This is a genomic window from Pseudomonas sp. GM50 (assembly GCF_000282375.1).
Lineage (GTDB): Bacteria > Pseudomonadota > Gammaproteobacteria > Pseudomonadales > Pseudomonadaceae > Aquipseudomonas.
This window is the reverse complement of record NZ_AKJK01000040.1, coordinates 1-57671: the sequence shown is the minus strand read 5'-3', so window position 1 is coordinate 57671 and position 57671 is coordinate 1. Positions and strand designations below refer to the sequence as shown.

Annotated in this window: 40 protein-coding genes, 1 other RNA gene and 1 pseudogene (1 of these 42 running past the window's edge); 18 read left to right on the top strand and 24 right to left on the bottom strand. The window is 59.9% G+C overall.

Features of this window, described 5'->3' with window-relative positions:
- From recR to dnaX, 3 genes are all read right to left on the bottom strand, one after another.
- Positions 1-375, bottom strand: the 5' portion of a protein-coding gene (gene recR / locus PMI30_RS23730; protein ID WP_008007025.1) for a recombination mediator RecR. Its footprint begins 228 nt before the window's first position; 375 of the gene's 603 nt are visible here — the first part of the coding sequence; the start codon lies at positions 373-375; its stop codon lies off the left edge, out of view.
- Positions 376-837: 462 nt separating this feature from the next.
- Positions 838-1176, bottom strand: a complete 339-nt coding sequence (locus PMI30_RS23735; protein ID WP_007905413.1) for a YbaB/EbfC family nucleoid-associated protein — start codon at positions 1174-1176, stop codon at positions 838-840.
- Positions 1177-1243: 67 nt separating this feature from the next.
- A complete protein-coding gene (dnaX, locus tag PMI30_RS23740; RefSeq protein WP_008007024.1) occupies positions 1244-3343 on the bottom strand; it encodes a DNA polymerase III subunit gamma/tau in 2100 nt (699 codons plus the stop codon).
- Between the two features lie 145 nt (positions 3344-3488).
- On the opposite strand from dnaX, the gene PMI30_RS23745 reads away from it, so the two are divergent.
- The gene (locus PMI30_RS23745) at positions 3489-4229 is read left to right on the top strand and encodes a substrate-binding periplasmic protein (RefSeq protein ID WP_008007023.1); all 741 of its coding nucleotides are present in this window, start codon (positions 3489-3491) and stop codon (positions 4227-4229) included.
- Positions 4230-4248: 19 nt separating this feature from the next.
- On the opposite strand, the gene PMI30_RS23750 is transcribed toward PMI30_RS23745, so the two are convergent.
- Positions 4249-5949 (bottom strand): putative bifunctional diguanylate cyclase/phosphodiesterase, encoded by a 1701-nt coding sequence (locus tag PMI30_RS23750; RefSeq protein ID WP_008007022.1) that lies wholly within the window; start codon positions 5947-5949, stop codon positions 4249-4251.
- A 397-nt stretch (positions 5950-6346) separates the two neighbouring features.
- On the opposite strand from PMI30_RS23750, the gene PMI30_RS23755 reads away from it, so the two are divergent.
- Complete coding sequence (locus PMI30_RS23755) at positions 6347-6673, top strand: helix-turn-helix domain-containing protein (RefSeq protein ID WP_007905395.1); 327 nt, start codon at positions 6347-6349, stop codon at positions 6671-6673.
- Positions 6674-6844: 171 nt separating this feature from the next.
- Here the strand turns inward: PMI30_RS23755 and ffs are convergent.
- The 6 genes and pseudogenes from ffs to PMI30_RS23780 all read right to left on the bottom strand — a co-directional run bounded on the left by ffs (position 6845) and on the right by PMI30_RS23780 (position 16354).
- Positions 6845-6941, bottom strand: an RNA gene (gene ffs, locus PMI30_RS30335) — signal recognition particle sRNA small type.
- Positions 6942-7143: 202 nt separating this feature from the next.
- A pseudogene (locus tag PMI30_RS23760) lies at positions 7144-8306 on the bottom strand (zinc-binding metallopeptidase family protein).
- Positions 8307-8501: 195 nt separating this feature from the next.
- Positions 8502-10859, bottom strand: coding sequence for an NAD-dependent DNA ligase LigA (ligA, locus tag PMI30_RS23765; RefSeq protein ID WP_008007018.1), 2358 nt, complete (start codon positions 10857-10859; stop codon positions 8502-8504).
- A gap of 234 nt (positions 10860-11093) precedes the next feature.
- Positions 11094-11945 carry a cell division protein ZipA gene (gene zipA, locus PMI30_RS23770; RefSeq protein ID WP_008007016.1) on the bottom strand — a complete coding sequence of 284 codons (852 nt, stop codon included), beginning with the start codon at positions 11943-11945 and terminating at the stop codon, positions 11094-11096.
- Positions 11946-12203: 258 nt separating this feature from the next.
- Positions 12204-15692, bottom strand: coding sequence for a chromosome segregation protein SMC (gene smc, locus PMI30_RS23775; protein WP_008007014.1), 3489 nt, complete (start codon positions 15690-15692; stop codon positions 12204-12206).
- A gap of 2 nt (positions 15693-15694) precedes the next feature.
- The gene (locus tag PMI30_RS23780; protein ID WP_008007012.1) at positions 15695-16354 is read right to left on the bottom strand and encodes a GntR family transcriptional regulator; all 660 of its coding nucleotides are present in this window, start codon (positions 16352-16354) and stop codon (positions 15695-15697) included.
- Between the two features lie 266 nt (positions 16355-16620).
- On the opposite strand from PMI30_RS23780, the gene xdhA reads away from it, so the two are divergent.
- The 4 genes from xdhA to guaD all read left to right on the top strand — a co-directional run bounded on the left by xdhA (position 16621) and on the right by guaD (position 22775).
- Positions 16621-18075 (top strand): xanthine dehydrogenase small subunit, encoded by a 1455-nt coding sequence (gene xdhA, locus PMI30_RS23785; protein ID WP_008007010.1) that lies wholly within the window; start codon positions 16621-16623, stop codon positions 18073-18075.
- Positions 18068-20467, top strand: coding sequence for a xanthine dehydrogenase molybdopterin binding subunit (xdhB, locus tag PMI30_RS23790; RefSeq protein ID WP_008007008.1), 2400 nt, complete (start codon positions 18068-18070; stop codon positions 20465-20467). Before xdhA ends, xdhB begins: the two co-directional genes overlap by 8 nt.
- 134 nt (positions 20468-20601) lie before the next feature.
- On the top strand, positions 20602-21447 hold the full coding sequence (xdhC, locus tag PMI30_RS23795; protein WP_008007006.1) for a xanthine dehydrogenase accessory protein XdhC: 846 nt from the start codon (positions 20602-20604) through the stop codon (positions 21445-21447).
- Positions 21448-21470: 23 nt separating this feature from the next.
- Entirely contained in the window at positions 21471-22775 is a 1305-nt protein-coding gene (gene guaD / locus PMI30_RS23800) for a guanine deaminase (protein WP_008007004.1), read from the top strand.
- 152 nt (positions 22776-22927) lie between these two features.
- On the opposite strand, the gene PMI30_RS23805 is transcribed toward guaD, so the two are convergent.
- The gene (locus PMI30_RS23805) at positions 22928-23692 is read right to left on the bottom strand and encodes a GntR family transcriptional regulator (RefSeq protein WP_008007001.1); all 765 of its coding nucleotides are present in this window, start codon (positions 23690-23692) and stop codon (positions 22928-22930) included.
- 356 nt (positions 23693-24048) lie between these two features.
- Between PMI30_RS23805 and PMI30_RS23810 the strand changes: the two genes are divergently transcribed.
- The gene (locus tag PMI30_RS23810; protein WP_008006999.1) at positions 24049-25239 is read left to right on the top strand and encodes a benzoate/H(+) symporter BenE family transporter; all 1191 of its coding nucleotides are present in this window, start codon (positions 24049-24051) and stop codon (positions 25237-25239) included.
- A gap of 185 nt (positions 25240-25424) precedes the next feature.
- Here PMI30_RS23810 and PMI30_RS23815 read toward each other — a convergent pair whose 3' ends face one another.
- Entirely contained in the window at positions 25425-25769 is a 345-nt protein-coding gene (locus tag PMI30_RS23815) for a YggL family protein (RefSeq protein WP_007896965.1), read from the bottom strand.
- Between the two features lie 233 nt (positions 25770-26002).
- Between PMI30_RS23815 and dacB the strand changes: the two genes are divergently transcribed.
- A complete protein-coding gene (gene dacB / locus PMI30_RS23820) occupies positions 26003-27463 on the top strand; it encodes a D-alanyl-D-alanine carboxypeptidase/D-alanyl-D-alanine endopeptidase (RefSeq protein WP_008006996.1) in 1461 nt (486 codons plus the stop codon).
- A gap of 175 nt (positions 27464-27638) precedes the next feature.
- Here dacB and PMI30_RS23825 read toward each other — a convergent pair whose 3' ends face one another.
- On the bottom strand, positions 27639-30029 hold the full coding sequence (locus PMI30_RS23825; RefSeq protein ID WP_008006994.1) for a sensor domain-containing diguanylate cyclase: 2391 nt from the start codon (positions 30027-30029) through the stop codon (positions 27639-27641).
- Positions 30030-30170: 141 nt separating this feature from the next.
- On the bottom strand, positions 30171-32441 hold the full coding sequence (gene rlmKL, locus PMI30_RS23830) for a bifunctional 23S rRNA (guanine(2069)-N(7))-methyltransferase RlmK/23S rRNA (guanine(2445)-N(2))-methyltransferase RlmL (RefSeq protein WP_008006992.1): 2271 nt from the start codon (positions 32439-32441) through the stop codon (positions 30171-30173).
- A gap of 530 nt (positions 32442-32971) precedes the next feature.
- On the opposite strand from rlmKL, the gene rmf reads away from it, so the two are divergent.
- A complete protein-coding gene (gene rmf / locus PMI30_RS30330) occupies positions 32972-33187 on the top strand; it encodes a ribosome modulation factor (RefSeq protein ID WP_003223300.1) in 216 nt (71 codons plus the stop codon).
- 307 nt (positions 33188-33494) lie between these two features.
- On the opposite strand, the gene PMI30_RS23835 is transcribed toward rmf, so the two are convergent.
- Complete coding sequence (locus tag PMI30_RS23835; RefSeq protein WP_008006990.1) at positions 33495-34514, bottom strand: quinone-dependent dihydroorotate dehydrogenase; 1020 nt, start codon at positions 34512-34514, stop codon at positions 33495-33497.
- A gap of 230 nt (positions 34515-34744) precedes the next feature.
- Here PMI30_RS23835 and PMI30_RS23840 point away from each other — a divergent pair, with 230 nt between their 5' ends.
- The 8 genes from PMI30_RS23840 (at position 34745) to cobA (ending at position 46458) form a co-directional block, all read left to right on the top strand.
- On the top strand, positions 34745-35956 hold the full coding sequence (locus PMI30_RS23840) for a CmpA/NrtA family ABC transporter substrate-binding protein (protein ID WP_008006989.1): 1212 nt from the start codon (positions 34745-34747) through the stop codon (positions 35954-35956).
- 15 nt (positions 35957-35971) lie between these two features.
- Complete coding sequence (locus PMI30_RS23845) at positions 35972-36547, top strand: ANTAR domain-containing response regulator (RefSeq protein WP_008006986.1); 576 nt, start codon at positions 35972-35974, stop codon at positions 36545-36547.
- 359 nt (positions 36548-36906) lie between these two features.
- On the top strand, positions 36907-38118 hold the full coding sequence (locus tag PMI30_RS23850; protein WP_008006983.1) for a nitrate/nitrite transporter: 1212 nt from the start codon (positions 36907-36909) through the stop codon (positions 38116-38118).
- A gap of 7 nt (positions 38119-38125) precedes the next feature.
- Positions 38126-39796 (top strand): bifunctional protein-serine/threonine kinase/phosphatase, encoded by a 1671-nt coding sequence (locus tag PMI30_RS23855; RefSeq protein ID WP_008006982.1) that lies wholly within the window; start codon positions 38126-38128, stop codon positions 39794-39796.
- Positions 39797-40201: 405 nt separating this feature from the next.
- Entirely contained in the window at positions 40202-42655 is a 2454-nt protein-coding gene (gene nirB, locus PMI30_RS23860) for a nitrite reductase large subunit NirB (RefSeq protein WP_008006981.1), read from the top strand.
- Entirely contained in the window at positions 42652-42969 is a 318-nt protein-coding gene (nirD, locus tag PMI30_RS23865) for a nitrite reductase small subunit NirD (RefSeq protein ID WP_007902067.1), read from the top strand. Before nirB ends, nirD begins: the two co-directional genes overlap by 4 nt.
- Positions 42969-45683, top strand: a complete 2715-nt coding sequence (locus tag PMI30_RS23870) for a nitrate reductase (RefSeq protein ID WP_008006980.1) — start codon at positions 42969-42971, stop codon at positions 45681-45683. The genes nirD and PMI30_RS23870 overlap by 1 nt, the downstream gene beginning before the upstream one ends.
- 10 nt (positions 45684-45693) lie before the next feature.
- Complete coding sequence (gene cobA / locus PMI30_RS23875; RefSeq protein WP_008006979.1) at positions 45694-46458, top strand: uroporphyrinogen-III C-methyltransferase; 765 nt, start codon at positions 45694-45696, stop codon at positions 46456-46458.
- A gap of 84 nt (positions 46459-46542) precedes the next feature.
- Here cobA and PMI30_RS23880 read toward each other — a convergent pair whose 3' ends face one another.
- From PMI30_RS23880 to ppsA, 8 genes are all read right to left on the bottom strand, one after another.
- Positions 46543-47577 (bottom strand): OmpA family protein, encoded by a 1035-nt coding sequence (locus PMI30_RS23880; RefSeq protein WP_008006978.1) that lies wholly within the window; start codon positions 47575-47577, stop codon positions 46543-46545.
- A gap of 107 nt (positions 47578-47684) precedes the next feature.
- Positions 47685-48275 (bottom strand): RNA polymerase sigma factor SigX, encoded by a 591-nt coding sequence (gene sigX / locus PMI30_RS0129470; RefSeq protein ID WP_032834987.1) that lies wholly within the window; start codon positions 48273-48275, stop codon positions 47685-47687.
- A gap of 86 nt (positions 48276-48361) precedes the next feature.
- Complete coding sequence (locus PMI30_RS23885; RefSeq protein ID WP_007902078.1) at positions 48362-49186, bottom strand: mechanosensitive ion channel family protein; 825 nt, start codon at positions 49184-49186, stop codon at positions 48362-48364.
- A 2-nt stretch (positions 49187-49188) separates the two neighbouring features.
- Positions 49189-49437, bottom strand: a complete 249-nt coding sequence (locus tag PMI30_RS23890) for a hypothetical protein (RefSeq protein ID WP_008006975.1) — start codon at positions 49435-49437, stop codon at positions 49189-49191.
- A 63-nt stretch (positions 49438-49500) separates the two neighbouring features.
- Entirely contained in the window at positions 49501-50496 is a 996-nt protein-coding gene (locus PMI30_RS23895; RefSeq protein ID WP_008006972.1) for a zinc transporter ZntB, read from the bottom strand.
- Between the two features lie 25 nt (positions 50497-50521).
- Entirely contained in the window at positions 50522-51013 is a 492-nt protein-coding gene (gene rraA, locus PMI30_RS23900; protein ID WP_007902085.1) for a ribonuclease E activity regulator RraA, read from the bottom strand.
- 174 nt (positions 51014-51187) lie between these two features.
- Complete coding sequence (locus PMI30_RS23905) at positions 51188-52177, bottom strand: alpha/beta fold hydrolase (RefSeq protein WP_032834985.1); 990 nt, start codon at positions 52175-52177, stop codon at positions 51188-51190.
- Between the two features lie 193 nt (positions 52178-52370).
- Positions 52371-54746, bottom strand: a complete 2376-nt coding sequence (gene ppsA / locus PMI30_RS23910; protein WP_008006967.1) for a phosphoenolpyruvate synthase — start codon at positions 54744-54746, stop codon at positions 52371-52373.
- Positions 54747-55078: 332 nt separating this feature from the next.
- Here ppsA and ppsR point away from each other — a divergent pair, with 332 nt between their 5' ends.
- Complete coding sequence (gene ppsR / locus PMI30_RS23915; RefSeq protein ID WP_007902088.1) at positions 55079-55897, top strand: posphoenolpyruvate synthetase regulatory kinase/phosphorylase PpsR; 819 nt, start codon at positions 55079-55081, stop codon at positions 55895-55897.
- A gap of 117 nt (positions 55898-56014) precedes the next feature.
- Here ppsR and prpD read toward each other — a convergent pair whose 3' ends face one another.
- On the bottom strand, positions 56015-57499 hold the full coding sequence (gene prpD / locus PMI30_RS23920; RefSeq protein ID WP_008006965.1) for a 2-methylcitrate dehydratase: 1485 nt from the start codon (positions 57497-57499) through the stop codon (positions 56015-56017).
- Between the last annotated feature and the right edge of the window lie 172 nt (positions 57500-57671).

The window sequence follows — 57671 nt, the reverse complement described above, 5'->3', positions numbered from 1 at the left end:
TTGTGGAATGCCGATGGCGTCCGGCCCTAGCCCGTCGAGCGGCGACAAGTGGCCTTTGAGTACGAAGTAGCGACCGCGGAAACCGGTCTGCTCCACCGCGTAAACATCCATCGGACCTTCCACCACACACAGCAAGGTGTCGTCGCGGCGTGTATCGGCGCATTGCGGGCACAAATCGTCTTCGGTCAGCGTGCGACACAAGCGGCAGTGGCCCACCCCTTCCATGGCCTGGCTCAGCGCCTGGGCCAGTCGCAAACCGCCGCTGCGATCACGCTCAAGCAGTTGCAACGCCATGCGCTGGGCAGTTTTCTGACCCACACCCGGCAAAATTCGCAGGGCATCGATCAGTTGGCGAATCAAAGGGCTGAAGCTCATGGGAAAAAGTCCGACATAACAACGAGACGCGGTTTATACCCGCGCCTCTGTTTAGCGTCAAATAACAGCGTCAATTACTCAGTCCACGCAACCCGCACCACCTGTTTACCGATGTTGCAGGACGATTTGGTTGAGGGTCGATGCTTGTGACATATGAGCGTCTCCTTGATCGATGAATTTCGGCTGTAATAGGGAGCAGACCGTTGTGGTGGTGTCGGGTTCGCAGTTTCGTCAGTTGTACCGAGGTGACTTCATCGCGGGCAAGCCACGCTCCCACAGGATTCAGGTAATCCCTGTGGGAGCGGGCTTGCTCGCGAAGGCGATGTGTCAGGCAACATCAATGTTGACTGTGCCGCCGTCTTCGCGGGCAAGCCTCGCTCCTACAAAGAGGGGCCCAGAAACAAAAATGCCAGGCGCGATGCCTGGCATTTTTTTGTAACCCATCGGATGCGCGTTGGCGAATCAGAATGGCAGTTTCATACCCGGTGGCAATTGCATGCCAGCGGTCACGCCGGACATTTTGTCCTGGCTGTTGGCTTCGATCTTGCGCACGGCGTCGTTAACGGCTGCGGCGAATACCGCCTCCAGCATTTCTTTGTCGTCTTCGCTCAGGCCTTCGACCAGGCTTGGGTCGATGGTCACGCGCTTGACGTCGTGACGACCGGTCATTACCACGGTGACCATATCACCGCCGGCTTTACCGGTGACTTCGGCGTTGGCCAGCTCTTCCTGCATCTTGGCCATTTTTTCCTGCATCTGCTGCGCCTGCTTCATCAGGCCGGCCATGCCACCTTTCATCATGGGAATCACCTCAAAAGTACTTGGATAAAAACAGCGCCCGGCGAATGTGGCCAAGCGCCTTCAGTTATTAGTCCTGACTGACCAGGGTCTCGACAGGTTCAATAGTATCGTGACGGACCACCGCCCCGAACTGCTGCATCATTTGCTGGATGAACGGATCGCCATGGATCGATTCCTCGGCCTCACGCTGACGGTTGGCGCGACGGCGCGATGAGGCCTGAGCCGGGGTTTCCTGCTCGGGCTTGATCAGCTCCATGCTCAGGGTCAGCGTGCGCCCGTGGAGCTGGTTCAGTGCATCGTTGAGGCGACGTTGTTGTGTCGCGTTGAACAAGGCGCTGTGGGCCGGGTCCAGGTGCAACAACCAATTGTCGCCATCGACGGCGATCAGCGTGCAGTTGGCGGCGATGCTGGCGGTCATGCCGGATACCGGCAGTTTCGGGAACAACTCCAGCCATTGCAGGGCCAGGCCGGTGGCCGGCATCGCGGCCGGTTCAGGTTCGGGTTCCGGAGCAGGTTCGGCGGTGTGCTCGCTGGCCAGGTCATCGAGGTAGCTGTAGGCCGAATCCATGTCCGGCTCGATGTAGTCCTCGTCCAGCGGCGGCTCGTCGTCCTGATCCATGCCTGGCGTAGCAGCATCGACTTCAGCCACGGACGGTTCCGGGATCGGCGCAGCGGCCCATTCCGGCGCGTCCGGCACCACGCTGTCCGGGGTCGGCACGGGCATCGGTGGCAATTCGGGTTGCTCGCCGGCCGTTTCCAGCACCGGCTCGACAGCGGGCTGCTGGACAACTTCCGGCTCGACCGGGTCGTTCCACGGCAGATCGACGACTTCTTCGACCGCTACGGGCTCGACAACAGGCTCGGGCTCAGGCTCGATCACAGGCGCAGGCACGGACGCGACCGGCTCAGGCGCAGCTACCGGGACAGGGGCCGGCGCTACCACCGGCGCAACCGGAGGCGGTGTAACGGCCGTAGCGACTACCGGCGCAACAATCGGCGCGGCAGCCACTGAGTTTGCGGAATCAACTGTGGCCTGGCTGATCCCCACTGGCTTTAGCGGTTGCCTCGGCGCGTCCGCAGTATCTGCCGGTCGGAACGCAAGCATTCGCAGCAGGACCATTTCGAAGCCGCCGCGCGGGTCCGGTGCCAGTGGCAAGTCCCGGCGCCCGATCAGGCCCATCTGGTAATAGAACTGCACGTCTTCAGCCGGCAATGCCTGGGCCAGTGCCAGCACCCGATCACGGTCGCCATGGCCGTTGTCGACGCCTTCAGGCAGGGCCTGGGCGATGGCGACACGGTGCAGCACATTGAGAATTTCCGAGAGCACGCCGTTCCAGTCCGGGCCTTGTTCGGCCAGATGGCGCACCGCTTCGAGCAACGCCTTGGCGTCGCCTTCGATCAGCGCATGCAAAACGTCGTAGACCTGACCATGATCAAGGGTACCGAGCATGGCCCGCACGTCGGCGGCCATGACCTTGCCTTCACCAAAGGCGATGGCCTGATCGGTCAGGCTCATGGCGTCGCGCATCGAACCGTCGGCGGCGCGGCCCAGCAGCCACAGCGCGTCGTCTTCGAACGGTACGTTCTCGACGCTCAGCACGTGAGTCAAATGCTCGACCACCCGCTCCGGCGTCATGTTCTTCAGGGAGAACTGCAGGCAACGCGAAAGAATCGTTGCGGGAAGTTTCTGCGGATCGGTGGTGGCCAGGATGAACTTGACGTAGGGCGGCGGCTCTTCAAGGGTTTTCAACAGCGCATTGAAGGAATGGCTGGAGAGCATGTGCACTTCGTCGATCAGGTAGACCTTGAAGCGCCCGCGGCTCGGCGCGTACTGCACGTTGTCGAGCAGCTCGCGGGTGTCTTCGACCTTGGTCCGGCTCGCGGCGTCGATCTCGATCAGGTCGACGAAGCGGCCTTCATCGATTTCGCGGCACACCGAGCATTCGCCGCAGGGGGTCGAAGTGATACCTGTTTCACAGTTCAGGCATTTGGCGATGATCCGCGCGATGGTGGTCTTGCCGACCCCGCGGGTACCGGTAAAAAGGTACGCATGGTGCAGCCGCTGGCTGTCCAAGGCATTGATCAGAGCCTTGAGCACATGGGTCTGGCCGACCATTTCGCCGAACGAGCGCGGACGCCATTTACGTGCAAGAACCTGATAACTCATCGAAAACCGTCGCAACGAAGGAACAGAAGCGGCTAATGCTAGCGGAGCAAGGCCAAAATTGCATCCGGTGCGCTCGTCTATTCTGGCTAAGCTGCACTTTGAGGGGCTTTTATCGAGTCGGAGCTTGAGCCATACCGGAGCGTTTATGCATTTTGCCTTGGGGGCACTGCTGTTGGTCAGCCTGAGCGTTGCGGCCGCCGAGGCGCCGTTGCGCTTTGTCGTATCCGACAGCTGGGCCATGCCCATGGTGCAGCTCGAGCGCGGCCGGCCAACCCAGGGCATTCTGCACGACATCATGCTCAGCCTGGCGACACAGGTCGGCGTGCCGGCGCAATTTCATATCTTGCCTCGGGCGCGGGTGCAGAACGCCATGGACCACGGCGAAGTCGATGTGCGCTGTTATATCTCACAATCCTGGCTACCGAACTTGTCCGGCGACTATATCTGGAGCGTTCCACTGCTGGTTCAGCGCGACTTGCTGATTGGCCGGCGAGGCTCACCCGACACGGTCAACCCGGCGGACCTGCAGCAGCAGTCGATCGGCACGGTGCTCGGCTATAGCTACCCGACCCTGCAACCGCTGTTCGACGCCGAGCGCCTGCACCGCGATGACGCACGCAATCAGGAACAGGTGCTGGATAAACTCCTGGCCGGACGCTACCGCTACGCGGTGAGCAACCAATGGACCCTTGACTGGTTCAACCAGCGCCTGCTGCCCGACCGGCAACTGCAAAGCGTAGCGCTGGTACACGAACAAACCGTCGGTTGTTACGTGCGCAATGACCCCAAAGTGCCCGTGCAACGCATTCTGGACACGTTGCAGCACATGAAAATGTCCGGGGAGATCGATGACATCATCCGGCTCTATACCGGCAGCGGGCCTTAGCCAGTCTGTAGCAACGGGCTCAGGCTGTCTGGCCGAACGTCTGCCATCGCAACGGGGCGACAAACCCCGCCACCCAGTCCGGCACCTCACCGGGCGGCATCGGGCGAGCGATGAAATAGCCTTGAGCGACTTCGCATCCCAGCCGCAACAGCAATTCACCGTGCTCAACGCTTTCCAGCCCCTCGGCAATCACCTGCCGGCCGAACGCGCGGGCCAGGCCAATCACCGCCGTGGTCAGGGCCAGGTCGTCACGGTCATTCAGAATGTCGCGCACGAACGACTTATCGATCTTGATGGTTTGAGTGCGTAAACGCTTGAGGTAACTCAGGGACGAGTAACCCGTACCAAAGTCACCCAGCGAAAACTGCACCCCCAATGCCTGACAGGCCTGCAAACAGGCACTGACATGCTGGATATTCTCGATCGCCACCGACTCGACGATTTCCAGATCGAGCATCTGCGGGGCAACCTGGGCATGTCGAGCGAGTACTTGCTTGAGCCGGTCGACAAAATCGGCGCGCTGAAAATGTCGCGCCGCGATATTGATACTGATCGGCCAGCCCTGCCCCGCTTGCTGCCAGTGGTGCAACTGCGACAGAACCTGATCCATCACCCACTCGCCGATATCGATGATCAGGTCGGTGTCCTCCACCAGCGGCAAAAACTCCCGGGGTGGCACCATGCCGTTTTGCGGGTGCTCCCACCGCAACAACGCCTCGAAACCGACGACCACGCCACGGCGCATGTTCACTTTGGGCTGAAAATGCAGGCGTAACTCACCGGCGACCAGCGCCTGACGCACCCGCTCGACGGTCTGGTGAGTGGCCTTGACCTCCTGATCCCGAGAGACATCGAATAGATGAAAGCGGTTTCGCCCGCTCTGCTTGGCCACGTACATCGCCTGATCGGCATGACGCAGCAGGGTTTCGGCATCTTCGTTGTCGTGGGGAAACAGGGTGACGCCGATACTGGCAAACACATTGATGTCCTTGCCATGCAGCGTGTAAGGCGCCGAAATCGCCCCCAACACGCGATTCAGCGCTGCGCACAACTCCGGCAGATCACGCACATAACGCAGCACCAGCACGAACTCGTCACCGGCCAGTCGCGCCACCACGTCTTCGCCGCGCACAATGTCGCGCAAACGCTTGGCCACTTCCACCAGCAACATATCGCCACTGGCGTGACCGTAACCGTCGTTGACCGCCTTGAACCCGTCGAGGTCAAGCATGCACACCGCCAACGGAATGTTTTCATGCCGGGAGAATTCCAGCGCCTGATCGAGTAAATCCGACAGGAAGGCGCGATTGGGCAGCCCGGTCAGCACGTCATGCCCGACCCGCCATTGCAAGGATTGCAGGAGTTGGCGTTTTTCGCTGATGTCGAAACGAATCGACAGGTATCGGTGAACGCGCCCGGTGGCATCGTCGAGCACCGGCACCATGGTGCTGTCGACCCAATACAGGCTGCCATCCTTGGCGCGATTACAGATTTCGCCCTTCCAGATATTGCCCAGGGCGATGGTGCGCCACATGGCGGCGAAGAAATCGGCGGAATGCAGGCCGGAGTTCAGCAGGCGATGGTTTTGCCCCAGCAGTTCCTCGCGGCTGTAGCCAGACACGGCGCAAAATTGATCGTTGACATAGGTAATCCGGCCGTTCAGATCGGTCTCGGAAAAAATGGCGGCTGCATCCACGGCCCTGCGGTATTTCTCATCCATGAGTCAGGCTCACTGTCGCTAGCGGTGGTACCGCTCGACCAGCGCAGGATGCCCGGAAGAGGTGTTTTGAGACGTACTGCGCAGAGACACGTTATCACTCCATGAACAGCATTTGATGGCCCCGGAGCGCCGAAGATCCAGGGCAAAGTAGCAACACCGACTCTGGTAATATTTCGCGAGGTTTCAGACCGTCAGCGGCCTCTGTGCATACCCGGAAGGGAACGCAATGCTGGCTTTTTCATATCGCCTAAACTTCAGAAAGCAGATCACCCCAAAACCCTTCGAAGCGGCGATTCTACGAAATGCATCACATTTTGCAAAGCAAGGTGATGGATCATGCAGTTGCCTAATGCACAAATCTATCGTTAAGTTCTTGATTCTAAATGGGAATTGAGCGATGCAAATTTCAAGTTTGGGTCCGGCCATCCGACGCTACCGCAAGGTCGCAGGGCTTACTCAGGCTGAACTCGGCGAAAAAACCGGTTTTGACCCCAAAACCATCAGCCGTTTCGAAACCGGCACCTACACCCCCAGCGTGGAAGCATTGTTTTTGCTTGCCGACGTGCTGGGCGTGAAGCTGAAAGCCTTTTTCGCAGATCTGGAAGACGAAGATGAACAGCGGGCATACCTGTTCAGCGTCATACACAAAGCCACCCCGAAGGATCTGGGAAAGCTGATCGCAGCGGTTGACCAGGCCTTGTCCAAGCCTAGTGCCAGTAAATGAAAAAAAGAGGCCGCTCTGTCGAATGCGACAGAGCGGCCTCCTTTTTTATATCCAGCGCTTTAATTCGGAGACGACGAAACACCGCCCTGGATGAGCTCCATGGCAGAGAAACAAGAAAATATTATTTAATGGAAAACACGAAAGAGGGTTCGTGCTGCGTTATGGAGGCAACCCCACCAGCCACACCCCGGCACACAATGTCACCGCTGCGGCTGCTCCCTTCCAGGCCTGACCGGGTTCACGGCTGATCGTTGCGGGGGGACCGATGGGGTCACCATAACGACGCTCACCTGACGGCGAGCCGCGCCATTGTACCTATCTGAGACGAAGTTACAACCGTTCAGGCAGATTAAAAAATATGAGTCCGGTCAAGGACATGCGCTGGCCTTTAAAAGATCGCAGCCTGCGGCAGCTCCTACATGGATCGGCGTACACCTGTAGGAGTTGCCGCAGGCTGCGATCTTTTGATCCTATTGCGCCAACACCTCATCCGCCCTGCCGCCCTCTGCTGGATCACCAGGTGAATGAAGTGCAGCTTTGCAATCACCGCCGGCGGCAGGACGAACGGATAGAAATCCGGCTGGCCCATGCTGCGTGACAACTCGTTGAGCATGCCGGCCAGTTCGATCCATGCGTTGACGAACGACAGGAACGCCGGGCCGCCAGGGTGCCGCGGGTCGAATAGCGTGCTCGGCGGAAACGGCTGGTAATCGAAATCCATTTCCTGCGCACTCATGCCAAACCCCAGGGCGGTGTCCACTGCATCCATCATGTGCAGGTAGTGAGCCCAGGTTTCCGCCCAGTCTTCCCAAGGGTGCATGGTCGCGTAGGCGCTGACGTAATGTTGCTGCCAGTCGAACGGCGCGCCTTGCTGATAATGCCGCTCAAGGGCCTCGGCATAGCTTGCTCGCTCGTCACCGAACAGACCGCGGAACGGTTCCAGCCAATGACTGTTGGCGACCAAGCGGTCCCAGTAGTAATGCCCGACCTCGTGACGAAAGTGCCCGAGCAGCGTGCGATAAGGTTCGTGCATCTGCACGCGAACCTGCTCGCGATGGGCGTCGTCGGCTTCCTTGATATCGAGGGTGATCAGACCGTTGGCATGCCCGGTGGTCGGCGGTTTGCCTTCGAGGTCGATACCGATGAAGTCGAAGGCCAGACCGATGTCTTCGTCCATGGATTTCGGAATGACTGACAAGCCCAGGCTGATCAGCTGCGCCACCAGACGACGCTTGGCGATTTCCACTTTGCGCCAGCGCTCGTGGTTCTCGGGGATCGACAGGTCGGGGATGGTGCGATTCAGGCTACAGGCAATGCACAAGGCATCGTGATCATTGGCCGGCAGCAACCAGTTGCATGCGGCCGGAGAATCGAGATTGGCGCAGCGACGGAACACACCCGCATCGGGATCGGCGTCGAGCAACCAGGTATCCGCTTGCGGGCCGGGTTGCAGCGATGACAAGCGACTCTGCTGCGGCTGATAGCCCAGCGCTGCCGAGCAGGCCAGGCACTGACTGTTGCGAAAGAACAGCGACTGCCCGCAGCGGCAATGCCAGACCTTGCTGTTGCGCACACGCTCGCCCATGAAGGGTGCGGCGATGCGTGAACTGAGCTGTTCGAAGAAGCGGTACATGGCGATCTCTCCCTGGGGCCTGCGAAGACTAGATCATTCCTCCAACATGATCTTGTGGCGAGGGGGCTTGCCCCCGTTCGGCGGCGAAGCCGTCGCAAAACCTGCTCGCGCGGTATGTCTGGCAGATCGCGGTTGCTTGTTTTAGGGCCGCTACGCAGCCCAACGGGGGCAAGCCCCCTCGCCACAGGTCTCGCACTAGATCGAGATGTTGTATTCCTTCAGGCGAGCCACAAACGCCTCTTCATCCAGCACCTTCAACCCCAGCTCATTGGCCTTGGCCAACTTCGATCCCGCGCCCGGTCCGGCGACCACGCAATGGGTCTTGGCCGACACGGAACCGGCCACCTTGGCACCGAGGCTTTCAAGTTTGTCCTTGGCGACATCGCGACTCATTAGTTCCAGCGAACCGGTCAGCACCCAAGTCTGTCCGGCCAGCGGCAACCCTTCGACAACTTTCTTTTCACTCTGCCAATGCATGCCGAAATCGCGCAACTGCTTTTCGGCCGCCTCGGCGAGCTGACGATTTTCCGTGCCCGCAAAGAACTCGCGAACCGAAGTCGCCTGTTTCTCCGGCAGCGTCTGACGCATGTCCAGCCAATCAGCGCTCATCACCGCTTCGAGTGAGCCGAACTTGTCCGCAAGCTTCTGCGCCCCGCCCGGCCCGACCGACGGAATGTGCAACTTGTCGAGGAAGCCGCCCAGTGTCGTACTGGCGGAAAATTCGGCACCCAACTCGCCCTGATCCTGAATCTGCATACCGTGCTTGAGCAGATCCGCGATCACCTGCCGGTTGTGCGCGTCTTCGAAGAAGCTGTGAATCTCGTGAGCCACTTCCAGCCCGACATCCGGCAAGTACGTGAGCACTTGCGGCAACGCCTGCTGAACCCGCTCCAGCGAGCCGAGAGAGCGTGCAAGCACCTTCGCCGTTTCTTCGCCGACATCAGGAATGCCCAAGGCGTAGATGAACCGCGCCAGACTCGGCCGCTTACTGTCTTCAATGGCGCCAAGCAGGTTCTTGCTCGACAGTTCGGCAAAGCCTTCCAGGTCGACGATCTGCTCGAACGCCAGGGCATAGAGATCGGCCGGCGAACTCACCAGGCCTTCGTCCACCAATTGCTCGACGCTCTTCTCGCCCAGACCTTCGATGTCCATGGCGCGGCGCGAGACAAAGTGAATGATCGCTTGCTTGAGTTGCGCACCGCAGGCCAGACGGCCGACACAGCGATACACCGCGCCTTCGCTGATGGTCTCGCGGCCCTTGCTGCGCTTGACCAGTTGCGTACGCTCGACATGAGAACCACACACCGGGCACTGCTCGGGAATCTGCACCGGCCGGGCATTCTCCGGACGGCGCTCGGCGACCACTTGCACCACTTGCGGAATCACATCACCGGCGCGGCGGATGATCACCGTGTCGCCGATCATCAGGCCCAGCCGCGCAACCTCATCCATGTTGTGCAAGGTCGCATTGGCCACGGTAACGCCAGCCACCTTGACCGGTTTCAAGCGCGCCACCGGCGTCACGGCACCGGTGCGCCCCACCTGGAACTCCACATCGAGCAGTTCGGTGAGCTCTTCCATGGCCGGGAATTTATGGGCGATTGCCCAACGCGGTTCGCGAGCGCGGAAACCCAGTTCACGCTGGGACGCAATGCTGTTGACCTTGAACACCACGCCGTCGATTTCATACGGCAGCGCATTACGGCGCTCGCCGATGTCGCGGTAGTAATCCAGGCATTCAGCGATGCCATTGGCCAGCTTCAGCTCATGACTGATCGGCATGCCCCAGGCTTTGAGTTGCTGCAGATTGCCAATGTGCGTGTCGGCGATATCGGCCGAAATCTGGCCGATGCCGTAGCAGCAGAACTCCAGCGGACGGTTGGCGGTGATCTTCGAATCCAGCTGCCGCAAGCTGCCCGCCGCCGCGTTACGCGGGTTGGCGAAGGTCTTGCCGCCGACTTCCAGTTGCGTGGCGTTGAGCCGTTCGAAACCGGCCTTGGACATGAAGACTTCGCCGCGCACTTCCAGGGTCGCCGGCCAGCCAGTGCCATGCAGCTTGAGCGGAATATTGCGCACGGTGCGCACGTTGACGCTGATGTCTTCACCGGTGGTGCCATCGCCGCGGGTGGCGCCGCGCACCAGTACACCGTCCTGGTACAGCAGACTGACCGCCAGGCCATCGAGCTTGGGTTCGCAGCTGTACTCTACCGCCGCGCCAGCGCCGAACAAGTCGCCGACCGGCAGGTCCAGCCCTTCCGTCACCCGGCGATCGAATTCGCGCATGTCGGTTTCTTCGAAGGCGTTGCCCAGGCTGAGCATTGGCACTTCATGGCGCACCTGAGTGAACGCCGACAGCGCCGCACTGCCGACACGCTGGGTCGGCGAGTCGCTGGTGATCAATTCGGGATGGGCTGCTTCGAGGGCCTTGAGCTCGTGGAACAAGCGATCGTATTCGGCGTCCGGAATGCTCGGTTCGTCCAGCACGTGGTAGCGATAGTTGTGCTGATCGAGCTCGGCGCGCAGCTCTAGAATGCGGTTTTTGGCGGCGGTCATGGGTGTTCTCTCATAAAGCAAAAGAGCAGCCGAGGCTGCTCAATCTTTTAATCACGATAGCCTGATGGCTTGCACTATGTGGCGAGGGGGCTTGCCCCCGTTCGACTGCGAAGCAGTCGTAAAACCAGAGAATGCGGCGTGCTTGAATAACGGGGTTGCCGAAATGAAGGGGCTGCTTCGCAGCCCAACGGGGGCAAGCCCCCTCGCCACCAGAGCCCGCCCCAGTCATTCGAGTCAGCGCTTCTGGGTCAAAGCGCGACGCTCGAACTCGACGATGCGCTGACGGTAGTGCTCGATCGTTTGGGCGGTCAGCACGCTGCGCTGGTCGTCTTTCAGTTCGCCGTTCAGCTCCTGGGACAGTTTGCGTGCCGCAGCCACCATCACGTCGAAGGCTTGCTTGGGATGACGCGGGCCTGGCAGACCGAGGAAGAAGCTCACCGCCGGGGTGCTGAAATGATCGATGTCATCCAGATCGAAGACACCCGGCTTGACCGCATTGGCCATGGAGAACAGGACTTCGCCGTTGCCGGCCATGCTTTCGTGACGGTGGAAAATGTCCATCTCGCCGAAACGCAGACCGCTTTCCAGAATGTTCTGCAGCAGTGCCGGGCCCTTGAAGCCAGCCGGGTCGCGGCAGATCACGCTGATCACCAGTACTTCTTCGGCTTGCGGCTGATCTTTCTCGGCCGAGCTGGCAGGCTTGGTGTCATCCGGGAAATCGTCGTCACGGCTGTTGAAGCTCGGGCCGCCGTCCAGATCCAGACTGAGGTTCATGTCGCCTTGCGAAGGCTCGCCATGGCCACGCTTGCTGCGCTTGGAACCCGACTCGCGAGGTTCACGGGCAGGCATGCTCACCGACGGCAGATCGTGCTCGTCCAGTTGCGGTTCTTTATGGTTATCCAGCACGCGGGGCGGGCCCAACAGCTCGGCGCTGGTGTCCTCGTCCGGCAGATTGGACAAACTTCGGTCAAGACGGAATTTCAGTTTTCCCTTGCCGCCGCGCATGCGACGCCAGCCATCGAAAAGAATACCGGCAATGACAATAATGCCGATGACGATCAGCCACTCGCGCAGACCGATTTCCATGTAATCCCGTGCCTCTATAAAAAATGCTGAAAAATAAGGGGTTTACACTGTGCAAACCGCTTTAAAACGTGGCGCCAACTCTATGTTCTGACAGGCGTTTTACCCACGTATACGAAAAATTGACATTAAACTAGCACGACCAAAGGCAACTTTACACCGTCTGTCACAGTGGCTTGCGCGAATTATGTCGATTGGCCAGCAAGTCAAGGCAGGTAAAAAGCCCTACAGCTCAGAAATACTTGCCCCACAAGCGATGATTCAGGCGTCCACCATGGCCATCGCCTCCTCCACATCCACTGCCACCAGACGCGAGCAACCGGGTTCGTGCATCGTCACACCCATCAATTGATCGGCCATTTCCATGGCGATCTTGTTGTGGGTGATGTAGATGAACTGCACCGTCTGCGACATCTCTTTGACCAGCCGTGCGTAGCGTCCAACGTTAGCGTCATCCAATGGCGCGTCAACCTCATCGAGCATGCAGAACGGCGCAGGATTCAACTTGAAGATGGCAAATACCAGGGCCAATGCGGTCAGGGCTTTTTCGCCACCGGAGAGCAAATGGATGGTGCTGTTCTTCTTTCCTGGCGGCTGCGCCATGATCGTTACCCCTGTATCGAGTAGATCTTCGCCCGTCAGTTCCAAATACGCGCGCCCTCCACCGAAAACTTTTGGGAAAAGGGCCTGTAAACCGCCATTGATCTGATCAAAGGTATCTTTGAAGCGGTTTCGGGTTTCCTTGTCGATCTTGCGAATCACATTCTCGAGCGTGTCCAGCGCTTCCACCAAATCGTCGTTCTGAGCATCCAGATAACGTTTACGTTCGGATTGTTGCTGGTATTCATCGATGGCTGCGAGGTTGATCGCGCCAAGGCGCTGAATCCGCGCGGCAATGCGTTCGAGTTCTTCTTCGGCGTCTTTCTCGTTGGCCTGCGCTACGAGGGTCGCGATCACACCGTGGAGATCGTAGCCGTCTTCCAGCAACTGATCTTCGAGGGTCTTGCGACGCACGGTCAGGGCTTGCCATTCCATGCGCTGGTGTTCGAGTTGGCCACGGATCAATTGCGATTGCTGCTCGGCCTGATTGCGGCGTTTTTCGGCGTCACGCAGTTCGCGGTCGGCATCTTCCATGGCCATTTGCGCGGTCTTGAGTTCTTCGTCGACGGTCATGCGCTTGTCGAGCAGCTCTTCAAGCTTCAGGCGCAGTTCTTCCAGCGGCGCCTCGCCCTCTTCCAGATTGAGGCTGAGCTGTTCGCGCTTCTCGGTCAGGCGCTCGGACTGCATTTCCAGCCGTTCAAGGGCCTGACGAGTGGAGTCGTGTTGCGCCTTCAGCGAACCGAGGCGCACCGCCAATTGATGCGCATGATCCTTATGCTGTCGGGCTTCCTGACGCACCCGGTCGAGGCGTTCGCGCAAGCTGTCGCGCTGGGCCAACAGCAACTCACGCTGCTCGGTGTCCAGCGCCATGCTGTCGAGGGCTTCCTGCAATTGCAGGCGTGCTTCGCCGATGTTTTCGTGTTCCAGGGCGCGCTGCTCGCTCAGCTCGGTGAGTTCTTCATCGAGACGGGTGCGGCGCAGAGTCAACTGCTCGACCTTGGCTTTGCCGGCGGACAGCTGGGCTTTCAATTCGCCTTGCTGACGGGCTTCGTCTTGCAGCAGACGGCGCAAATGTTCGCGGCCGTTTTCCTGCTGACGCTGTTGTGCCCTGAGATTCTGAAGTTGGGTTTCCAGGGTTTCGACCGTGGCTTCGCGCTCTTCGCGTTCAAGGCCCAAACGCTGGATTTCCTGACCACGGGCGAGCACGCCGCTTTCCGCTTCGCTGGCCCGGCGCACACGCAAAAAGTGTCGGCCGACCCAGTAGCCGTCGCGACTGATCAGGCTTTGCCCGGCCGCCAATTGCCCACGCAAGGCCAAGGCCTGCTCAAGGCTGTCGACCGGTTTGACCTGCCCCAGCCATGGCGACAAATCAATCTGCGCCTCGACCTTGTCGAGCAAACTGCCGGGCATGCGCACACCATCGGTGGCCGGGCTGAGGAGGCGCAAATCGCCTTGGGCAAACCCGGCCAGATCGAAGTCACCGAAGTCATCCACCAGCACCGCTTGCAGGTCGGCGCCGAGCACGGTTTCCACCGCCAGTTCCCAACCGGCCTCGACCTTCAGGCCTTCGGCCAGACGTGGGCGATCGGCCAGATGCTGTTCGCGCAGCCATTCGGCGGTGCCGGTGCCCGGATCGAGCGCGGCTTGCTGCAAGGCTTCCAACGACGCCAGTCGACCGTTGAGCCGCTGCAAATCACCTTGGGCTTGCTGCTGTGCCGAAAGCGCTTGCTGCAACTCCTGACGCAGTTGCTCAAGGCGCTCGACTTGCGCTTCTTCACTGGCCTGCAAATCTTCGAGCGTGGCCTCGGACGCCGCCAACTGTTCGCTGAGCTCCATGATCGCCGCGTCTTCGGGATCCGCTGACAGTAACGCACGCTCTTCGCCAAGACGTTTCTGGCGATCGGCCAAACGTTCCATGCTGGTTTCCAGCTGCTGAATCCGCGACTGCTGAACTTCAGACTGGCGGCGTGGCTCGGCGGCGGTGAGGTTGAACGTGTCCCACTGCTCCTGCCAACCGTGCATGGTGGTTTCGGATTCTTCCAATGCCACGGCGGCTTCTTCGGCGGCGGCGCTAGTGACTTCCTGTTCCGGCGTGAGCATGTCCAGCTCTTCACCCAAGGTCAGTAGCAAGGTGCGGTCGTGGCCCAGGTGAGACTCGGTTTCCAGCCGCGCGCGCTCGGCTTCTTTCAAATCGTCCTGCAACTGACGCAAGCGCTGCTGACCGTGCTGAATGCTCTGCTCGACCCGGGCGATGTCACCACCGACCGAATAGAAACGCCCCTGCACCAGATTGAAGCGTTCGGACAGATCGTGATGACCGTCACGCAGGCGTTCGATGGCCGCGTCGGCATTGCGTTGCTCGGCCACCAGGGCTTCGAAGGTGATTTCCTGGGTGCCGATGATCGATTCGCGCTGGCCGACCTGTTCGTTCAACGCCTGCCAGCGCAGGGCCGACAGCTGGGCCTTGAGCTGGCGCTCTTCGCCTTTGTATTCCTGATACTTCTTGGCAGCCTCGGCCTGGCGGTGCAAGCGTTCAAGCTGACGCTCGAGCTCTTCGCGCAGGTCGGTCAGGCGGGCAAGGTTTTCGTGGGTGCGGCGGATACGGTTTTCAGTCTCGCGCCGACGTTCCTTGTACTTGGAAATACCGGCGGCTTCTTCGATGAAATTGCGCAGGTCTTCGGGCTTGGACTCGATCAGCTTGGAGATCATCCCCTGCTCGATAATCGAATAGCTGCGCGGGCCAAGGCCGGTGCCGAGGAAGATGTCGGTGATATCGCGGCGACGGCATTTGGTGCCATTGAGGTAGTAAGTGGTCTGGCTGTCGCGGGTCACTTTGCGGCGAATGGAAATTTCCGCATAGGCCGCCCATTCGCCGAGCAGGGTGCCGTCGGAGTTATCGAACACCAGCTCAATGCTGGCCTGGCTCACCGGTTTACGGCTGGTCGAGCCGTTGAAGATGACGTCGGTCATCGACTCGCCGCGCAAGTTCTTAGCCGAGCTCTCGCCCATCACCCAACGCACGGCGTCGATGATGTTCGACTTGCCGCAGCCATTGGGGCCGACCACGGCCGCCATGTTACTGGGGAAGTTTACCGTGGTCGGATCGACGAAGGATTTGAACCCCGCCAGTTTGATGCACTTGAGCCGCACGCTTAAGCGACCGTCAGGGCAGAAATCACCAGATCGCAACTGCGCTGGGCATACGCCGTCAGCACCACGCGGATCTGAGGAAAGTCACGAGCCAGCACGGCAGCGAGCAAGCGTTCGAACAGCTCGAGAAACTCGCTCATCGAGGCCTTGCGCTGATCCAGCGCGAGGAAATACGCGCGGCTCATGGCCGGCTGCAGATTCTCGACGGTTTCCTGCAAGTACGGGTTATTGGCGAACGGATACGCGGCACGCATCACACTGAAGCTGTCGTCGACGAACGTGCGGATGTCCTGGCGCTCGTAGCTGGCGGTCAGGCGCTGCTGGATCTCCACGAACGGCGCCATGTCGGCCTGGACTTGCCAGCCGTTGGCCACGGCATTGCCGAGCAGAATGTACAACTCGCTCATCAGCGTGCACAGGCTCTGCACCTTGTGCGCCGTGAGTTCGGTCACGTGGGCGCCACGTCGCGGCAAAATCGCGATCAAGTGGCGGCGCTCGAGGATCAGCAAGGCCTCACGGACTGAACCGCGGCTGACGTTGAGCGCCAGCGTGACTTTCTGTTCCTGGATGCGCTCCCCCGGCTTCATTTCGCCGCGAATGATACGTTCGGCGAGGTGGTGAGCGATTTGCTCGGCGAGGCTGTCCGGCGCCTTGAACGTCATGGTTGTCCTTCAAACTCTTCGATCTGCACAAGCGGCGCAGTGTAGCGCAATTGATCGGTCATGGCGGAGTGCCCACCCAGCGGTTTTTGGCACGATTCAAGCAAAAGGCAAGCTATCCCATGAGGGTCAATAATGAAGGAACGAGTCGTTGATCGACAAAATGCTATTTCCTGACCTTTAAGTCAGAAAATCATTGACCGAAAAGTCAGACCTGATAAATTCGGCTCATGTCGGTTAACAACAATAATGAGTTTGCGAGGCCTTCCGTGATCCAGTTTTTACTAAACCAGGAACTCCGTAGCGAGCACGCCCTGGACCCGAACCTGACCGTGCTCAACTATCTGCGCGAACATGTGGGCAAACCCGGCACCAAAGAAGGCTGCGCCAGCGGCGACTGTGGCGCCTGCACCGTGGTGGTCGGCGAGTTGCAGACGGACGACGATAGTCGCGAACACATTCGCTATCGCAGCCTCAACTCGTGCCTGACGTTCGTTTCCTCCTTGCACGGCAAGCAACTGATCAGCGTCGAAGACCTCAAGCACCAGGGCGAGCTGCACAGCGTGCAAAAAGCCATGGTCGAGTGCCACGGCTCGCAATGCGGTTTTTGCACCCCGGGCTTCGTCATGTCGCTGTTCGCGCTGCAAAAGAACAGCGACCAGCCCGACGCCCATAAAGCCCACGAAGCGCTAGCCGGCAACCTCTGCCGCTGCACCGGTTATCGGCCGATCCTGGCCGCTGCCGAGCAATCTTGCTGCGGCAAACAACCCGACCAATTCGATGCTCGCGAAGTGGAAACCATCGCTCGCCTGAAAGCCATCGCCCCCACCGACATCGGCGAACTCAACAGTGGCGACAAACGCTGCCTGGTGCCATTGACCGTGGCCGATCTGGCCGACCTCTATGACGCTTATCCACAAGCTCGCTTGCTGGCCGGCGGGACGGATCTGGCGCTGGAAGTCACCCAGTTCCACCGCACCTTGCCGGTGATGATCTACGTCGGCAACGTCGCCGAAATGAAACGCATCGAACGCTTCGACGATCGCCTGGAAATCGGCGCCGCCACCGCCCTCTCCGACTGCTACGAAGCGTTGAAGGCCGAGTACCCGGACTTCGGCGAATTGCTGCAGCGCTTCGCTTCCTTGCAGATCCGCAACCAGGGCACCCTCGGCGGTAACATCGGCAACGCCTCGCCAATCGGCGACTCACCACCGCTGCTGATCGCCCTCGGCGCGCAGATCGTCCTGTGTAAAGGCGAAACTCGCCGCACTATGGCGCTGGAAGATTACTTCATCGATTACCGGGTGACCGCGCGTCAGGAAAGCGAGTTCATCGAAAAGATCATCGTGCCGCGGGCCAGCGTTGAACAACTGTTCCGCGCCTACAAGGTATCCAAGCGTCTGGACGATGACATTTCCGCCGTTTGTGCAGCGTTCAACCTGCGCATCGACACCGGCGTGATCGCCGACGCCCGCGTTGCTTTCGGCGGCATGGCGGCCATTCCAAAACGCGCCAAAAACTGCGAAGCCGCCCTGCTCGGTGCGCCGTTCAACAACGCCACCCTCGAACGCGCCTGCGCTGCATTGGCCGAAGACTTCACGCCACTCTCGGACTTCCGCGCCAGCAAGGAATACCGCCTGCTCAGCGCGCAGAACCTGCTGCGTAAATACTTCATCGAACTGCAAACACCGCACATCGAGACTCGGGTGACCGCTTATGTCTAATCATCACGCTGTAGAGAAGACCCAAGCCGAACTGGCTGAATTGTTCGCCAAGGACCTGACCACCGGAGTCGGCCGCAGCGTCAAGCACGACAGTGCCGACAAGCACGTGTCCGGTGAAGCGCAGTACATCGACGATCGGCTGGAATTCCCCAATCAGTTGCACGTTTACGCACGGCTGTCAGACCGTGCCCACGCAAAAATCATCAGCATCGACACCAAGCCTTGTTACGCCTTCGAAGGCGTGCGCATCGCCATCACCCACGAAGATGTGCCAGGCCTGAAAGACATCGGCCCACTGTTGCCAGGCGATCCGTTGCTGGCCATCGATGACGTGCAGTTCGTCGGTCAACCGGTACTGGCCGTTGCGGCGAAAGACCTGGAAACCGCACGCAAAGCGGCCATGGCCGCGATCATCGAATACGAAGACCTCGAACCCGTTCTGGACGTGGTCGAAGCCCTGCGCAAACGCCATTTCGTGCTCGACAGCCACACACATCAGCGTGGCGATTCGGCGACTGCTTTGGCCACTGCCGAACATCGCATCCAGGGCACGCTGCACATCGGCGGCCAGGAACACTTTTATCTGGAAACCCAGATCTCTTCGGTGATGCCGACTGAAGACGGCGGCATGATCGTTTATTGCTCGACCCAGAACCCCACCGAAGTGCAGAAACTGGTGGCCGAAGTGCTGGACGTGTCGATGAACAAAATCGTCGTCGACATGCGCCGCATGGGTGGTGGTTTCGGCGGCAAGGAAACTCAAGCGGCAAGCCCGGCATGCCTGTGCGCGGTGATTGCGCACCTGACCGGTCAGCCGACCAAAATGCGCCTGCCGCGTGTCGAAGACATGCTGATGACCGGCAAGCGTCACCCGTTTTACGTCGAGTACGACGTGGGCTTCGACAGCACTGGCCGCCTGCACGGCATTGCGCTGGAACTGGCCGGCAACTGCGGTTGCTCACCGGACTTGTCGGCATCGATTGTCGACCGCGCAATGTTCCATGCCGACAACTCGTACTACCTGGGCGATGCGACCATCAACGGTCACCGCTGCAAGACCAACACCGCGTCGAACACCGCTTACCGTGGTTTCGGTGGCCCGCAAGGCATGGTCGCCATCGAAGAAGTGATGGACGCGATTGCCCGGCATTTGGGCCTCGATCCGCTGGCCGTGCGCAAGGCCAACTACTACGGCAAGACCGAGCGCAACATCACCCATTACTACCAGACCGTCGAGCACAACATGCTCGAGGAAATGACTGCCGAACTGGAGGAAAGCAGCCAGTACGCCGAGCGTCGCGAAGCAATCCGTCGCTACAACGCCAACAGCCCGATCCTGAAAAAAGGCCTGGCGCTGACCCCGGTAAAATTCGGTATTTCCTTCACCGCCAGCTTCCTCAACCAGGCCGGTGCACTGATCCACATCTACACCGACGGCAGCATCCACCTGAACCATGGCGGCACCGAAATGGGCCAGGGTCTGAACACCAAGGTTGCGCAAGTCGTGGCTGAAGTGTTCCAGGTGGAAATGGACCGCGTGCAGATCACCGCGACCAACACCGACAAGGTCCCGAACACCTCGCCAACCGCTGCTTCGAGCGGCGCCGACCTCAATGGTAAAGCGGCACAAAACGCGGCTGAAATCATCAAGAAACGCCTGGTGGAATTCGCCGCGCGGCAATACAAGGTCAGTGAAGAAGACGTGGAGTTCCACAACGGTCACGTGCGGGTTCGCGATCACATTCTGACGTTTGAATCGCTGATCCAGCAGGCGTATTTCGCCCAGGTTTCGCTGTCGAGCACCGGCTTCTACAAGACCCCGAAAATCTACTACGACCGCAGCCAGGCGCGAGGTCGGCCGTTCTATTACTACGCCTTCGGTGCCGCCTGCGCCGAGGTGATCGTCGATACCCTGACCGGCGAGTACAAGATGCTGCGCACCGACATTCTTCACGACGTCGGCGACTCGCTGAACCCGGCGATCGACATCGGTCAGGTCGAGGGTGGTTTCATCCAGGGCATGGGCTGGCTGACCATGGAAGAACTGGTGTGGAACAACAAGGGCAAACTGATGACCAACGGCCCGGCCAGCTACAAGATCCCGGCGGTGGCGGACATGCCATTGGACCTGCGGGTGAAGCTGGTGGAAAACCGCAAAAACCCGGAAGACACAGTGTTCCATTCCAAGGCCGTGGGTGAGCCGCCGTTCATGCTCGGCATCGCCGCGTGGTGCGCGATCAAGGACGCCGTGGCCAGTTTGGGTGACTACCGGCATCAACCGAAAATCGACGCACCGGCGACCCCGGAGCGGGTGTTGTGGGGTTGTGAGCAGATGCGGCAGTTGAAGGCGGTGAAAGTCGCGCAAGCCGAGGCTGAGTTGGCTTCGCTGTAGACCGAGGCGGGGCCTTCGCGGGCAAGCCTCGCTCCTACAGGTCAGGTGGCAGATCGCGAACGACGCGAAACCTGTAGGAGCGAGGCTTGCCCGCGAAGAGGCCCAAACAGACAACAGAGATGTTGAGGTGAAACATGTACAACTGGATCGACGCCCTCGCCGACCTGCAAACCCGGGGTGAACCCTGTGTGTTGGTGACCATCATCGAAGAGCTCGGCTCGACGCCGCGTAATGCCGGCTCGAAGATGGTCATCAGCGCCACGCAAACGTTCGACACCATCGGTGGCGGGCATCTGGAATACAAGGCCATGCAGATCGGCCGCGAGATGCTGGCCAGCGGCCGACAGGACACCCATCTGGAGCGCTTCAGCCTCGGTGCCAGCCTGGGCCAGTGCTGCGGTGGCGTGACGGTATTGCTGTTCGAACCGATGGGCCAGGTCCAGGCGCAGATCGCGGTGTTCGGCGCCGGTCACGTCGGTCGGGCGCTGGTGCCGTTGCTCGCCAGCCTGCCGTGCCGGGTACGCTGGATCGACTCGCGGGAAGCGGAATTCCCCGAACAGATCCCCCATGGCGTGCGCAAAATCGTCACCGAAGAACCGCTGGATGAAGTCGATGACCTCCCCGCCGGCAACTACTGCATCGTCATGACCCACAACCACCAGCTCGACCTTGAACTCACCGCCGCGATCCTCAAGCGCAACGACTTCGCCTACTTCGGCCTCATCGGTTCGAAGACCAAACGAGTGAAGTTCGAACACCGCCTGCGTGATCGCGGTTTCGACAGCAGCGTGCTGCAACGCATGCGCTGCCCGATGGGCATCGGCGAAGTCAAAGGCAAGTTGCCTGTGGAAATCGCCATCTCCATCGCCGGCGAGATCATCGCCACCTATAACGCGAATTTCGGCCAGCACACCGCCAGCGCCGGATCATCGATCGCCAAACTGCTGCCTGCTTCACGCCGCAGCCACGCTTCGAACTAAAAAGCCACGAATTGAGAACAACAATGCCTCTGACTCGCAAAGCCTACCGCGCCGCCATCCTGCACAGCATCGCCGACCCTGCCGAAGTGGGTATCGAAGCCTCGTACGAGTATTTCGAAGACGGTCTGCTGGTAGTCGATAACGGCCAGATCAGCGCCATCGGCCACGCCAGCGAATTGCTGCCGACCCTGCCGGCCGACATCGAGATCACCCATTATCAGGACGCACTGATCACTCCGGGCTTCATCGATACCCACATCCACTTTCCGCAAACCGGCATGGTCGGCGCCTATGGCGAACAGCTGCTGGACTGGCTGAATACCTACACCTTCCCGTGCGAAAGCCAGTTTGCCGACAAAGCCCACGCTGATGAAGTCGCGGATATTTTCATCAAGGAATTGCTGCGCAACGGCACCACCACTGCACTGGTGTTCGGCAGCGTGCATCCGCAGTCGGTGAACTCGTTCTTCGAGGCTGCCGAACAGTTGGACCTGCGGATGATCGCCGGCAAGGTGATGATGGACCGCAACGCGCCGGACTACCTGACCGACACTGCCGAGTCGAGCTACGTCGAAAGCAAGGCGCTGATTGAGCGCTGGCACGGCAAGGGCCGCCTGCACTACGCGGTCACCCCACGCTTCGCCCCGACCAGCACCCCGGAACAACTGACCCTCGCCGGCCAGTTGCTCAGCGAATATCCGGATCTGTACATGCAGACCCACATCAGTGAAAACCTCAAGGAAGTCGAGTGGGTCAAGGCGCTGTTCCCGGAGCGCAAGGGCTACCTGGACGTCTACGATCACTACCAATTGCTCGGCGAGCGCTCGGTGTTCGCCCATGGCGTGCACCTGTGCGACGACGAATGCGCGCGACTGGCCGAAACCGGCTCGGCGATTGCGTTTTGCCCGACCTCGAACCTGTTCCTCGGCAGCGGCCTGTTCAATCTGCCAATGGCCGAGAAACACAAACTGAATGTCGGCCTGGGTACGGATGTCGGCGGCGGCACCAGTTTCTCGCTGCTGCAAACCCTGAACGAAGCCTACAAAGTCATGCAACTACAAGGCGCGCGACTGAGCCCGTTCAAGTCGCTGTACCTGGCCACCCTTGGCGGCGCCCGCGCCCTGCGCCTGGAAGACAAGATCGGTACCTTGCAACCGGGCACCGACGCGGACTTCCTGGTGCTGGACTACAACGCCACGCCACTGCTCGGCTATCGCCTGAAACAGGCCAATAACATTGCCGAGACGTTGTTTGTCTTGATGACGCTGGGGGATGACCGGACTGTTCTGCAGACGTATGCGGCGGGGAGTCTGGTGCATCAGCGCTAGGTTTTACGGGCATAAAAAATCCCCCGTAGCCGTACAGCCCGGGGGATTTTTATTGCCTGTCAGGAAGCCTTCGCGGGCAAGCCTCGCTCCTACAAGGGCCACGCTGTACCTGTAGGAGCGAGGCTTGCCCGCGAAGGCTGCACCTCGGTCTATCAAAGTTTCGCGACAGGCCGCCCAGGCTTCTTGGTCTGCAACAAATGCGAAAACACCGCATGCAAATCATCCGACGCACTTTCTTCGTCGAGGTTGAGTTTGCTGTCGATGTGGTCCATGTGATGCATCATCAGGTCCACCGCCAGCGTCGCGTCCCGCGCTTCGATGGCGTTGATCAACTGAGTGTGTTCATCGTAGGAACAGTGGGAACGGTTGCCGCTCTCGTACTGGGCGATGATCAACGAAGTCTGGGACACCAGGCTGCGCTGGAAGCTGATCAGCGGCGCGTTTTTCGCCGCTTCGGCCAGCTTCAAGTGAAACTCGCCCGACAGACGGATTCCGGCACCACGATCGCCACGGGAGAAACTGTCGCGCTCGTCGTTGACCATTTGCCGCAAGTCGGCAATTTCCTCGGCGGTGGCATGCTGAACCGCCAATTCAGTGATCGCCCGCTCCACCAGGCGCCGCGCCATAAACACCTGGCGGGCCTCTTCGACACTCGGGCTGGCAACGACAGCACCGCGATTCGGTCGCAGCAACACCACGCCTTCATGGGCCAGGCGCGACAGCGCTCGGCGAATGATGGTGCGGCTGACCCCGAAAATTTCCCCCAGCGCTTCTTCGCTCAACTTGGTGCCGGGCGCCAGACGCTGTTCGAGGATGGCCTCGAAGATATGCGCATAGACAATATCGTCCTGGGTACCGCTGCGGCCGGCTTTGCCTGCTCGCGGTTGTTTCTTGAGGGGTTGCAACTGTTCGTTCATGGGCACTCGAGTCGGAAGAACTGCGGCGAATTGACCGTGACTGTAATACGGCACAGTGGGTCGCTGGCAAGTATCGCGTAAAAAACACCGTAATTGTACACAATGGACGGTGGCAACACGACTGTACGGCTGTTTGTCGTCTTCGCTGTATTGCAACGACCGGTTACTTTTCAGTTTAGGCTTGAACGCAGAATCCGCTGCTCAACGCGATGCCCTGTAGGAGCGAGGCTTGCCCGCGAAGGCGCAGTGTCAGTCGATATCAATGTTGAATGACACGACGCCTTCGCGGGCAAGCCTCGCTCCTACAGGGTTCAGCGGATACGGACATCTTCATCAGAACAAGGAACACCGCTGTCATGAACGACGCCACGCACACGCAGCTTCGCCCCCTGACTGACACATCACCCTCGGCGATCGTCGCCGGGTTCATCGCCATGATGACCGGCTACACCAGTTCACTGGTGCTGATGTTTCAGGCCGGGCAAGCGGCGGGCCTGACTAGCGGGCAGATTTCGTCGTGGATCTGGGCGATCTCGATTGGCATGGCGGTGTGTTCGATCGGCTTGTCCCTGCGCTACCGCACCCCGATCACCATCGCCTGGTCGACCCCTGGCGCAGCGTTGCTGATCACAAGCCTTGGCGGTGTCAGTTACGGCGAGGCCATCGGCGCCTACATCACCTGCGCGGTGCTGGTGACGATCTGTGGCCTCACCGGCAGTTTCGAACGGCTGGTGAAAAAGATTCCGGCTTCATTGGCGGCGGCGTTGCTGGCGGGGATTCTGTTCAAGATCGGCAGCGAGATTTTCGTCGCCGCCCAGCACCGCACTGCGCTGGTGCTGGGGATGTTCTTCACCTATCTGCTGGTCAAGCGCCTGTCGCCGCGCTACGCCGTGCTCGCCGCGCTGTTGATCGGCACTGCGCTGGCGGGGTTTATGGGATTGCTGGATTTCAGTGGCTTCCATCTGGAAGTCGCGACACCGGTCTGGACCACGCCGCATTTCTCCCTGGCCGCGACCATCAGCATCGGCATTCCGCTGTTCGTGGTGGCGATGACGTCGCAGAACATGCCGGGCATCGCCGTATTGCGCGCCGACGGCTACAACGTGCCAGCCTCGCCACTGATCACCACCACCGGCATTGCCTCGTTGCTGTTGGCGCCGTTCGGCTCCCATGGGATCAACCTCGCGGCCATCAGCGCGGCGATCTGCACCGGGCCGCATGCCCATGAGGATCGCAACAAGCGCTACACGGCCGCCGTCTGGTGCGGGATCTTCTACGGGATTGCCGGGGTGTTCGGCGCGACGCTGGCGGCGTTGTTTGCCGCATTACCTAAAGAGCTGGTGCTGTCGATTGCCGCGCTGGCGCTGTTCGGCTCGATCATCAATGGGTTGAGCATTGCCATGGCGCAGGTGCAGGAACGGGAAGCAGCGCTGATTACCTTTATGGTCACGGCGTCGGGGCTGACGCTGTTTTCCATTGGTTCGGCGTTTTGGGGGATTGTGGCGGGGGTTTTGACGTTGGTAATTCTGAACTGGCGCAAGGCCTGAGGGCCCCTTCGCGGGCAAGTCGGATCGCCGCACCGCTCGCTCCTACAAGGGCTTCGCGCTAAACCTGTAGGAGCGAGGCTTGCCCGCGAAGGCATCCCCGAGATCGACATCGCAGGCCAAGCCATGCGCCTACAAAAAGCAGGCATAAAAAAACGGCGACCCTTGGGTCGCCGTTTTTTAGAACATCAAGCTACCGGATTGATCGGCTTTTCCGGGTACCAGACGTCGATCAGCGGGCTGACGGTTGCTTCGGTCAGTTCGCTGCGGCCTTTGAGCCAGGCTTCAACAGCGGCACGCTGCTCTTCGGAGACCGAGCCACGCTTCTGCAGGCAAACCAGACCGAAGTCGTCGCCGCCAACATAGCCCAGACCGTTGGCTTCCATGGCTTCTTTCAGGAACGCGTCGAGGAAAGCATCAATGGCTTCATCAGCCAAATCTTCTTTGAAATCCAGGTTCAGTTCGAAACCCAGCTCTTGAAATTCATCGACGCACAGTTTTTTGCGCAGACGCTGGGAACGGTTAGTCGCCATTGGAACAATCCTCATAAGTAATAACGGGCCGCACTTTAGCAGTTTAAGGCACCGATTGCCCGTCTCAGAACGGCGCTACCCCTACCGCCGGTAAAAAAATAGCGGATTAGACGACCAGAGTACGGCACAAGCCGTTACACCTTGGGGCATAATGCCGACACTTTCATGACCGCTGAGGGAATTTATCTCCATGCCCTCGTCTTTTTCCCCTCGGCTGTAGGGTTTTATTTCAGATGATCAAATCTTTGCGTCCATTGCTGCTGGCCAGCCTTCTTCTGCCCTTGGCCCTTCCCGTTTCCGCCGCTTCGATCAACACCGCCCTGTCGCCCAACGTCGAAAAGGCCCTCAAGGCCAGCAAGTTGCAAGACAGTGCCCTGTCGCTGGTGATGATCCCGCTCAACGGCCCGGGCACTCCAACCATTCATAACGCCGACGTTTCGGTCAACCCGGCCTCGACCATGAAGCTGGTGACCACGTATGCCGCGCTGGAAATGCTCGGCCCGAACCACCAGTGGAAAACCGAGTTCTACACCGACGGCACCCTCAGCGGTGGCATCCTCAACGGCAACCTCTACCTCAAGGGTGGCGGCGATCCGAAGCTGAACATGGAAAAACTCTGGTTGCTGATGCGCGACTTGCGCGCCAACGGCGTGACCCAGGTCACCGGCGACCTGGTGCTGGACCGTGGCTTCTTCGTGCAACCGCAACTGCCTGAATTCAACGACGACGGCAACGACGAGAACAAACCGTTCCTGGTCAAGCCCGACGCGCTGTTGGTCAACCTCAAGGCCTTGCGTTTCGTGGCTCGCAACGACTCGGGCAAGGTCCTGGTGTCGGTCGAGCCACCGATTGCCAGCATCCGCATCGACAATCAGGTCAAGGCGCTCAACTCCAAGCAATGCACCGGTGGCGTGCGTTACAACCCGGTGCCCCAGGCTGATGGCAGCGTCACCGTGACCGTCGGCGGCCAGTTGGGCGAAGGCTGCAGCTCCCAGACCTACCTGTCGCTGCTCGACCACGCGACCTACACCGCTGGCGCTGTGCGGGCGATCTGGAAGGAATTGGGCGGCAGCATCCAGGGCCAGGATCGTCTGGCAGCGACGCCGAGCAACGCCAAGGTGCTGGCCCGGGCCTACTCGCCAGACCTGGCGGAGATCATTCGCGACATCAACAAATACAGCAACAACACCATGGCTCAGCAGTTGTTCCTGAGCCTGGGCCAGAAGTTCCGCACCGAAGCCGACGGTGATGACGCCAAGGCAGCTCAGCGTGTGGTGCGTCAGTGGCTGGCACAGAAAGGCATCACCGCGCCGCACTTGGTGATGGAGAACGGCTCCGGTCTGTCCCGCGCCGAGCGCGTGAGTGCGCGTGAAATGGCCGCGATGCTGCAAGCCGCCTGGCGCAGCCCGTATTCCGCCGAGTTCATCAGTTCGATGCCAATTGCCGGCACCGACGGCACCATGCGCAAACGCCTGAAGACCACCGCAATGCGCGGTGAAGCCCACGTCAAGACCGGTACCCTGAACACCGTACGCGCCATTTCCGGCTACAGCCGCGACATCAATGGCAATACCTGGGCGGTGGTGGCGATCCTCAACGACAAGGCACCGTTTGGCGCCTCCTCGGTGCTGGATCAGGTGCTGCTGGATTTGTACCGCCAGCCGAAACTGCCGGAAACGGCTTCGGTGTTGTAACCCGATCGTCCAGACACTGGAGATCAAAAAATGTGGGAGCGGGCTTGCTCGCGAAGAGGGCGTGTCAGTCGACATTAATGTTGCCTGGCACACCGCTTTCGCGAGCAAGCCCGCTCCCACATTGATTTGGGTCGAGCACAGCATTGCGATCATTCCACAGGGGCCGCACGCGGCTTTAGCTCATCTGCCCCTCAACCCGATCCCTTCCCGCCTGCTTCGCCGCATACACCCCTGAGTCAGCCCGCAACAGCAGCGCATCCGCGCCCTCTCCGGCCCGCCAACTGGCAATCCCGAAACTTGCGGTGACGATCCCGACCTCGTCGATCGGCGCACTGCGCAACCCTTGCCACAACTCCACAGCCAGCACATGGGCCTGTTCGCCGTCGATATCCGGACAGAGCACCATGAACTCTTCGCCACCCAGGCGACAGAACACATCGGTGCGCCGCAGGCGACCGCCAATGCGCTCGCACACGGCCTGCAATACCCGATCACCCACGGCATGACCGTGCTGATCGTTGATGCGCTTGAAGTGATCGATGTCGAGCATGATCACCGACAACTCGCCACCGCCGCGCTCGACCCGGGCCATTTCGGTGGTCAGGCGCTCCTGGAAATAGCGACGGTTATGGATTCCGGTCAGGGAGTCGGTCACCGACAGTGCGCGCAATTCCTCTTCCACTCGCTTGAGGTCGGAGATGTCCGAAATGTAGCCATGCCAGAGCACACCGCCACCGGGCAGTTCCTCTGGAGTCGCCTCACCGCGGACCCAGCGCAGACCGCGCTCGGGCAATTGCACGCGGTACTCTTCACGCCAGGGGCTGAGGGTGTCAGCCGAGGCCAGGATCGAAGCGCGGACCCGACGCGCGTCCTGAGGATGAATCCGCGCAAACACCGCTTCGGCGTTGAGCAACAGCACCTCCGGCTCGAGTTCGTAGATATCGCGCATACCGTCGCTGGCGTAGATCACGCTGAAGCGCCCATCGAATTCCATCTTGAACTGGTAAATCCCGCCGGGCACATGGGCGCTGAGTTTCTTCAACAACAGGTCCCGTGCCGCCAGGGCCTCGTGGACGCGTTTGCGTTCGGTGATATCGATACAGATCGCCAGGTGCCCGACCCACAAGCCTTGCTCGTCGAGGACCGGGGCCGCCAGCATGTTCACCGTTAAATGGCTGCCGTCGTGGCGGACCAGTGTCCACTCTCGGGCTTCGTGACCGCCCTCTTCCCCGCCTTCAACCAACATCGCCTGACACGTCGGAATCGGCTTGCCATAGCGCGCGCTCAACTCCGCCGAGCGCGCTTCGAGTTCCCGGGGCAGGTGCAGGTTCTCCAGGGTCATGTGGCCCACGGCCTGCGCACTGGAGTAACCGAGCATTTGCTCTGCACCCGCATTGAAGGTGCTGATGATCCCGCGCAGGTCGGTGGCGATGATCGCCACCTGAGTCGCGGCATCCAGCACGCCGCGCAACTGGCCATGCGTGCCACGCAACTCTTGCTCACGGTCGTGAAGTTCCTGGGTCCGTTGTTCGACCATTCTCAGCGCCCGTTGGCGCTGGCTGACCAACACATAGAGAAACACACTGAGCAACAGGCTGAGCAAACCGCCGAGCACCACCAGGCTGGCCACCGAGGAATGGTTGGCTTTCAGGAACGCGGCGCTGGGGCGCATATCGACTTGATAATCGTGGTCGGCCAGACGCAACAATCGCGTGGAGGACAAGTCACTGGCCCCTGCCGTGTTGGTCGACTCGTACAATACTTCGTGCTGATCCGCGGTAGACAAATCGAGGATACGCACCGAGAGAGAGTCCTGATTCCCTTCCGGCAGTCCGTCCGCCAGCAGCTGACGCATGCTGATCACCGCCATGACATAGCCGGCGGGCGCAGCATTCGGGATGTTCTGATGGATGACCGGAGCCACCAGCAACACGCCCCGCGAATAGGCGGGCTCGATGCCTACCAGATGCAATGGTTGCGACACAGCCATGTTGCCGTTGCGATCGGCCCGTTCCAGGGTCGAACGACGCAGGGGCTGGGCCAGCAGGTCGTAACCCAGCGGCATAGGCTGTCGGCTCAGGGTTTGGGTGTAGAGCACCGGTACGTACTCGTCCCGCTCCACGGCAGGTTGCAACTGGCCGTCGACGGTAAGTTCGCGAAAGGTGAAACCGCTCAAGCCTTCTTCACGCACCGCGCGTTCAAGCAGGGGCCGTTCGGCGCGGGAAACCCGGGGAGCCCAGGAATAGGCCTGAGTGCGATGCAAAAGAGGTTTGGCGTAGCCGTCGAATTCCGCGCGGGCCACCGACGCGGAATTGACAAAGAACCGGCGCAGGCCGTCGAGGCGCTGCTCCTGATCTTCGAAACGTTCTTCGATACGGCTGTAACGTTCACTGGCGAGCAGCTGGAAACGTTGCCGCAATTGCTGATGAAACTGATTGAACGTCGCCCAGGCCAGCAATCCCGTGAGAATCCCGCCGACGAGCAATGCCAACAGTGCGACCAGCCAGGCCGAAACATCTTCGCGGATAAAACCCAGGATCTTGGGGCGCACGGCGTGCAACGACATAGAGGCAACTCAGAACGCCAGGTGCCGGAAAAGCCCTTTGGCCACTGTTGAGTTATAGCTATTAGCCACTAATTTGACCAGCACTGAAAGAACCCAAGAGCCTTTAAAAATCAAGGCTCTGGATCCAATCAGGCTCAAGTGTCAGCGGGCAGTGATCTTCCAGGCACGATGGATCTTGCCATTACGGGCGAAATCCGGATCGATGGTCTGGGCGGTGATTTCTTCAACGGCATAACGCTCGGTGAGGTTTTCCTCAAGCGTGAACTTGCGGAAGTTGTTGGAGAAGTACAACACCCCGCCCGGCGCCAGACGTGCCATCGCCAAGTCGATCAACTGCACCTGATCACGCTGCACGTCGAAGATCCCTTCCATGCGCTTGGAATTGGAGAAGGTCGGCGGGTCGATGAAGATCAGGTCGTACTCATCACGGCAGGCATCGAGCCAAGCCATCACATCGCCCTGCTCCAGACGGTTCTTGTCGGAAAAACCGTTCAGCGACAGGTTGCGACGCGCCCAATCCAGATAGGTTTTCGACAGGTCGACGCTGGTGGTGCTGCGCGCACCGCCCTTGGCTGCATGAACGCTGGCGGTCGCGGTGTAGCAATACAGGTTGAGGAAGCGCTTGCCGGCCGCCTCTTTCTGAATCCGCATACGCATCGGCCGGTGGTCAAGGAACAGCCCGGTGTCGAGGTAATCGGTGAGGTTCACCAGCAGCTTCACGCCGCCTTCGTTGACCTCATTGAACTTGCCCTGTGCGCTCTGGCGTTCGTACTGCTTGGTGCCACTCTGACGCTCGCGACGTTTGACCACCACGCGGTTCTTGTCGATGTTCAACGCTTGCGGGATCGCCGCCAGGGCATCGAACATCCGTGCCGAGGCTTTTTCCGGATCGATGGATTTCGGTGCGGCGTATTCCTGAACGTGGACCCAGTCGTGATACAGGTCGATGGCCATGGAGTATTCCGGCATGTCGGCATCGTAGACGCGGTAGCAGTCGATGCCTTCACGCTTGACCCACTTGCCCAGCGCCTTGAGGTTTTTTTGCAGACGGTTGGCAAACATCTGCCCGCCTTCGCTCAAGCGCGGTTGCTCGATCACCACCGGTGCCGGTTTGATCGGGTTGCCGTTCTTGTTGTACTTCTCGTACTTGCCCGGCGCTTCGATGTTCGACGGTGCGTCGGACTCGGCCTGTTCGCGCTCGATCTGGCGCTGTTCCGGGGTGCGACGCTCGCCGGTGACGAACTGGTCCGGCGTGACCTTGATCAGCAGCAATTTGCACGGCAAAGCGCCGTTCCAGAACGAGTACTGCTTGTGGCTGCGGATGCCCATGCGCTTGCCCAGGTCCGGGGCGCCGGTGAACACCGCCGCTTCCCAGTTCAGGCACGCCTGACGCAGACGTTCGCCGAGGTTCTGATAGAGGTAGAGCAGGCTCGCCTCATCGCCCAGACGTTCGCCGTACGGAGGGTTGCAGATCACCAGGCCTTTCTGGTTCTGGTCCGGGCGCGGCTCGAACGTCGCGACTTCACCCTGGTAGATCTTGATCCACTCGCTCAGGCCGGCACGTTCGACGTTATTGCGGCCCGGTTGAATCAGGCGCGGGTCAGCTTCGTAACCGCGAATCCACAGCGGTGGCTTGGCCAGACCGGCCGCGGCGCGTTCGGTGGCTTCTTCGTGGAGCTTTTTCCACAGCGCCGGCACGTGACCGAGCCAGGCGGTGAAGCCCCACTGCTCACGACGCAGGTTCGGCGCCATGTCGGCGGCGATCATTGCGGCTTCGACCAGGAACGTACCGACACCGCACATCGGGTCAGCCAGTGCGCCGCCATCGGCGGCAATCCGTGGCCAGCCGGAACGGATCAGAATCGCTGCCGCGAGGTTTTCCTTCAGCGGCGCCGCGCCCTGCTGCAAGCGATAGCCACGCTGGTGCAGGCTGTGACCGGAAAGGTCGAGGGACAAAATCGCTTCGCCACGGTCCAGACGCAGGTGAATGCGCAGGTCCGGGTTGAGCTTGTCGATGGACGGACGATCGCCTTGGGGGGTGCGCAGTTTATCGACGATCGCATCCTTGACCTTCAAGGCGCCGAAGTGCGTGTTATCAATGCCCGAACCGTGACCGCTGAATTCGACGGCCAGGGTGCCATCGTTGAGCATGTGGTCTTGCCACTCGATATCCAGCACGCCGTGGTAGAGGTCTTCGGCGTCTTTCATCGGGAAGCGCTTGAGCACCAGCAGCACGCGGTTCGCCAGACGCGACCAGAGGCACAGGCGATAGGCGGTTTCCATGGTGGCCATGCCGCGCACAGCCGAGGTGTGCTCACGTGCTTCTTCAAGGCCAAGCCCGACGGCTTCCTCGATGAGCAGGCCTTCAAGGCCTTTGGGGCAAGTGAGGAAGAGTTCGAAACGATCGGACATGGTAATTCCAGAGCCTTTAGCTAAGTGAACCGGCAACGCATTGCCGATCCGGTTTTCAATCAGGCGTTTTTCTAACAGAACGCCCGCGTGGCACGAAGGTGTGCCGTCCCACCCTGACTGCTCGGGTTAAAAGAGCTTAGATGCCAGGGCAGATAAAAAAGTTGATGCAACAAAATGTCATAAGTCGACCCTTCGTCGAATAGTCCCCAAGTGAACGGGTGTCATTCTCGTTAAAGGCTTCAACCCTCTCATCCCGCGCAGGGCCGATCATACCGGGCTTTGGCCAATGAACACGGGACAAATATCGTGTTACTTATGGCCATAGCATCTTTATGGTTACGTTCTTATGACAAAACGATCATTCCCTCGGTGTGACGCATTGGTTAGAACTCAACTCAGGTTGACGTCGCAACGGCGTCAACACCTTGGCTCGCGACGCCGGCAGCGAGCCACCAACGGCAGAATTTTTCTGCCTGACCTCGATTGAGGTCGACGCGATACATACAGTCAACAAGTGAGGGCAACACCCTATGAGAAGACTTAAGCGTGATCCGTTGGAAAGAGCATTTTTGCGCGGATATCAATATGGCGTTGGTGGTAAATCCCGTGAGCTTTGCCCTTTTACTCTACCGTCGGTACGCCAAGCCTGGATCAATGGCTGGCGAGAAGGACGCGGCGACAACTGGGACGGTATGACCGGCACTGCGGGAATCCACAGACTCAACGAACTTCACGCCGTCGGCTAATACAGGGCACACACTCCGACACGACAATCTGATTACGCAACGACTTAACCACGCACGTCCCATCCGGACGGCGGGCTTCGGCCCAGGGGCTCCTTCGAGGAGCCCTTTTTTATGCCTGCTCCAAATTCAGCGAAGAAACAATTGTGGCGAGGGGGCTTGCCCCCGTTGGGCTGCGAAGCGGCCCCAAAACCAGACAACGCGGTGAATCAGGAAGAACACGGACACAGGGTTTACGACTGCTTCGCAGCCGAACGGGGGCAAGCCCCCTCGCCACAAAAGCCCTCGCCACAAGTCTCCTACCCAGGGATTAGCGCAGCGCGGCGATGGCATCCACCGATTCACGAATCAGCGCCGGGCCTTTATAGATAAAGCCAGAGTAAATCTGCACCAGGCTCGCACCCGCAGCGATTTTCTCAGCCGCGTGCTTGCCTTCGGTGATACCGCCCACGGCAATGATCGGCAAGCGACCGGCCAGTTCCGCCGCCAGCACCTTCACAGTGTGAGTACTCTTGTCGCGAACCGGTGCGCCGGACAATCCGCCCGCCTCGTCACCATGTTCCATGCCTTCGACGCCAACGCGGCTCAGGGTTGTGTTGGTGGCGATCACCGCATCCATCCCGGTTTCGATCAACGCCTGGGCGACTTGAGCGGTTTCTTCGTCAGTCATGTCCGGCGCGATTTTGATCGCCAGCGGTACATGCTTGCCGTGGCGCAGGGCCAGTTCCGCCCGGCGGGTGGCCAGGTCGGCGAGCAATTGCTTGAGCGAATCACCGAATTGCAGGCTGCGCAGGCCCGGGGTGTTCGGCGAACTGACGTTGACCGTCACGTAGCTGGCGTGGGCATAGACCTTGTCCAGGCAGATCAGGTAGTCATCGACCGCACGTTCAACCGGGGTATCGAAGTTCTTGCCGATGTTGATGCCCAGCACGCCCTTGTACTTGGCCGCCGCCACGCGAGCGAGCAAGTGATCGACACCGAGGTTATTGAAACCCATGCGGTTGATGATCGCCTCGGCGTCCGGCAAGCGGAAAATCCGTGGTTTCGGGTTGCCCGGTTGCGGTCGCGGCGTGATGGTGCCGATTTCGACGAAACCGAAACCCAATTGGGCAAAACCATCGATCGCCGCGCCGTTCTTGTCCAGACCGGCCGCCAAACCCACCGGGTTCGGGAACTCCAGGCCCATGACCGTTACCGGCAATTTCGCCGGTGCCTTGCACAGCAAGCCGTTAAGGCCCAAACGCCCGCCCGCGCCGATCAGGTCCAGGGACAGATCGTGGGAGGTTTCCGGGGAAAGTTTGAACAGCAGCTGACGGGCCAGGGTGTACATGGGCAGGCTTGACTCGGTTGGCGATGAGAGGCGGCGATTATAGCCGTGCATCGGGTCCACAGGCGAGGCGCGCAACAAAATCAGCCGGCGATGGCATATGCCTTGCACCAATTACAGGCATCAGCACTCATGCCAACGGCGGGATGAGTGGAAGGACAATGGCGTCGTCACCCGGCTTTGCCCCCGCAAGGGCCTTGGGACGACGCTTTTTTTTGGAAGGTGCGAAATCGATGAACGAACCATCAGCCGGCCCTCTGGCCTGGGTCAACGGCAGCGATGCCCCGGAAAAGACTGAAATCAACCTCGGCTTCATGGCCCTGAGCGACTGCGCCTCAGTGGTGGTCGCCGCCACTCAGGGCTTTGCCCAACCCTACGGCCTGACCCTGAACCTCAAGCGCCAATCGTCCTGGGCCAACCTGCGAGACAAACTGGTCAGCGGCGAACTGGACGCCGCCCACAGCCTGTACGGCCTGATCTACGCCGTGCACCTGGGCATCGGCGGCGTAGCCTCCACCGACATGGCCGTGCTCATGGGCCTGAACCAGAACGGCCAGAGCATCAACCTCTCCCACGGCTTACAGGCCTTGGGCGTGACCAGTCCTGAAGCACTCGATCGTCATGTGCACCAAAGTCGCCCAAAACTGACCTTCGCCCAGACATTTCCCACGGGCACCCACGCCATGTGGCTGTATTACTGGCTCGCGAGTCAGGGCATTCATCCGTTGCAGGATGTCGACAGCGTGGTGGTGCCGCCGCCGCAAATGGTCGCGCACCTGCAAGCCGGGCGCATCGACGGTTTCTGCGTCGGCGAGCCGTGGGCGGCCAGTGCGGTGCAGCAGAATCTCGGGTTTACGATGGCCACCAGCCAGACCCTCTGGCCCGATCACCCGGAAAAAGTCCTCGGCTGCACCCGCGCCTTTGTCGAGCAGTACCCCAACACCGCACGGGCATTGGTGATGGCGATCCTCGAAGCCAGCCGATTCATCGAAGCCAGCCAAGAAAATCGCCACAGCACCGCGCAACTGTTGAGTGCGCCGGAATATCTGGATGCACCGCTCGACTGCATCGAACCACGCTTGCTCGGTGACTACGCCGACGGTCTGGGCAATCGCTGGCAAGACCCACACGCCATGCGTTTCCACGGCGATGGTGAGGTCAATTTTCCGTATTTGTCCGACGGCATGTGGTTCATGACCCAGTTCCGGCGCTGGGGTTTGTTGCGTGACGACCCGGATTACCTCGGCGTGGCCCGTCAGGTCCAGCAACTAGACTTATACCGTGAGGCCGCCACCGCTGTCGGTGTGCCCGCCCGGAGTCAGGAAATGCGCAGCAGTCAACTGATCGACGGCAAAGTCTGGGACGGCTCGGACCCGGCCGGCTATGCCCGCAGCTTCACGCTGCACGCCATGAGCGACAGCGCTCCCCTTCTCGCCAGCCGCTGACAGGAGCCTGCGAATATGTTGCGTATCCTGCTGATCAATGACACTGCGAAAAAAGTCGGGCGTCTGAAGGCGGCTCTGACCGAAGCCGGGTTCGAGGTCATCGACGAGTCCGGCCTGACCATCGACCTGCCCGCGCGCGTCGAAACGGTGCGTCCGGACGTGATCCTGATCGATACCGAGTCACCGAGCCGCGATGTGATGGAGCAAGTGGTGCTGGTGACCCGTGACCAACCACGGCCGATTGTGATGTTCACCGACGAGCACGACCCCGACGTGATGCGCCGCGCAATCAAGTCCGGCGTCAGTGCCTACATCGTCGAAGGCATTCACGCACAACGCTTGCAGCCGATTCTCGACGTGGCCATGGCGCGCTTTGAAAGCGACCAGGCCCTGCGCGCGCAACTCCACGCCCGCGACCAGCAACTGGCCGAGCGCAAGCGCATCGAGCTGGCCAAGGGGCTGCTGATGAAGATGAAGGACTGCAACGAAGAAGAGGCCTACACCCTGATGCGCCGCCAGGCCATGAGCCGCCAGCAGAAGCTGATACAAGTGGCGGAGCAGATCATTGCCATGAGTGAGTTGCTTGGCTGAAGCCTTGTGGTGCTTGTGATGACGCCTTCGCGGGCAAGCCTCGCTCCTACAGGTTTTGTGTCGTTTACAACATCTGAACTCACAACAAAACCTGTAGGAGCGAGGCTTGCCCGCGAATGGCCGCGACTCGGTCTCCCTTGTTGGCACAGTTCTCGCTAAGTAAATCACTGCAAGGTAACCAACGGCGGTTGCCCCACCTACGACGAAGACGTCGCTCACCTCATTCGCCCCCTGGCGGATCGGGTAGCGGCGTTTTTTCGTTTTGGCCCCAGAGACCGGGGCCGGTGGTGCGGCCGTAGCGGCGCCCCACCCGCAAGCTCATGACTCCTTCTTGATACGCCTGACAGCTGAGGTGCGCGATGAATTCAAGCTTCTGGAAATCCGGCCATACCCCGACACTGTTCGCGGCCTTCCTCTATTTCGATCTGAGCTTCATGGTCTGGTACCTGCTCGGCCCTCTGGCGGTGCAGATCGCCGCTGATCTGCACCTGACCACCCAACAGCGTGGGCTGGTGGTGGCCACGCCGATTCTGGCCGGGGCCGTATTGCGCTTTGCGATGGGCCTGCTGGCTGATCGCCTGTCGCCAAAAACCGCCGGGATAATTGGCCAGGTGATCGTCATCTGCGCCCTGTTCGTCGCCTGGAAAGTCGGCATCCACAGTTATGAACAGGCGTTGCTGCTGGGCCTGTTCCTCGGCATGGCCGGTGCGTCCTTCGCCGTCGCCCTGCCGTTGGCCTCGCAATGGTATCCGCCCCAGCACCAAGGCAAAGCCATGGGCATCGCCGGTGCCGGTAACTCGGGCACCGTGCTCGCGGCCTTGATCGCCCCGGTGCTGGCCGCCGCGTTTGGCTGGAGCAACGTGTTCGGCTTCGCCCTGATCCCGCTGATCCTGACCTTGATTGTCTTCGCCTGGCTGGCCAAAAATGCCCCTGAGCGGCCGAAAGCCAAGTCCGTGTCTGACTACTTCAAGGCCCTGGGTGACCGCGACAGCTGGTGGTTCATGTTTTTCTACAGCGTGACCTTCGGCGGTTTCATCGGTCTGGCCAGCGCCCTGCCCGGTTACTTCAACGACCAATACGGCCTGAGCCCGGTGACTGCCGGCTACTACACTGCTGCTTGTGTGTTCGGTGGCAGCCTGATGCGTCCGTTGGGTGGCGCGCTGGCGGATCGCTTCGGCGGGATTCGCACCCTGCTGGCGATGTACACCGTGGCGGCGATCTGCATTGCGACAGTGGGTTTCAATCTGCCGAGTTCCTACGCCGCGTTGGCGCTTTTCGTCTGCACCATGCTCGGTTTGGGTGCAGGCAACGGTGCGGTATTCCAGTTGGTCCCGCAGCGTTTTCGCCGGGAGATCGGTGTGATGACCGGCCTGATCGGCATGGCCGGCGGCATCGGTGGCTTCGCACTGGCGGCCGGCATGGGCGCGATCAAGCAAAGCACCGGCAGCTATCAACTGGCCTTGTGGTTGTTCGCCAGCCTTGGCGTACTTGCCTGGTTCGGTCTGCACGGTGTGAAACGTCGCTGGAGAACCACTTGGGGTTCGGCAGCCGTTACCGCAGCACGGGTGTGAGGACTGAATGAGCCTGCAACTGAGCTTCGCCGAACACAGCGCCATCGGCCCCCGCGAGGAGAACCAGGACGCTCTGCGCCTGGTCACTCCGGCCCCGGCGCTGGCGGCGAGCAAGGGTTACCTGTTCGCCATCGCCGACGGCGTCAGCCAATGTGCCGACGGCGGTCTCGCGGCCCGTTCAACCTTGCAGGCCTTGGCGCTGGACTACTACGCCACCCCGGAAACCTGGGGTGTCGCCCAGGCATTGGACCGTCTGCTACTGGCGCAAAATCGCTGGTTGCAGGCTAACGGCGGCGGGCAACCGCTGCTGACTACCGTCAGTGCCCTGGTGATGCGCGGCCGGCGTTTCACCCTGGCGCATGTCGGCGATTGCCGGGTTTATCGCTGGCACGCCGACACGCTGCAACGGGTGAGTGAGGATCACGTCTGGGACCAGCCAGGCATGCAGCATGTGCTCAAGCGGGCTCTTGGGCTGGATCAACACCTGGTGCTGGACTTTCTCGATGGTGAACTGCGCCTGAACGAGAGTTTTGTGCTGCTCAGCGACGGCATCTGGGCCGTGCTGGGCGACACGGCCATTGCGGCGATTCTGCGTGATCAACCCGACCTGAACAGTGCCGCGCAGACCCTGGTCAGCGCCGCGCACCTGGCCGGCAGTCAGGACAATGCCAGCGCCCTGCTGGTACGGGTCGATGCCCTCGGTGAAACCAGCATTGGCGACGCACTGATTCATCTGCAGCAATGGCCGCTCCCGCCCGCGCTGAAACCAGGCCAGACCTTCGAAGGCTGGCAGATCGAAGGGATCCTCGGCCAAAGCCAGCAATCGCTGCTCTACCGGGTGCGCGACGCACAACAACAGCCCTGGCTGCTGAAAACCTTGCCCGGTGCGCTCCGTGACGATCATCAGGCCGGGCAGGCATTGTTGTCGGAGGAATGGTTTCTCAAACGGGTGGCCGGGCGGCATTTTCCTGAAGTCCATGCCGCCAGTCAGCGTCAGCATTTGTACTACGTGATGCGTGAATATTCCGGGTCTACCTTGGCTGAGCTACATGAGCGTGTCGCAACGCTGCCATTGGCTCAATGGCTGGACCTGGCCGAACGCTTGCTGCGGGCCATCGGCATATTGCATCGACGGCAGATTCTGCATCGCGATATCAAACCGGAGAACCTGCTGCTGGGGGACGACGGCGAGTTGCGCCTGCTGGATTTCGGCCTCGCCTACTGCCCCGGGCTGTCCGAAGATCAAGCCTGCGCCCTGCCCGGAACGCCCAGCTATATCGCGCCGGAAGCCTTTCGAGGTGATCCTCCTACATCACAACAGGATTTGTATGCGGTCGGCGTGACCTTGTATTACCTGTTGACCGGGCATTATCCCTACGGCGAAATCGAAGCATTCCAGCGCCCTCGGTTTGGTGTGCCTGTCAGCGCCAGTCGCTACCGGCCCGACCTGCCGGAATGGATTGCGCAAAGTCTGGAGCGCGCAGTGGCGGCAGCTCCGGATCAGCGCTTTGAAACGGCGGAAGAATGGTTGTTGCTACTGGAACAGGGAGAACGCCGCAGTTTGAGCGTGCGCCCCAGACCGTTGCTGGAGCGCGAACCGCTGAAAGTCTGGCGGACGTTGGCGCTGGTGTCGTTGCTGATGAATCTGGTGCTGCTGTTTTTACTGTTTCATGGTTGAGTTTTTCACTGCCCCCATAAAGATCAAAAAATCGTAGGCTTCGCCAGCTCCCACGGGTGCCCACGATCTCCTGTAGGAGCTGGCGAAGCCTGCGATCTTTTGATCTTTTCTGCTTCAAAACCGGGCATAGCGCATTGAACCGGTGCACACAAACACCCTCCTCCCGTGCTGAGAGCCCATAAATTCCGCATTTGTGCGACTTGGCACGACCACTGCATTACCTTTCCCAACATACATAAAGCCCAACCTTCAACGTAGAAGGCTGCGCTGCCCGAGAGAACGGGACAAGGACAAAGGCGTCCTCGCTAGTTAACTAGCGGGACGCCTTTTTTTGTTTGCGCAAAATTTTGTCGAGCAAGGCCTGAATGCCCTGATGAGGCAGGCCCGAGCTCCCCGGAGAACCTGATGAAAAAACTAAAACTAGTGATGATCGGCAACGGCATGGCCGGGGTTCGTACCCTGGAAGAACTGCTCAAGCTGAGTAATGAGCTGTACGACATCACGGTCTTCGGCGCCGAACCCCATACCAACTACAACCGCATCCTGCTGTCGCCTGTACTGGCCGGCGAACAGACCTTCGAAGAGATCGTGCTCAACGATCTGGACTGGTACCTGGAAAACAACATCAAACTGCTGCTCAACCGCAAAGTGGTGGAGATCGACCGGGTCAAACGTCGGGTCATCGCCGAAGACGGCACCGAGGCCGAATACGACCGCCTGCTGATTGCCACCGGTTCGACCCCGTTCATCCTGCCAATCCCTGGTAATACGTTGCAGGGCGTGATCGGCTACCGTGACATTGCCGACACTCAGGCGATGATCGACACCGCCAAGACCCACAAGCACGCCGTGGTCATCGGCGGCGGCCTGCTGGGCCTTGAAGCCGCCAACGGCCTGATGCTGCGCGGCATGCACGTCACCGTGGTGCACATCGGCGAATGGCTGCTGGAACGGCAACTGGACAAAACCAGTGGTCAACTCCTGCAAACCGCCCTGGAAGCCCGCGGCCTGCATTTCCGCCTGTGCGAACAGACCCAGGCCCTGCACGACGCCGGCAATGGCCGGGTTGGCTCGGTGCAGTTCAAGAACGGCGACATCATCCCCGCCGACCTGGTGGTGATGGCCGCCGGTATTCGTCCCAACACCGAACTCGCGGAAAAATCCGGCATCCCGTGCAACCGCGGGATTCTGGTCAACGACACGATGCAAACCTACGACCCTCGGGTCTACGCCATCGGCGAATGCGCCAGCCACCGTGGCATCGCCTACGGTCTGGTCGCGCCGCTGTTCGAACAGGCCAAGGTGTGCGCCAACCACCTCGCCCAACTGGGTTTCGCCACCTACAAGGGCTCGGTGACGTCGACCAAATTGAAAGTCACCGGTATCGATCTGTTTTCCGCCGGCGACTTCATGGGCGGCGAAGGCACCGAAACCATCACCCTCTCCGACCCGATCGGCGGGGTCTACAAAAAACTGGTGATCAAGGATGACGTGTTGGTCGGGGCTTGTCTGTACGGCGATACGGCAGATGGCGGTTGGTATTTCCGGCAGATCCGTGAGAACCATGCCATCGGCGAGATCCGCGATCACCTGATGTTCGGCGAAAACGCTCTTGGCGATGTAGGACACCAAGGCCAGGACAAAGCCATGAGCATGGCCGACACCGCCGAAGTCTGCGGCTGCAATGGCGTGTGCAAAGGCACCATCGTCAAGGCCATTCAGGAACACGGCCTGTTCAGCGTTGATGACGTGAAAAAACACACCAAGGCCGCCAGTTCTTGCGGTTCCTGCGCCGGCCTCGTCGAGCAGATCCTGATCAATACCGTGGGCGGTGCGGCGGACGTCAAACCGAAAAGCGAAAAAGCCATCTGTGGTTGCAGCGACCTCAACCATGGGCAAATCCGCCAGGCCATCCGCGACCAGCACCTGCTGACCATCGCTGGCACCATGAGCTACCTGAACTGGCGCACCCCGAACGGTTGCGCCACGTGCCGTCCGGCGCTCAACTACTACCTGATTTCCACCTGGCCGGGCGAAGCCAAGGACGACCCGCAATCGCGCCTGATCAACGAACGCGCCCACGCCAACATTCAGAAAGACGGCACTTACTCTGTAGTCCCGCGGATGTGGGGCGGTGTGACCAATCCTTCAGAGCTGCGGCGCATTGCCGACGTGGCCGACAAGTACAACGTGCCGATGGTCAAGGTCACCGGCGGCCAGCGCATCGACTTGCTGGGGATCAAGAAGCAGGACCTGCCAGGCGTCTGGAAAGACCTGGACATGCCGTCCGGCCACGCCTACGGCAAATCCATCCGTACCGTAAAAACCTGTGTCGGCAGCGAGTTCTGCCGCTTCGGCACCCAGAACTCCACGCAACTGGGCATCGAGCTTGAGCACGACCTGTTCAACATGTGGTCGCCGCACAAAGTGAAACTGGCCGTCTCCGGTTGCCCACGCAACTGCTCGGAAGCGGGGATCAAGGACGTCGGAATTATCGGCGTGGACTCCGGCTGGGAGATGTACATCGGTGGCAACGGCGGGATCAAAACCGAAGTCGCGGAGTTCTTCGTCAAACTGAAAACCGCCGAAGAAGTGCGCGAATACAACGGCGCTTTCCTGCAGCTGTATCGCGAAGAAGCCTTCTACCTCGAACGCACCGTGCATTACCTGCAACGGGTCGGCATGGAACACATCAAGAAAGCCGTGCTGGAAGACCCGGAACGGCGCAAGGCACTGAACGATCGCCTGCAATTTTCCCTGTCGTTCGAACAGGACCCCTGGAAGGAACGCCTTGAACAGCCGCTGCTGAAAAAAGAATTCGAGGTCATTCCCGTGAAGAACCTGGAGGTGTCGGTATGAACTGGCTGGATATCTGCGCACTGGAAGAGATCAACACCCTTGGCTCACGGATTATTGCGGGCCCGAAAGGCGACATCGCGATTTTTCGTACGAGCGACGATGAGGTTTTCGCCCTCGACGATCGCTGCCCGCACAAGGGCGGCCCGTTGTCCCAGGGTTTGATCTACGGCAAACGGGTGGCCTGCCCGCTGCACAACTGGCAGATCGATCTGGAAACCGGTGAGGCCCAGGCCCCGGATATCGGCTGCGCCCACCATCACTCGGCACGGGTCGAGAATGGCCGGGTGCTGCTGGCCCTGCGGGAAGCAAGCTGATGAACCAGATCACCGCCTCCACCTGCTGCTACTGCGGGGTCGGCTGTGGTGTGCTGATCGAGCACGACGGCGAGCGCATCCTCGGCGTCAGCGGCGATCCGGCACACCCGGCCAACTTCGGCAAGTTGTGCAGTAAAGGTTCGACCCTGCACCTGACTGGCGACCTGACGGCACGGGCGTTGTACCCGGAACTGCGCCTGGGCAAAGGCCTGGCCCGCAGCCGCACTGACTGGGACACTGCCCTCGATCACGCCGCCAGCGTCTTCGCCGAAACCATCGCCGAGCATGGTCCGGACAGCGTTGCGTTCTATATCTCCGGGCAGTTGCTGACCGAGGACTACTACGCCTTCAACAAACTGGCGCGAGCGCTGGTGGGCACCAACAACATCGACAGTAATTCACGACTGTGCATGTCTTCAGCCGTGGTCGGCTACAAGCGCAGCCTCGGCGCCGACGCCCCGCCCTGCAACTACGAAGACCTGGAATTGAGCGACTGCGTGATGATCGTCGGCAGCAACATGGCCTACGCCCACCCGGTCCTCTTTCGTCGCCTGGAAGAAGCGAAATCCCGCCGCCCACAGATGAAAGTCATCGTCATCGACCCACGGCGCACCGACACCTGCGATTTGGCTGACATGCATTTGGCGATTCTGCCCGGCACCGATGTCGCCTTGTTCCATGGGATTTTGCACCTGTTGCTGTGGGAAGACTGGGTCGACCGCGACTTCATCAAGGCTCACACCGAAGGCCTCGCCGAGCTGAAAAACCTGGTGCGTGATTACACCCCGACAATGGTGTCGCAACTCTGCGGGATCAGCGTCGAGCAATTGCAGCAATGCGCGGAATGGGTCGGCACTTCACCGAGCTTTCTGTCGCTGTGGTGCATGGGGCTGAATCAGTCCACTGCCGGCAGCGCAAAAAACAGCGCGCTGATCAACCTGCACCTGGCTACCGGGCAAATCGGTCGCCCCGGCGCAGGACCTTTCTCGCTGACGGGTCAGCCGAATGCCATGGGCGGCCGGGAAACCGGCAGTTTGTCGAACCTGCTGCCAGGCCATCGCGAAGCCGCCAATGCCGAACACCGCGCGCAAGTGGCCGACTACTGGGGCGTTGATCAACTGCCCGAGAACACCGGGCTGACCGCCATCGAACTATTCGAGCAGATGCGCAGCGGCAAGATCAAAGCCCTGTGGATCGCCTGCACCAACCCTGCACAGTCGCTGCCGGACCAGACCGCTGTGCGCGAGGCACTGCAAGCCTGTCCGTTCGTGGTGTTGCAAGAAGCCTTTCGCACCACCGAAACCGCCGCGTTCGCCGACCTGCTGCTGCCCGCCGCCAGTTGGGGTGAAAAGGACGGCACGGTAACCAACTCCGAACGGCGCATTTCCCACGTCCGCCGGGCCATCGGCGCACCCGGTGAAGCACGGTCCGACTGGGCGATCACCGTGGATTTCGCACAGCGCCTGGAAAAACATCTGCGCCCTGGAGCCACCAGCCTGTTTGCCTTTGAAACCCCGGCGCAGGTCTTCGACGAATACAAACACCTGACGCGCGGCCGCGACCTCGACCTCTCCGGCATCAGCCATGCGCTGATCGACCAGCTCGGCCCGCAGCAATGGCCCTTCCCCGCCGGGGCTCGCGAAGGCACGGCGCGGCTGTATCTCGACGGAGTTTTCCCGACCGCCAGCGGGCGTGCACAGTTCATCACCGACCCGTATCGCGCCGCCAAGGAACAACGCGATGCGCGCTTCCCCCTGACTCTGATCACCGGCCGCCTGCGCGATCAATGGCACGGCATGAGCCGCACCGGCACCGCCGCGCAGCTATTCGGCCATGTCAGCGAAGCCGTGTTGAGCCTGCACCCGGATGAACTGCGTCGGCATCGCCTGCAACCGGGCGATCTGATCAATCTGAAAAGTCGCCGGGGCTCGGTGATCGTGCCGGTCAGCAGCGACGACAGCGTACGTCCGGGCCAGGCGTTCCTGCCGATGCATTGGGGCGACCGTTTTCTCAAGGGCGGCGTGAATACCCTCACCCTTCCCGCCTTCGACCCATTGTCGAAACAACCGGAACTCAAGCACAGCGGCGTACGACTCGAGCCGGTGCAATTGCCCTGGCAGCTTTTCGCCCTGATAGAGGGTGATGTTCAACAACACTTGGAGACGCTGCGACCGCTCTGCGAGGCGTTTTCCTACGCAAGCCTCAGCCTTACCGGCCGTGAGCGCCCTGCACTGCTGATACGCGCCGCCAGCGCCACTGCGCCAGAGCCGCAGCTGTTGCGTGATATCGATCAATGTCTGGGGCTCAACGACGGCCCGGTATTGGCCTACGACGATCCTCGGCGCTCGATCGGCAAGCGGGTACGGATCGAAAACGGTCGGATCACCGCGATTCGCCTGGCCGGTGAAACCCTCGCCCAGCACTGGCTGCAAAGCCTGTGGCTCGAAGGTCGCGCCGACGAACAGCTACGCCGTTGGCTGCTGGCACCCTTGAGTGCGCCACCGGGCAGCGCTGGCGGTCCGGCATCCGGCACCAAAACCCTGTGCAACTGCATGAACGTCAGCCAGAACGCGGTCTGTGCCGGCATTGGTCGTGGCCTGGACTTGCAGGGTTTGAAACAAGAACTGGGCTGCGGCACGCAATGCGGCTCCTGCGTACCGGAAATCAAGCGTTTGCTGGCCGCCACCGCGCAGCCAGTCGCCGTCATCTCGTGAGGAAAACACTATGAGCGCAAAAGTCTGGCTGGTGGGTGCGGGTCCTGGCGACCCTGAATTGCTGACCCTCAAGGCGGTTCGAGCGTTGCGTGAAGCGGACGTGGTGCTGATCGACGATCTGGTCAATGACGCGGTGCTGGAGCATTGCCCGAATGCGCGAATTATTCCTGTGGGTAAGCGCGGTGGCTGTCGCTCCACGCCTCAAGCCTTCATTCATCGCCTGATGTTGCGTTATACCCGCCACGGCAAATGCGTGGTGCGGCTCAAGGGTGGCGATCCGTGCATCTTCGGGCGCGGCGGTGAAGAAGCTCAGTGGCTGCGTGAGCGTGGCGTCGAGGTTGAGCTGGTCAATGGCATCACCGCGGGTCTTGCCGGCGCGACCCAATGCGATATTCCGCTGACGCTAAGGGGCGTCGCGCGTGGCGTGACACTGGTCACGGCGCACACTCAGGATGACAGCAGCCTGAACTGGCAGGCCCTGGCTCAAGGGGGTACCACGCTGGTGATCTACATGGGCGTGGCGAAGCTCAGTGAAATTCGCCAGCAACTGCTGGCCGGCGGAATGGCAGCCGATACGCCTGTGGCGATGATCGAAAATGCTTCCCTGCCGCACCAACGGGAATGTCGGAGCGACCTGACAGCGATGGAGAAAGACGCCTGCGCCTTTGAATTGAAAAGCCCAGCCATTTTGGTGATTGGAACCGTGGCAGCCTGTGCAACGTCATCTCTGTGGGAGCGTGGCTTGCCCGCGATGACGGCCGATCAATCAGCCTGAACCTACCTTGCCAACCCCTTTTCACCAAATCGCAGACAAAGAAAAGCCCGGCCTAAGCCGGGCTTTTCCAAAGCTGCGAGCTAATTACTTACCGCTAGCTTCAACCTGCGCTTCTACGCGACGGTTTACAGCGCGACCAGCTTCAGTTTTGTTGTCAGCAACTGGGCGGGATTCGCCGTAGCCAACAGACTGAACGCGGGACGATTCAACACCGTACTGGTTGGTCAGAACTTGCTTAACTGCGTTTGCACGACGCTCGGACAGTTTCTGGTTGTAAGCGTCAGGACCGACGGAGTCAGTGTGACCTTCAACAGTAGTAGTGGTGGATGGGTACTGCTTCATGAAGTCAGCCAGGTTTTTGATGTCGCCGTAGCTGTTAGGCTTGACTACCGACTTGTCGAAGTCGAATTTCACGTCCAGCTCAACACGAACAACTTCAGCAACTGCTGGGCAGCCATCAGCGTCAACAGTTACGTTGGCTGGGGTGTCCGGGCACTTGTCAACGTTGTCGCAAACGCCATCGTTGTCGCTGTCAGCGCAGACTTCAGCTGGTGCTGGAACTGGAGCAGCAGCAGGCTTGGAGCCGCCACCGAAGTTCACACCGATACCGACGCTTGGAGCCCACTCGGTGTCGCCCTGGTCGATGTTGTACTGAGCTTCAACGCCGGCACGGGCGTAGAAGTTGTCGGTGAAGTACAGCTTGGCACCGCCGCCAACGTTGGCGAAGGTAGAACGGTTACGACCGCCAGTGCCGTTCTGACCGATGCTTTGATCGGAGAAACCAGCCGATACGTACGGACGCAGCATGTCGCCCGGGTTGTTGAAGTGGTACAGGGCGTCCAGAGCGGTGTTAGCGCCCTTGATGTTACGACCGTCGTCGGAACGCACGTTGTGCACTTCGTCGTAGGCCAGACGCAGTTCAACGTCGTCGGTCAGGAAGTAACCGATCGAACCGCCGAACAGGTTGCCGTTGTTCTTGAAGTTACGAGCGCTGTCGAATTGTTCTTTCTTAGCGAAGCCTTCGATTTCAACTGCGCCTTGGCCTTGTGCCAGAGCGCCGAACGAAGTGGCGGCAATAAGAGAACCAATGGCCAAGCCCAAGGTGTTTTTCAGTTTCATCCGTTAAATCCCCATCTGGTGATTGTGAAGCAGTCCCGCAAACCGGGGGACAACTCGGCGGCAAGTCTATCAGAACTTGCCTACACGTAAGAGATATTTGCGCCGAACTAAGTTTCAGCAATGCCTGCAAATTTCTCACGCAATTTGTCTAGAGCGCGTTTGTAACGCATTTTTGTCGCACTCAAACCCATGTGCATTATGTCTGCGATCTCCTGAAATTCCAGCTCTGCGACAAATCGTAGCACCAGAATTTCACGGTCGATCGGGTTCACATACACCAGCCAGCGATCAAGTCCGCCCTTCTCCTCGGGTTTCGGCGTCTTTTCTTCAGACGCTTCCTCAAGGGGGTCCAGACTCAAAGCGTCCATCAAGCGACGCTTTCGCCGTTCTTTCCGATACTGCGTGATGCACTCGTTGTACGTGATGCTGTATAGCCACGTCTTGAACTTCGATTTGCCCTCGAAGTTCTTCAGGCCGTACAGCACCTTCAACATCACTTCCTGACAGACATCATCTGCGTCACGATCGTTCCCGAGATACCGTGCACAAACGTTAAATAATGTTCGCTGGTAACGCCGCATCAGTTCTTCATAGGCGCGAGTTACGTGAAACAGCTCGGTATGCGAGCGCGCGACCAACTCCTCATCAGAGAGCTCGCGGGGGTCGTAGCGCGTGGAGAGCGATTGAGCTTTATTCAAAACAAGTCTGGCCGACAGTCAGGTCAATGTCCGCCGCAGCCCTTCAGGGCATTTTGCGGCGGCATACATTAGCAGGATTTGCCGGGTTAGCGGCTACTCACATGCTGCTCCAAGAGAATCCGATTCGAGAGAGAGACTAGCTCACCCTCATCGGTCAGCACGGTGGTTTTAACCGTGCCGATCTCTTCGATCTGACCTTCGACCTCGCCAACACGCACTTGTTGCCCAACCTGATACAACTCACGCACATAGATTCCCGCAAGAATCTGACCGGCAATTTCCCGGCTTCCCAAGCCCATGGCCAGCGCAACCGCCAGACCAACGGTAATCAAGACGATCACGATCACATGGTTGAGCAGGTCAGTCTTGACCTCCAACTGGCTGATCGCAACCGAAATACTGATGATGATCACCAGGCCTTGGGCAATTCGCCCCAGGCCCGCGGCGTAATCAAGCCCTACGCCTTCTGCCGCGCCACGCACCAGCCCATTGGCCAGTTGCGCCAGCAAGACACCCACCAGCAGCACCAGCGCAGCGCCGAATACTTTCGGCAAATACAGCGCCAACATGTCCAGCGTAGCCGAAACTCGTTCAAGTCCAAGGGATTCTGCGGCTGAAACCAGAAAAATCAGCAGAACGAACCAATAGACGATCTTGCCGATCAACGTCGAGATAGGCACCTGAAGGCCGGCGCGTGACAGCAATTTGGTCAGCCCGGTACCGCCCATCAGGCGATCGAGGCCCAGTTTGGCGAGCAATTTGGAGAGCAACGTGTCCAGCAGTTTGGCCACGACAAAACCCAGCAGCAGCACAACCAGTGCGCCAAACAGGTTCGGAATGAAGTTTGCAACCTTGGTCCATAACGCAGTCATTGCAGTGACGAGGCTCTGAGTCCAGAGATCAAGTTCCATATTCAATCAGCCTTATCAGCAGTGCGAGCGGTAGGTTTACGAAGACGGGAAACCGGCGAGACATGGGCCGATCCGTTATTCAGGGCGATCATCAGCGCGGGCAGCCAGCGGCCCAGCAGGCTGAACAGATCGCCGGCACCGACCTGGCGGTTGGCGGTTTTCAGCACGCGACCCAGGCAGGCATCGTCGTCACGGCTGGACGGCGAAGCTTTGAGCATGTCACGCAAAGACTGTTCAAACGGATCGTGCATACGCACCTCTCGTGATATCTGTGAAAGACGCGGTCAAATTTGGTCGGGTCACATGACTCATCATCAGAACCAGCGCAAACGTCGGAATAGCCACCACTGCCCCAGCGCTACCGAGCCTGCCAGCAAGCAGGCGATCAGGAAGCCATAAGGGCTGGTGGAGAACGGAATACCGCCGACGTTGATACCCAAAAGACCGGTCAGAAAACTCATCGGCAAAAAAATTCCGGTGATGATTCCGAAGCGGTACATCGTGCGGTTCATCCGCACGCTCAGACGCCGGTCTTCGGCCTCCAGGACCAGCCCCACACGCTCCCGGGTCAACTCCAGCTCCTCGAGATAACGGGTCAGGCTGTTGTTCAATTCGTTCCAGTAATCGCCATCGTTTTCAACGAACCACGGTAGTTTTATCCGCGTCAGCTGACCGAAAATATCCCGTTGCGGTGCCAGAAAACGTTTCAGTGCGGCCGCCCTGCGACGGATCTGCAAAACGGCCCCATGCTCCGGCGTATACCGTTCGTCGGTATCCAGCTTTTCTTCTTCCTCATCGACGATTTCCGAGAGGCAGCTGACCAGATCCTGCACTTTGTTAGTGAGGTACTGCGCCATATAAAGAATGAGTTCGGAGGCGGTTTTCGGCCCTTTGCCTTCAGCCAGTTGCGCCAGCAACTCATCGGTGGCGCGCAACGGCCGCAGACGCAGGGAGATGACTCGCTGGGCTGAACCGAAGATCCGCACCGAGACCATGTCTTCCGGCTCGGCACCTGGATTGAGGTTGATCCCGCGCAGAAACAGCAACAGTTCTGAGTCCGGCAGCGGCAAAAGACGCGGCCGGGTGTTTTCTTCCAGCAACAGGTCGCAACTAAATTCACTCAGACCGCTGTATTTACGCAGCCAGGTCTGGGTTTGCGGGTGACTGCGATCCCAGTGCAGCCACAGGCTTTCATGGGCCTGCAACTGCAAGTCATCGAGTTCAGTCCGGGCTATCGAACGCGCACCGCCTTTACCGTCCAGCACCAGGGCATGCACCAGCCCCCACTGCGCGTTTTCTTCCTCGAACATCCTCACCCCTTTGATGAAACGCGCTTTATTCAGGCATCTTCAGCGGGCTTGGCGAAATGATCACGCCGTTGTTATCCGCATAAACATAGTGCCCCGGGTGGAAGGTCACACCCGCGAAGGTCACGGCAATATTGAGTTCACCCACACCGCGCCGGTCGGTTTTCATCGGGTGACTGGCCAGAGCCTGAACCCCCAGATCGGTTTGCGCGATGACGTCAACGTCGCGAATGCAACCGTAGATCACCAGCCCTTCCCAACCATTACTGGCGGCTTTCTCGGCCAGCAGGTCGCCCAACAGCGCGCGGCGCAGGGAACCGCCACCGTCGACTACCAGCACTTTACCGTTACCCTTGAGCGCGACTTGCTCCTTGACCAGCGAATTATCTTCGAAACATTTGATGGTCACGATTTCGCCGCCGAAAGAATCACGGCCACCGAAATTGCTGAACATCGGTTCCAGCACCTGCACCAGCTCCGGGTAGGCATCGCACAGGTCAGGCGTGAGGTAATGGTTCATCGAGAAACTCCTGTTAAAAGGAAGACAATCGAGTAGGCAGCATACGCGGGCCAAGGCTGAACGGCCGCAAACGCGCCGATCGAGTCAATCACCAAAAGTGACCAGAACCGCTTAATGCGTCATATCTTAGCCGCAAGCCGTTCAGAGCGAAATGCCCTTGTTAGAGCATCAGCTTCAAACGGCCGCGGCCAAATCCGGCTTTCCCCCCAGCAAAGGCGTCTGTTGATCTGCCAGCCAACGCGCCACCAATGGCCACACTTCAGTCTGCGCAGACTTGCTGACAAGCATTTCCACATGACCGAAATTATCGCCAAAGCCTTGCTCGCGGCCAAGGGTGATGAATTGCTTGTGCTCAGAGCCGACCTGATCGAACAGCTTGCGGCAGGCCCACGTCGGGTCCTGATGATCGCCCGCGGCGCTCACGGCCAGCACTGGCAACCGAACCTCGGCCAAACCTGCCCACCAGTCCTTGTCGGCATCGCCAAAACGGCCGAACAGCCCGTACCAGCGCATGCTTTCCAGGGCCAGGCCGATCGGCTCGTCCTCCGGGCCGCGCTTGAGCCGTGAACCCGACAGTTGGGCAAACCGCTTGAGGATGAAGCGCCCGCTCCACTCCACCGGCGGAAACTTCAACGGCCAGTAGGTGCGGCTGACCTGCGTGCCAAAAAACGCCGCGGAAGCCACGGCAGGTTCGCCCAGGTACTGACCGCCCAATGCCGCGGCCAGGGTAATGCCACCCAACGAATGACCGATCCAGTGTGGAACCTGGCCGCTTTGCTCGCGCACGAACGCGCCAATGGCCGGCAAATCGTAACGCGCGTAGTCGGCGACGCGGTTCTTGCGATAGTCCTGATTGCGCTGAGACAGACCATGACCGCGCATTTCCGGGATCCACACATCGAAGCCCAGACGCGTCAGATAAGCCCCCAACCCCAAACCTTTGGGTGAGAACCAGAACCGTCGATTGGAAAAGCTGCCGTGCAACAGAATCACCGGCACGCCACGCACCGCCGGCTCATCGGCCAGGCCCAGGCGCGTCACAGCCAGTTCGACGGTGCCGTCGGGGCTGTTACCGGGTTTCAAACGATAGACATCTTCGCTCAGATCACCGCGCCGCTCGGCGCTGATCAGGGCGACAGGAAATAGGTTGCTGCTGCTTTGCATAATGCTCTTGCACAAAAAAGGGCGGCATCCAGAGGAGCCCGCCCTACTTGAATATCTAAAAGAGCCGGCCAGTGTGGGAGCGAGCCTGCTCGCGAAGGACGCCAGAACAACGCGTTTATCCAGCAAGTACGCGTTATCGTTTACGACCATCGCGAGCAGGCTCGCTCCCACAGAGAGCGGCCCGTCCACACCATCAGGCCGGAGCTTGACCTTCAGCCAGGAAGAACCAGGTTTCCAGTACGGAATCGGGGTTCAGCGAAACGCTTTCGATGCCCTGCTCCATCAGCCATTTAGCCAGATCCGGGTGGTCCGAAGGGCCCTGACCGCAGATGCCGATGTACTTGCCGGCCTTGTTGCAGGCCTGAATAGCATTGGCCAGCAGCTTCTTCACTGCAGGATTACGCTCGTCGAACAGGTGCGCGATGATCCCGGAGTCACGGTCCAGGCCCAGTGTCAGCTGAGTCAGGTCGTTGGAGCCGATAGAGAAGCCGTCGAAGAACTCGAGGAACTCTTCAGCCAGGATCGCGTTGGACGGCAGTTCGCACATCATGATCACGCGCAGACCGTTGTCGCCACGGGCCAGACCGTTTTCGGCCAGCAGATCGACCACCTGGCTCGCTTCGCCCAGGGTGCGAACGAACGGCACCATGATTTCGACGTTGGTCAGGCCCATCTCGTTGCGCACGCGCTTGAGGGCGCGGCATTCGAGCTCGAAGCAGTCGCGGAACGATTCGCTGATGTAACGCGAAGCGCCACGGAAGCCCAGCATCGGGTTCTCTTCTTCCGGCTCGTAGAGTTTGCCGCCGATCAGGTTCGCGTATTCGTTGGACTTGAAGTCCGACAGACGCACGATGACCTTTTTCGGCCAGAACGCTGCCGCCAGGGTACTGATGCCTTCGACCAGTTTCTCGACATAGAAGCCGACCGGGTCGTTGTAACCGGCAATGCGCTTGTCGACGCTGTCCTTGATTTCTTGCGGCAGGCCGTCGTAGTTCAACAGCGCTTTGGGGTGCACGCCGATCATGCGGTTGATGATGAATTCCAGACGGGCCAGGCCCACACCGGCGTTCGGCAGCTGCGCGAAGTCGAAGGCGCGGTCCGGGTTGCCGACGTTCATCATGATCTTGAACGGCAGATCCGGCATGGCATCCACGGAGTTTTTCTTGATGTCGAAGCCCAGCTCGCCTTCGAAGATGTAACCGGTGTCGCCTTCAGCGCAAGAAACGGTCACGCCCTGGCCGTCTTTCAACAGCTGGGTGGCGTTGCCGCAACCGACCACGGCCGGGATGCCCAGCTCGCGAGCGATGATCGCCGCGTGGCAGGTACGACCGCCACGGTTGGTGACGATGGCACTGGCGCGTTTCATCACCGGTTCCCAGTCCGGGTCGGTCATGTCGGAAACCAGGACATCGCCCGGCTGGACTTTGTCCATCTCGGACACATCCTTGATGATCCGCACTTTGCCGGCGCCGATGCGCTGGCCGATGGCGCGACCTTCCACCAGCACGGTGCCGGTTTCTTTCAGCAGGTAACGTTCCATGACGTTGGCCTGGGTGCGGCTTTTCACGGTTTCCGGACGGGCCTGCACGATGTAGAGCTTGCCGTCGTCGCCGTCTTTGGCCCATTCGATGTCCATCGGGCACTTGTAGTGCTTCTCGATGATCATCGCTTGTTTGGCCAGCTCGCTGACTTCGGCGTCGCTCAGGCAGAAACGTGCACGATCGGCCTTGTCGACGTCGATGGTCTTGACCGACTTACCGGCCGTGGCCACTTCGCCGTAAATCATCTTGATGGCTTTGCTGCCCAGGTTGCGACGCAGGATGGCCGGACGACCGGCTTCCAGCGTGCCTTTGTGGACATAGAATTCATCCGGGTTCACCGCGCCTTGTACGACGGTTTCACCCAGGCCGTAGGCGCCGGTGATGAACACCACGTCACGGAAGCCCGATTCGGTATCGAGGGTGAACATCACGCCGGCGGTGCCGGTTTCGGAGCGGACCATGCGCTGCACGCCGGCCGACAGGGCCACCAGCTTGTGGTCGAAGCCCTGGTGGACGCGGTAGGAAATCGCACGGTCGTTGAACAGGGAAGCGAACACCTCTTTGGCGGCGCGAATAACGTTTTCGACACCACGGATGTTCAGGAAGGTTTCCTGCTGACCGGCGAAGGAAGCGTCCGGCAAGTCTTCGGCGGTAGCGGAAGAGCGCACGGCCACGGCCATGTCAGGGTTGCCCGCCGACAGCGTGGCGAACGCGGTGCGGATCTCGGCGTTGAGCTTCTCGGGGAATTCGGCTTCCATGATCCATTGACGGATCTGGGCGCCGGTTTTGGCCAGGGCGTTGACATCGTCGACATCCAGCGCGTCGAGGGCGGCGTGGATCTGATCGTTCAGACCGCTCAGCTCCAGGAAATCACGATATGCCTGAGCTGTCGTGGCAAAGCCACCAGGTACCGATACACCGGCACCTGCAAGGTTACTGATCATCTCGCCCAGGGATGCGTTCTTGCCCCCCACATGCTCTACATCATGGACGCCGAGCTTATCGAGGGAAACTACGTACTCTACCAAGGTGATCTCTCCACTAACTGTGTTGGAAAAGCTCAGAAGCCGGCGACTCGGGGGAGCATTTGCCGGCTGTATGGCCTGGACCTGGAAAATAAGTGAGAATGCTGGCCACTGGCGGCCGACAAATCGCGCCTACTATATCCAAGAATCGTTACAAGTGTCCTGTGTTGCAAATGCGTTCTTTTTTGGCGAGTGACTGTTGTTGCCAGACAAGGCGCCGCGACGAGTCATAGCTGGCTATGGCGAGGAGCGGCAACGCAGTATGGCGGCCACAGGCGCCGTCAAAAAGGAACGCATTTGTGACACAGGACACTCACTTAAGGCCCAAGGTGCAAATGAAACGATCTGCTTTCTTTATCTCCGATGGCACGGGTATTACCGCCGAAACCCTCGGTCAAAGCCTGTTGGCGCAGTTCGAAAACATTACCTTCAGCAAAATCACGCGGCCCTACATCGACAACGCGGATAAAGCGCGGGCCATGGTACAACAAATCAACAAAGCCGCCGAAAACGATGGTTTTCGTCCGATTATTTTCGACACCATTGTCAATCAGGACATTCGTGAGATCCTCGCGACCTCGAATGGTTTCATGATCGACATTTTCTCGACCTTCCTGGCCCCGCTGGAACAGGAACTGACCGAGCATTCTTCCTACACCGTCGGCAAATCCCACTCCATCGGCGGCAACTCCAATTACATGGAGCGCATCGAGGCGGTGAACTTCGCCCTCGACAACGACGACGGCGCCCGCACGCACTATTACGACAAAGCTGACCTGATTCTAGTAGGCGTGTCGCGTTGCGGCAAAACCCCGACGTGTTTGTACATGGCCATGCAATTCGGCATCCGCGCGGCCAATTACCCGCTGACCGAAGACGACATGGAGCGCCTGCAACTGCCAACCGCCCTGCGCGCCCATCATCACAAGCTGTTCGGCCTGACCATCGACCCGGACCGCCTCACAGCGATCCGCAACGAACGCAAGCCCAACAGCCGCTATTCGAGCTACGCGCAGTGCGAATTCGAAGTGCGCGAGGTGGAGAATCTGTTTCGCCGCGAGAACATTGCCCACATCAATTCCACGCATTTCTCCGTGGAAGAGATTTCAGCGAAGATTCTGGTGGAGAAAGGTGTGGAGCGGCGGTTCAAGTAGATTACCGGCGTCTGTTCCACCGCCATCGCGGGCAAGCCTCGCTCCTACAGGTCATGTGATTCACACCGAAACCCTGTAGGAGCGAGGCTTGCCCGCGAAGAACGATAACGCGGTCCTTTAAATCACAAACAAATCCACAAACCGGTTCACCGCCGTCTCCTCAAGCCGCGCCTGGTCCTTGCACAACGCAATAATCTCGGCACTGCGCTGAGCCGTGAAGCGCGTTGCCAGGTTCGCCTTGAACTTGTCCTCCAACAACGGAATACCCTCGGCGCGGCGACGGCGATGGCCGATCGGATACTCCACCACCACGTTCTCGGTGCTGGAGCCGTCCTTGAAGAACACCTGCACCGCATTGGCGATAGAGCGTTTATCCGGCTCCAGGTATTCGCGGGTGAAGCGCGGGTCTTCGACGATGACCATTTTGTCGCGCAGCACGTCGATAATCGGATGCACCGCGTGGAAGTCGTCTTCGTATTGCTCGGCCACCAGATTACCGAACACCAGGGGTACGGCGGTCATGTACTGGATGCAGTGGTCGCGGTCCGCGGCGTTGGCCAGCGGGCCGACCTTGGAGATGATGCGGATCGCCGATTCGTGGGTAGTGATGACGATCCTGTCGATTTCGTGCAGGCGATTCCTGACCAATGGGTGCAAGGTGACGGCGGCCTCGCAGGCAGTTTGTGCGTGGAACTCGGCGGGAAAGCTGATCTTGAACAGCACGTTTTCCATCACGTAGCTGCCGAACGGCCGGGAAAAGCTGAAGACACGTTTGTCTTCAGACTTGAGCGCCAGGTCGTTGTTGGTGTGGCTGAACAACACGTCGTAGAACCCCCATTGCCTGGCGGTCAGTACACCGGGAATACCCATCTCCCCGCGCATCGCAATGTCCGCCAGACGCACGCCACGGCTGGACGCGTCCCCTGCGGCCCAGGATTTACGAGACCCGGCATTTGGTGCATGCCGGTAAGTGCGCAGCGCCTGGCCGTCGGCAAAGGCATGGGACAACGCCGACAGCAGTTGCTCACGATTGGCGCCCATGAGCTTGGCGGTGACGGCGGTCGAGGCGACTTTCACCAGGATGACGTGATCGATGCCAACGCGATTGAAGGAGTTTTCCAGTGCAATCACGCCTTGAATCTCATGGGCCATGATCATCGCTTCCAACACCACGCGAATGGACAGCGGTGTGTCGCCATTGGCCAGGCGCTTTTGCGACAGGTGGTCGGCCACCGCAAGAATGGCGCCGAGGTTATCGGACGGATGACCCCATTCAGCAGCGAGCCAGGTGTCGTTGTAATCGAGCCAGCGGACAATGCAACCGATGTCCCACGCGGCTTTGACCGGGTCGAGACGGTAACTGGTCCCCGGCACGCGAGCACCTAAAGGAACGACCGTGCCTTCGACGATGGGGCCCAGGTGCTTGGTGCATTCGGGAAAACGCAGGGCCAGCAGACCGCAGCCGAGGGTGTCCATCAGGCAATTGCGGGCGGTATCCAGCGCCTCGCCAGAGTCGATTTTGAAAGTGAGGACGTAGTCGGCGATGTCCTGCAGGACCGTGTCGTAGTCGGGGCGGTTGTTCAGGTCGACGTTGGCGCTCATGTTCGATTCACTCGGTCAGTGGTTCGTTGATGGGACCTCGGTTCAGGGTAGTCGCAGTCGGTACAACACTCTCATTTTGTAAATGCAATCAACTGTGGGAGTGAGCCTGCTCGCGATGGCGGTGTAACAGCCAACAATGATGTTGAATGTTATGGCCTCATCGCGAGCAGGC

What these genes read in the sequence shown, in the direction of transcription:
- PMI30_RS23885 (WP_007902078.1), bottom strand. Translation starts at nt 49,186, where the DNA reads ATGGAACTTGATCTCTGGACTCAGAGCCTCGTCACTGCAATGACTGCG.
- PMI30_RS23825 (WP_008006994.1), bottom strand. Translation starts at nt 30,029, where the DNA reads ATGTCGTTGCACGCCGTGCGCCCCAAGATCCTGGGTTTTATCCGCGAA.
- PMI30_RS23890 (WP_008006975.1), bottom strand. Translation starts at nt 49,437, where the DNA reads ATGCACGATCCGTTTGAACAGTCTTTGCGTGACATGCTCAAAGCTTCG.
- dacB (WP_008006996.1), top strand. Translation starts at nt 26,003, where the DNA reads ATGATCAAATCTTTGCGTCCATTGCTGCTGGCCAGCCTTCTTCTGCCC.
- xdhB (WP_008007008.1), top strand. Translation starts at nt 18,068, where the DNA reads ATGTCTAATCATCACGCTGTAGAGAAGACCCAAGCCGAACTGGCTGAA.
- guaD (WP_008007004.1), top strand. Translation starts at nt 21,471, where the DNA reads ATGCCTCTGACTCGCAAAGCCTACCGCGCCGCCATCCTGCACAGCATC.
- PMI30_RS23805 (WP_008007001.1), bottom strand. Translation starts at nt 23,692, where the DNA reads ATGAACGAACAGTTGCAACCCCTCAAGAAACAACCGCGAGCAGGCAAA.
- PMI30_RS23780 (WP_008007012.1), bottom strand. Translation starts at nt 16,354, where the DNA reads ATGACGTTCAAGGCGCCGGACAGCCTCGCCGAGCAAATCGCTCACCAC.
- nirD (WP_007902067.1), top strand. Translation starts at nt 42,652, where the DNA reads ATGAACTGGCTGGATATCTGCGCACTGGAAGAGATCAACACCCTTGGC.
- PMI30_RS23880 (WP_008006978.1), bottom strand. Translation starts at nt 47,577, where the DNA reads ATGAAACTGAAAAACACCTTGGGCTTGGCCATTGGTTCTCTTATTGCC.
- rlmKL (WP_008006992.1), bottom strand. Translation starts at nt 32,441, where the DNA reads ATGTCCGATCGTTTCGAACTCTTCCTCACTTGCCCCAAAGGCCTTGAA.
- ppsR (WP_007902088.1), top strand. Translation starts at nt 55,079, where the DNA reads ATGAAACGATCTGCTTTCTTTATCTCCGATGGCACGGGTATTACCGCC.
- PMI30_RS23815 (WP_007896965.1), bottom strand. Translation starts at nt 25,769, where the DNA reads ATGGCGACTAACCGTTCCCAGCGTCTGCGCAAAAAACTGTGCGTCGAT.
- ligA (WP_008007018.1), bottom strand. Translation starts at nt 10,859, where the DNA reads ATGACCGCCGCCAAAAACCGCATTCTAGAGCTGCGCGCCGAGCTCGAT.
- PMI30_RS23735 (WP_007905413.1), bottom strand. Translation starts at nt 1,176, where the DNA reads ATGATGAAAGGTGGCATGGCCGGCCTGATGAAGCAGGCGCAGCAGATG.
- prpD (WP_008006965.1), bottom strand. Translation starts at nt 57,499, where the DNA reads ATGAGCGCCAACGTCGACCTGAACAACCGCCCCGACTACGACACGGTC.
- rmf (WP_003223300.1), top strand. Translation starts at nt 32,972, where the DNA reads ATGAGAAGACTTAAGCGTGATCCGTTGGAAAGAGCATTTTTGCGCGGA.
- PMI30_RS23755 (WP_007905395.1), top strand. Translation starts at nt 6,347, where the DNA reads ATGCAAATTTCAAGTTTGGGTCCGGCCATCCGACGCTACCGCAAGGTC.
- dnaX (WP_008007024.1), bottom strand. Translation starts at nt 3,343, where the DNA reads ATGAGTTATCAGGTTCTTGCACGTAAATGGCGTCCGCGCTCGTTCGGC.
- rraA (WP_007902085.1), bottom strand. Translation starts at nt 51,013, where the DNA reads ATGAACCATTACCTCACGCCTGACCTGTGCGATGCCTACCCGGAGCTG.
- PMI30_RS23855 (WP_008006982.1), top strand. Translation starts at nt 38,126, where the DNA reads ATGAGCCTGCAACTGAGCTTCGCCGAACACAGCGCCATCGGCCCCCGC.
- PMI30_RS23750 (WP_008007022.1), bottom strand. Translation starts at nt 5,949, where the DNA reads ATGGATGAGAAATACCGCAGGGCCGTGGATGCAGCCGCCATTTTTTCC.
- zipA (WP_008007016.1), bottom strand. Translation starts at nt 11,945, where the DNA reads ATGGAAATCGGTCTGCGCGAGTGGCTGATCGTCATCGGCATTATTGTC.
- PMI30_RS23835 (WP_008006990.1), bottom strand. Translation starts at nt 34,514, where the DNA reads ATGTACACCCTGGCCCGTCAGCTGCTGTTCAAACTTTCCCCGGAAACC.
- PMI30_RS23895 (WP_008006972.1), bottom strand. Translation starts at nt 50,496, where the DNA reads ATGTTCGAGGAAGAAAACGCGCAGTGGGGGCTGGTGCATGCCCTGGTG.
- PMI30_RS23810 (WP_008006999.1), top strand. Translation starts at nt 24,049, where the DNA reads ATGAACGACGCCACGCACACGCAGCTTCGCCCCCTGACTGACACATCA.
- PMI30_RS23840 (WP_008006989.1), top strand. Translation starts at nt 34,745, where the DNA reads ATGAACGAACCATCAGCCGGCCCTCTGGCCTGGGTCAACGGCAGCGAT.
- cobA (WP_008006979.1), top strand. Translation starts at nt 45,694, where the DNA reads ATGAGCGCAAAAGTCTGGCTGGTGGGTGCGGGTCCTGGCGACCCTGAA.
- PMI30_RS23745 (WP_008007023.1), top strand. Translation starts at nt 3,489, where the DNA reads ATGCATTTTGCCTTGGGGGCACTGCTGTTGGTCAGCCTGAGCGTTGCG.
- PMI30_RS23850 (WP_008006983.1), top strand. Translation starts at nt 36,907, where the DNA reads ATGAATTCAAGCTTCTGGAAATCCGGCCATACCCCGACACTGTTCGCG.
- xdhC (WP_008007006.1), top strand. Translation starts at nt 20,602, where the DNA reads ATGTACAACTGGATCGACGCCCTCGCCGACCTGCAAACCCGGGGTGAA.
- PMI30_RS23905 (WP_032834985.1), bottom strand. Translation starts at nt 52,177, where the DNA reads ATGCAAAGCAGCAGCAACCTATTTCCTGTCGCCCTGATCAGCGCCGAG.
- nirB (WP_008006981.1), top strand. Translation starts at nt 40,202, where the DNA reads ATGAAAAAACTAAAACTAGTGATGATCGGCAACGGCATGGCCGGGGTT.
- PMI30_RS23870 (WP_008006980.1), top strand. Translation starts at nt 42,969, where the DNA reads ATGAACCAGATCACCGCCTCCACCTGCTGCTACTGCGGGGTCGGCTGT.
- PMI30_RS23845 (WP_008006986.1), top strand. Translation starts at nt 35,972, where the DNA reads ATGTTGCGTATCCTGCTGATCAATGACACTGCGAAAAAAGTCGGGCGT.